General features: G+C 73.4%; 50 protein-coding genes (1 of these 50 cut by a window edge). 27 read left to right on the top strand and 23 right to left on the bottom strand.

Annotated elements, in window-relative coordinates; genetic code table 11:
• Positions 1 to 1526, bottom strand: the 5' portion of a protein-coding gene (locus ACFXDJ_RS09105; protein ID WP_384848565.1) for a phosphodiester glycosidase family protein. Its footprint begins 1228 nt before the window's first position; the window shows 1526 of its 2754 coding nt (coding positions 1-1526); the start codon lies at positions 1524 to 1526; its stop codon lies off the left edge, out of view.
• A 63-nt stretch (positions 1527 to 1589) separates the two neighbouring features.
• Positions 1590 to 3686, bottom strand: coding sequence for a SpoIIE family protein phosphatase (locus ACFXDJ_RS09100; protein ID WP_384662997.1), 2097 nt, complete (start codon positions 3684 to 3686; stop codon positions 1590 to 1592).
• A gap of 831 nt (positions 3687 to 4517) precedes the next feature.
• Here ACFXDJ_RS09100 and ACFXDJ_RS09095 point away from each other — a divergent pair.
• Positions 4518 to 5402 (top strand): SPFH domain-containing protein, encoded by an 885-nt coding sequence (locus ACFXDJ_RS09095; RefSeq protein WP_384848562.1) that lies wholly within the window; start codon positions 4518 to 4520, stop codon positions 5400 to 5402.
• Between the two features lie 30 nt (positions 5403 to 5432).
• A complete protein-coding gene (locus ACFXDJ_RS09090; protein ID WP_384848559.1) occupies positions 5433 to 6368 on the top strand; it encodes a C40 family peptidase in 936 nt (311 codons plus the stop codon).
• A gap of 81 nt (positions 6369 to 6449) precedes the next feature.
• On the opposite strand, the gene ACFXDJ_RS09085 is transcribed toward ACFXDJ_RS09090, so the two are convergent.
• Positions 6450 to 7790, bottom strand: a complete 1341-nt coding sequence (locus ACFXDJ_RS09085; RefSeq protein WP_384663705.1) for a DUF6777 domain-containing protein — start codon at positions 7788 to 7790, stop codon at positions 6450 to 6452.
• A 256-nt stretch (positions 7791 to 8046) separates the two neighbouring features.
• Here ACFXDJ_RS09085 and ACFXDJ_RS09080 point away from each other — a divergent pair, with 256 nt between their 5' ends.
• Entirely contained in the window at positions 8047 to 9330 is a 1284-nt protein-coding gene (locus ACFXDJ_RS09080; RefSeq protein WP_384663702.1) for a streptophobe family protein, read from the top strand.
• A gap of 75 nt (positions 9331 to 9405) precedes the next feature.
• Positions 9406 to 9792, top strand: coding sequence for a hypothetical protein (locus tag ACFXDJ_RS09075; RefSeq protein WP_384663700.1), 387 nt, complete (start codon positions 9406 to 9408; stop codon positions 9790 to 9792).
• 4 nt (positions 9793 to 9796) lie between these two features.
• On the opposite strand, the gene ACFXDJ_RS09070 is transcribed toward ACFXDJ_RS09075, so the two are convergent.
• The 3 genes from ACFXDJ_RS09070 to ACFXDJ_RS09060 are packed head-to-tail and all read right to left on the bottom strand — an operon-like array spanning position 9797 to position 13787.
• A complete protein-coding gene (locus ACFXDJ_RS09070; RefSeq protein ID WP_384848556.1) occupies positions 9797 to 10795 on the bottom strand; it encodes a serine/threonine-protein kinase in 999 nt (332 codons plus the stop codon).
• A complete protein-coding gene (locus ACFXDJ_RS09065; protein WP_384848553.1) occupies positions 10795 to 11433 on the bottom strand; it encodes a hypothetical protein in 639 nt (212 codons plus the stop codon). The genes ACFXDJ_RS09070 and ACFXDJ_RS09065 overlap by 1 nt, the downstream gene beginning before the upstream one ends.
• A gap of 5 nt (positions 11434 to 11438) precedes the next feature.
• Entirely contained in the window at positions 11439 to 13787 is a 2349-nt protein-coding gene (locus ACFXDJ_RS09060) for an FHA domain-containing protein (RefSeq protein WP_384848550.1), read from the bottom strand.
• Positions 13788 to 13953: 166 nt separating this feature from the next.
• Here ACFXDJ_RS09060 and ACFXDJ_RS09055 point away from each other — a divergent pair, with 166 nt between their 5' ends.
• The 5 genes from ACFXDJ_RS09055 to ACFXDJ_RS09035 all read left to right on the top strand — a co-directional run bounded on the left by ACFXDJ_RS09055 (position 13954) and on the right by ACFXDJ_RS09035 (position 19253).
• A complete protein-coding gene (locus ACFXDJ_RS09055) occupies positions 13954 to 15015 on the top strand; it encodes a cation diffusion facilitator family transporter (protein WP_384657995.1) in 1062 nt (353 codons plus the stop codon).
• A gap of 66 nt (positions 15016 to 15081) precedes the next feature.
• The gene (locus tag ACFXDJ_RS09050) at positions 15082 to 15564 is read left to right on the top strand and encodes an NUDIX domain-containing protein (RefSeq protein WP_384657998.1); all 483 of its coding nucleotides are present in this window, start codon (positions 15082 to 15084) and stop codon (positions 15562 to 15564) included.
• A gap of 48 nt (positions 15565 to 15612) precedes the next feature.
• Positions 15613 to 16869: a Tm-1-like ATP-binding domain-containing protein gene (locus ACFXDJ_RS09045; protein WP_384658001.1), complete on the top strand. Its 1257-nt coding sequence runs from the start codon at positions 15613 to 15615 to the stop codon at positions 16867 to 16869.
• 108 nt (positions 16870 to 16977) lie between these two features.
• Positions 16978 to 18594: a serine/threonine-protein kinase gene (locus ACFXDJ_RS09040; RefSeq protein WP_384848547.1), complete on the top strand. Its 1617-nt coding sequence runs from the start codon at positions 16978 to 16980 to the stop codon at positions 18592 to 18594.
• Positions 18591 to 19253: a hypothetical protein gene (locus tag ACFXDJ_RS09035; RefSeq protein ID WP_384848544.1), complete on the top strand. Its 663-nt coding sequence runs from the start codon at positions 18591 to 18593 to the stop codon at positions 19251 to 19253. Before ACFXDJ_RS09040 ends, ACFXDJ_RS09035 begins: the two co-directional genes overlap by 4 nt.
• On the opposite strand, the gene ACFXDJ_RS09030 is transcribed toward ACFXDJ_RS09035, so the two are convergent.
• Positions 19231 to 19557 carry a DUF6191 domain-containing protein gene (locus ACFXDJ_RS09030; RefSeq protein WP_371614585.1) on the bottom strand — a complete coding sequence of 109 codons (327 nt, stop codon included), beginning with the start codon at positions 19555 to 19557 and terminating at the stop codon, positions 19231 to 19233. The genes ACFXDJ_RS09035 and ACFXDJ_RS09030 overlap by 23 nt on opposite strands.
• Before the next feature lie 292 nt (positions 19558 to 19849).
• Positions 19850 to 21139 carry an ATP-binding protein gene (locus ACFXDJ_RS09025; protein WP_384658010.1) on the bottom strand — a complete coding sequence of 430 codons (1290 nt, stop codon included), beginning with the start codon at positions 21137 to 21139 and terminating at the stop codon, positions 19850 to 19852.
• A gap of 314 nt (positions 21140 to 21453) precedes the next feature.
• Between ACFXDJ_RS09025 and ACFXDJ_RS09020 the strand changes: the two genes are divergently transcribed.
• On the top strand, positions 21454 to 22236 hold the full coding sequence (locus tag ACFXDJ_RS09020; RefSeq protein WP_384658012.1) for a trypsin-like serine peptidase: 783 nt from the start codon (positions 21454 to 21456) through the stop codon (positions 22234 to 22236).
• Positions 22237 to 22245: 9 nt separating this feature from the next.
• Here ACFXDJ_RS09020 and ACFXDJ_RS09015 read toward each other — a convergent pair whose 3' ends face one another.
• From ACFXDJ_RS09015 to ACFXDJ_RS09005, 3 genes are all read right to left on the bottom strand, one after another.
• On the bottom strand, positions 22246 to 22767 hold the full coding sequence (locus ACFXDJ_RS09015) for an NUDIX domain-containing protein (protein WP_384848540.1): 522 nt from the start codon (positions 22765 to 22767) through the stop codon (positions 22246 to 22248).
• Between the two features lie 26 nt (positions 22768 to 22793).
• Positions 22794 to 24455 (bottom strand): apolipoprotein N-acyltransferase, encoded by a 1662-nt coding sequence (gene lnt / locus ACFXDJ_RS09010; RefSeq protein ID WP_384658018.1) that lies wholly within the window; start codon positions 24453 to 24455, stop codon positions 22794 to 22796.
• Positions 24456 to 24521: 66 nt separating this feature from the next.
• Positions 24522 to 25037, bottom strand: a complete 516-nt coding sequence (locus ACFXDJ_RS09005; protein WP_384658020.1) for a hypothetical protein — start codon at positions 25035 to 25037, stop codon at positions 24522 to 24524.
• Between the two features lie 187 nt (positions 25038 to 25224).
• Between ACFXDJ_RS09005 and ACFXDJ_RS09000 the strand changes: the two genes are divergently transcribed.
• Positions 25225 to 26193: an ADP-ribosylglycohydrolase family protein gene (locus ACFXDJ_RS09000; protein ID WP_384848537.1), complete on the top strand. Its 969-nt coding sequence runs from the start codon at positions 25225 to 25227 to the stop codon at positions 26191 to 26193.
• Between the two features lie 58 nt (positions 26194 to 26251).
• On the opposite strand, the gene ACFXDJ_RS08995 is transcribed toward ACFXDJ_RS09000, so the two are convergent.
• Positions 26252 to 27046: a glutamate racemase gene (locus tag ACFXDJ_RS08995; protein WP_384848534.1), complete on the bottom strand. Its 795-nt coding sequence runs from the start codon at positions 27044 to 27046 to the stop codon at positions 26252 to 26254.
• Between the two features lie 241 nt (positions 27047 to 27287).
• Between ACFXDJ_RS08995 and ACFXDJ_RS08990 the strand changes: the two genes are divergently transcribed.
• The 5 genes from ACFXDJ_RS08990 (at position 27288) to ACFXDJ_RS08970 (ending at position 33807) form a co-directional block, all read left to right on the top strand.
• Positions 27288 to 28526: a glycosyltransferase gene (locus ACFXDJ_RS08990; RefSeq protein WP_384848531.1), complete on the top strand. Its 1239-nt coding sequence runs from the start codon at positions 27288 to 27290 to the stop codon at positions 28524 to 28526.
• Between the two features lie 279 nt (positions 28527 to 28805).
• Positions 28806 to 29363, top strand: a complete 558-nt coding sequence (locus ACFXDJ_RS08985; protein WP_384653397.1) for a DUF6643 family protein — start codon at positions 28806 to 28808, stop codon at positions 29361 to 29363.
• A 55-nt stretch (positions 29364 to 29418) separates the two neighbouring features.
• A complete protein-coding gene (locus ACFXDJ_RS08980) occupies positions 29419 to 30243 on the top strand; it encodes an MOSC domain-containing protein (RefSeq protein WP_384653399.1) in 825 nt (274 codons plus the stop codon).
• Positions 30244 to 30549: 306 nt separating this feature from the next.
• Positions 30550 to 31161, top strand: a complete 612-nt coding sequence (locus ACFXDJ_RS08975) for a hypothetical protein (RefSeq protein ID WP_384653401.1) — start codon at positions 30550 to 30552, stop codon at positions 31159 to 31161.
• A gap of 150 nt (positions 31162 to 31311) precedes the next feature.
• Positions 31312 to 33807 (top strand): right-handed parallel beta-helix repeat-containing protein, encoded by a 2496-nt coding sequence (locus ACFXDJ_RS08970; RefSeq protein WP_384848528.1) that lies wholly within the window; start codon positions 31312 to 31314, stop codon positions 33805 to 33807.
• A gap of 24 nt (positions 33808 to 33831) precedes the next feature.
• Here ACFXDJ_RS08970 and ACFXDJ_RS08965 read toward each other — a convergent pair whose 3' ends face one another.
• Complete coding sequence (locus ACFXDJ_RS08965) at positions 33832 to 34344, bottom strand: GNAT family N-acetyltransferase (protein ID WP_384848526.1); 513 nt, start codon at positions 34342 to 34344, stop codon at positions 33832 to 33834.
• 135 nt (positions 34345 to 34479) lie between these two features.
• Between ACFXDJ_RS08965 and ACFXDJ_RS08960 the strand changes: the two genes are divergently transcribed.
• Complete coding sequence (locus tag ACFXDJ_RS08960) at positions 34480 to 34968, top strand: SRPBCC family protein (RefSeq protein WP_384848523.1); 489 nt, start codon at positions 34480 to 34482, stop codon at positions 34966 to 34968.
• 53 nt (positions 34969 to 35021) lie between these two features.
• Here the strand turns inward: ACFXDJ_RS08960 and ACFXDJ_RS08955 are convergent, their stop codons facing one another.
• Together ACFXDJ_RS08955 and ACFXDJ_RS08950 are read right to left on the bottom strand one after the other, a co-directional pair.
• A complete protein-coding gene (locus tag ACFXDJ_RS08955; RefSeq protein WP_384848520.1) occupies positions 35022 to 35726 on the bottom strand; it encodes a hypothetical protein in 705 nt (234 codons plus the stop codon).
• 78 nt (positions 35727 to 35804) lie between these two features.
• Positions 35805 to 36935: a PLP-dependent cysteine synthase family protein gene (locus ACFXDJ_RS08950; RefSeq protein WP_384653411.1), complete on the bottom strand. Its 1131-nt coding sequence runs from the start codon at positions 36933 to 36935 to the stop codon at positions 35805 to 35807.
• A gap of 272 nt (positions 36936 to 37207) precedes the next feature.
• Here ACFXDJ_RS08950 and ACFXDJ_RS08945 point away from each other — a divergent pair, with 272 nt between their 5' ends.
• The gene (locus ACFXDJ_RS08945) at positions 37208 to 37819 is read left to right on the top strand and encodes an ATP-binding protein (RefSeq protein WP_384848517.1); all 612 of its coding nucleotides are present in this window, start codon (positions 37208 to 37210) and stop codon (positions 37817 to 37819) included.
• Between the two features lie 45 nt (positions 37820 to 37864).
• Here ACFXDJ_RS08945 and ACFXDJ_RS08940 read toward each other — a convergent pair whose 3' ends face one another.
• Together ACFXDJ_RS08940 and ACFXDJ_RS08935 are read right to left on the bottom strand one after the other, a co-directional pair.
• Positions 37865 to 39220 carry an ROK family protein gene (locus ACFXDJ_RS08940; protein ID WP_384653415.1) on the bottom strand — a complete coding sequence of 452 codons (1356 nt, stop codon included), beginning with the start codon at positions 39218 to 39220 and terminating at the stop codon, positions 37865 to 37867.
• A 43-nt stretch (positions 39221 to 39263) separates the two neighbouring features.
• Complete coding sequence (locus tag ACFXDJ_RS08935; protein WP_384653417.1) at positions 39264 to 39974, bottom strand: alpha-ketoglutarate-dependent dioxygenase AlkB family protein; 711 nt, start codon at positions 39972 to 39974, stop codon at positions 39264 to 39266.
• 37 nt (positions 39975 to 40011) lie between these two features.
• On the opposite strand from ACFXDJ_RS08935, the gene ACFXDJ_RS08930 reads away from it, so the two are divergent.
• Together ACFXDJ_RS08930 and ACFXDJ_RS08925 are read left to right on the top strand one after the other, a co-directional pair.
• Positions 40012 to 40770 (top strand): maleylpyruvate isomerase family mycothiol-dependent enzyme, encoded by a 759-nt coding sequence (locus ACFXDJ_RS08930; RefSeq protein WP_384653419.1) that lies wholly within the window; start codon positions 40012 to 40014, stop codon positions 40768 to 40770.
• Positions 40771 to 40828: 58 nt separating this feature from the next.
• Positions 40829 to 41086 (top strand): DUF6332 family protein, encoded by a 258-nt coding sequence (locus tag ACFXDJ_RS08925; RefSeq protein WP_384653421.1) that lies wholly within the window; start codon positions 40829 to 40831, stop codon positions 41084 to 41086.
• A gap of 15 nt (positions 41087 to 41101) precedes the next feature.
• On the opposite strand, the gene ACFXDJ_RS08920 is transcribed toward ACFXDJ_RS08925, so the two are convergent.
• Positions 41102 to 42076 (bottom strand): spherulation-specific family 4 protein, encoded by a 975-nt coding sequence (locus tag ACFXDJ_RS08920; protein ID WP_384653423.1) that lies wholly within the window; start codon positions 42074 to 42076, stop codon positions 41102 to 41104.
• A gap of 140 nt (positions 42077 to 42216) precedes the next feature.
• Positions 42217 to 42945 (bottom strand): TetR/AcrR family transcriptional regulator, encoded by a 729-nt coding sequence (locus ACFXDJ_RS08915; RefSeq protein WP_384653425.1) that lies wholly within the window; start codon positions 42943 to 42945, stop codon positions 42217 to 42219.
• Between the two features lie 159 nt (positions 42946 to 43104).
• On the opposite strand from ACFXDJ_RS08915, the gene ACFXDJ_RS08910 reads away from it, so the two are divergent.
• Entirely contained in the window at positions 43105 to 43563 is a 459-nt protein-coding gene (locus ACFXDJ_RS08910; RefSeq protein WP_384653427.1) for a nitroreductase/quinone reductase family protein, read from the top strand.
• A gap of 135 nt (positions 43564 to 43698) precedes the next feature.
• On the opposite strand, the gene ACFXDJ_RS08905 is transcribed toward ACFXDJ_RS08910, so the two are convergent.
• Complete coding sequence (locus ACFXDJ_RS08905; protein ID WP_384653445.1) at positions 43699 to 44997, bottom strand: geranylgeranyl reductase family protein; 1299 nt, start codon at positions 44995 to 44997, stop codon at positions 43699 to 43701.
• A gap of 288 nt (positions 44998 to 45285) precedes the next feature.
• On the opposite strand from ACFXDJ_RS08905, the gene ACFXDJ_RS08900 reads away from it, so the two are divergent.
• Together ACFXDJ_RS08900 and ACFXDJ_RS08895 are read left to right on the top strand one after the other, a co-directional pair.
• Positions 45286 to 46650: a dipeptidase gene (locus ACFXDJ_RS08900; RefSeq protein ID WP_384653429.1), complete on the top strand. Its 1365-nt coding sequence runs from the start codon at positions 45286 to 45288 to the stop codon at positions 46648 to 46650.
• An 85-nt stretch (positions 46651 to 46735) separates the two neighbouring features.
• Positions 46736 to 47482: an MBL fold metallo-hydrolase gene (locus ACFXDJ_RS08895; protein WP_384653431.1), complete on the top strand. Its 747-nt coding sequence runs from the start codon at positions 46736 to 46738 to the stop codon at positions 47480 to 47482.
• Between the two features lie 16 nt (positions 47483 to 47498).
• Here ACFXDJ_RS08895 and ACFXDJ_RS08890 read toward each other — a convergent pair whose 3' ends face one another.
• Complete coding sequence (locus tag ACFXDJ_RS08890; RefSeq protein WP_384653433.1) at positions 47499 to 48779, bottom strand: tannase/feruloyl esterase family alpha/beta hydrolase; 1281 nt, start codon at positions 48777 to 48779, stop codon at positions 47499 to 47501.
• A gap of 203 nt (positions 48780 to 48982) precedes the next feature.
• Here ACFXDJ_RS08890 and ACFXDJ_RS08885 point away from each other — a divergent pair, with 203 nt between their 5' ends.
• Entirely contained in the window at positions 48983 to 50068 is a 1086-nt protein-coding gene (locus ACFXDJ_RS08885) for a sensor histidine kinase (protein WP_384653435.1), read from the top strand.
• Positions 50065 to 50679 (top strand): response regulator, encoded by a 615-nt coding sequence (locus ACFXDJ_RS08880; protein WP_384653437.1) that lies wholly within the window; start codon positions 50065 to 50067, stop codon positions 50677 to 50679. Before ACFXDJ_RS08885 ends, ACFXDJ_RS08880 begins: the two co-directional genes overlap by 4 nt.
• Positions 50680 to 50765: 86 nt before the next feature.
• Here ACFXDJ_RS08880 and ACFXDJ_RS08875 read toward each other — a convergent pair whose 3' ends face one another.
• The gene (locus ACFXDJ_RS08875) at positions 50766 to 51806 is read right to left on the bottom strand and encodes an NUDIX domain-containing protein (protein WP_384653439.1); all 1041 of its coding nucleotides are present in this window, start codon (positions 51804 to 51806) and stop codon (positions 50766 to 50768) included.
• Between the two features lie 193 nt (positions 51807 to 51999).
• On the opposite strand from ACFXDJ_RS08875, the gene ACFXDJ_RS08870 reads away from it, so the two are divergent.
• A complete protein-coding gene (locus tag ACFXDJ_RS08870) occupies positions 52000 to 52989 on the top strand; it encodes a LacI family DNA-binding transcriptional regulator (protein WP_384653447.1) in 990 nt (329 codons plus the stop codon).
• On the opposite strand, the gene ACFXDJ_RS08865 is transcribed toward ACFXDJ_RS08870, so the two are convergent.
• Entirely contained in the window at positions 52979 to 53173 is a 195-nt protein-coding gene (locus ACFXDJ_RS08865) for a hypothetical protein (RefSeq protein WP_384653441.1), read from the bottom strand. The genes ACFXDJ_RS08870 and ACFXDJ_RS08865 overlap by 11 nt on opposite strands.
• 156 nt (positions 53174 to 53329) lie before the next feature.
• On the opposite strand from ACFXDJ_RS08865, the gene ACFXDJ_RS08860 reads away from it, so the two are divergent.
• Positions 53330 to 55675: PQQ-binding-like beta-propeller repeat protein (locus ACFXDJ_RS08860; RefSeq protein ID WP_384848514.1), on the top strand; the 2346-nt coding region annotated here is incomplete at its 3' end.

Here is a 55675-nt window from a genome sequence, read left to right as displayed (position 1 = left end):
TTCGCGAGCCCGATCCGGTCCGGGGTGGCCCGGACCCCGGCCAGCGGGCCGAGGACGTCCAGGCCGAGGGTCCCGTCGGCCGTCCCGCGTCGGGCGTGCACGTCGACCCGGCCGGGGCGCAGCCCGCGCAGCACCCCGGCGGAGTCGATCCGCGCACGGCCTCCCCCGGCGGACCAGTCGGGGGCGGCCCCGGTCGCCCCTGCCGCCCCTGACACGGGGCCGAGCGCGGCGTCGTACGGGGTGGCGGTGAGGGTGCGGCTGAGCCCGGGGAAGAGCCGGGCGGGGCCGTCGCCGCCGCCCAGGGGCTCGACGCGGTACCCGGCGGCCCGGCCGGGACCCGCCGGGGCGGTCAGGACGAGGCCGTTGGGGACCGGGCGGAGGCGGCCGTCGGACGGGGAGTTCTCCAAGGTCAGAGCGGTGTCACCGGTCAGGGCGGCGAGCAGGGTGGAGGATCCGCCGCCGTCCAGGTTGAGGGCCTCGTAGGCGCCGAGCCGGTGCATCATCCGGCCGAGCTCCGTCAGCGTCAGGCCGCCGCTGTCGCGCTGTCGGCCGTCCACGGTGACCAGGCGCAGCCGCCGGCCGTCGCGGGAGAACCCGGCGGCGGTGCGCGGGGCGGCGGTGTTGTTCGGCTCGCCGTCGTGGTTCTGCGCGACCCCGGCCACGACGAGCGCCTCGCGGCCGCCGACGGCGCCGACCGGGAGCGGGCCACCCCCGGGCACGACGGGCCGGGCGGTCACGGCTACCGCGTCCCCGGGGCGCAGGGCGGCGAGTTCGGTCGCCGCCGCGCCGGCGGCGACCAGCAGGGTGGTCCCGGGTGCGGGGCGCTCCCGGCGCGCGGGCCGGCGTACGGCCGCCCGTACGGCGGCCACCCGGCCTTCGCGCAGTTCCACGGCCGCGCCGAGCGCGGGGAGTTCGGCTGCCGGCCAGTCGGCGGTGTAGGCGGCGAAGCCCTCGGCGGGGGGCCGGGCCGTGTTGTATCCGGCGAGCGGGCGGACCGCGCCGCCGGGCAGGGTGACGCTCCCGTCGAGGTCGATGCGCAGCACCCGGCCGGTGCCGTCCGCGCCGAAGCCGACCGCCCGGCCCGCGCCCGGGGAGGCCGCGTGCAGCAGTCGGCCGGCGCCGATGCCGGGGCCGAGGGGGGCGCCCGTGCCCCGGATGTCGAAGAAGTCCCCGTTGACCGCGGCGACCACGCGACGGCCGGGCCCGGCGGGGTGACGGGCGGCGGAGTCGGCGACGGTGGCGACGCCGCGGCCGCCGAGGTACTCGGTGCGTACGCCCGCGCCGGGCCCCGCGAGGTCGACGTCGAGCTCGTCGATCCGGAGCCATCGGTCGGCTTCGAGCCGGTCGTACGATTCCAGCCGGATCCCGGGGGCGACCTGCCGGGAGGTCCGGGCGGTCTCGATCCCGTCGCCGTCCGGGCCGGCAGCGGCGGCGAGGGCCGCGGGGGCGGCGAGGGCCGTCGGCGCGGCGAGGAGCACGGTGAGCAGGACGGGCAGGAGCGGGCGGAGCGGGCGCAGGTTCGGCACCCAGGCAGGATCGACCCGGCGGACACATACAAGCCGACAAACACAGTGCGGGCGCGGCCCGAATCAGCCATTCGCACCCGGTGAGCCCGGCGCGGGCCGGTCCGGGATGGAGAACTCGCACCACACGCACTTCCCGCCGCCCCTCGGCTCCACTCCCCAGGCATCCGCCAGCCGGTCCACCAGCAGCAGCCCCCGTCCCGACACCGCCCAGTCGCCCGCCTCGCGCTGCCGCGGCAGGGCACTGCTGGTGTCCTCGACCTCGATCCGGATCCGCCCCTCAGGGGTCAGCCGCATGCTGACCTGCCCGACCCCGTCCGTGTGGACCAGCGCGTTGGTCATCAGCTCGTCCGCCGCCAGCTCGATCTCGTCGGCCTGGTCCCACGCCCCCCAGGCCGCTACCGCCGCCCGGATCAGGTGCCGGGCCATCGCCGGCGCGTCGGTGTCGCCGGGGTTCAGGCTGTGGCGCAGCGGGCCGCCGCCGCGCGGGGCGGGGGTGCCCCGGCGGCGCAGCAGGAGCAGGGCCATGTCGTCGCCGCCGCCGGAGTCCCCGACCAGGTCGCACAGGAGGTCGGCGAGCTCCTCCACCTCGGCCGGGCCGGTCCGGACGGCCTCCATGAACTCCCGCATCCCGGTCTCGGAGTCCTGGCCGGGCCGGTCGGTCAGGCCGTCCGTGCACAGCAGGAGGGTGTCGCCGGGGTGCAGGTCGAGGCTGGTGACGGGGTATCCCGTGCCTGCGGGGCGGCCGTCCGGCCGCTCGCGCGCCGGCAGCCCCAGCGGCAGTCCGCCCACCACCTGGATCCGGTGGCAGCTGCCGTCGCCGCGCCGGACCACCGGATCGATGTGCCCGGCGCGCACCAGCCTGCTCGCGCCGGTGGTGAGGTCGATCTCGGCGTAGGTGCACGTGGCGAAGCGTTCCGTCTCCAGTTCCCGGAGGAAACCCGAGGCCCGCGCCATGGCCGCGCCGGGGGTGTGCCCCTCGGAGATGTACGCGCGCAGCGCGATCCGCAGCTGGCCCATGACCGCGGCGGCGTCCGTGTCGTGCCCCTCCACGTCACCGATCATCACGCCCACGCGGCCGCCGTCGAGCGGGATCACGTCGTACCAGTCGCCGCCGATGTCCCGCCCCATCCGGGCGGCCCGGTACCGTACGGCGATCCGCGCCCCCGCCACCTCCGGAATCCGGCGCGGCAGCATGGCCCGCTGGAGGCCCTCGGCGAGATCGTGCTCCTGCTCGAAGAGGATGGCGCGCTGGAGGCTCTGCGCTATGCCGCTGCCGAGGGCCATCAGCACGTTCTGCTCCTCGGCGGTGAAGTCGCCGTCGCGCGGGTAGAGCAGTCCGAGGGCGCCGATGGGCCGCCCCTGGGCGATGAGCGGCAAGTAGACCCCGCTGCGGACGTCCAGCGGCTCGATGTACGGCCACAGCAGCGGGTAGCGCCGCTGGAACTCCTCGCGGGAGCCGAGGTAGACCGGCCGCATATCCCGTACGGCCTCGCTCATCGGCAGCGGGGCGTCGATCCGCGTGTACTCGATCTCCGGGACGTACGAGCCGAGCTGCCCCTCCGCGACCAGGTGGATCCGGCCGCCGTCGACCACGCCCAGCATGATGCTGACCGCGCCGAGATGACCGAGGGCCTCGGGGTCCTTGAGGATGTCGGTGACGTCGTTGACCGTACGGGCGTGCGCGAGGATCGCCGTGGTCCGCTCGACGACCCCGGTGAGCCTGCGCCGGCCCTCGTCCCGCTCCCCGCCCGCCCCCGGTTCGCCCGGGTCGTGCGCGGCGTCGCGGATGATCCCGATGATCCGGTACGGGCGCCCCTGCGGGTCCCGCAGGATGTGGCCCTGGACGTGGGTCCAGCCCGGGGAGCCGTCCCGGGCGCGGCTGCGGAGGTAGATCCCGTAGTGACTGCTGCCGGCCTTGAGCGCCTGCGCGACCCGCGAGTCGAGCCGGACCTCCTCGCCGGGGGCGAGGCGGGGGCGCAGCCCGGCGGGGGTGCCGCTGAACTCCTCGGGGCGCATGTCTACGACCCCGAGAGCGGTGGCGTCCAGATACATCTGCCCGCTGTCGAGGTCCCAGTCGAAGGTGCCCATGCGGTTGAGCGCGAGGCTCGTGTCCGGCCGGGCGGGCCACTCGACCTGAGGGGTCACTCCCCTTTCGGCCACGCCTTCAGGGTCTCACCCTTCGGCCGGCCGCGCCGTTCGCACCGTCTGCGGCGTTCCGTGGCGTTCTGTGGCGTTCTGTGGCCTGCGGAGCACGCTGCGGCGTTCGCAATGCGCGCAGGTCCGGTCCGGCGTGTCGAGCGCATTATCACCCTCCGTATACGCTATTCGGCTCCACAATCGGTCTTTTATCTACGAAAAAGGACCAAAGTCCCGGCCTGTCGTGACCTTTGCCGAATGAACGACTTATACGATTTCGCGAAGATTGATCCAATCATGATCATCTTTACCGGCGTCAGAAGCCCTCCGACACAGGGCCGTTGACGCCACGGCTGTGTGGGGTGTGGCTTGTCGCAAGCGCCGAATACGACCGGAGGACCGGCCGACGGAAGGAAGGGAGGGGCGGAGGGAGGGACGGAGGGGCCGAGGGACGGGGCGCCCGGACCGGACCGAATATCCGTCGCGCCCGCCGGTGCCGGTGACACCCTCGACCTCGGCGAAGCCACCGGCGGCGCCCGGACCGGTCGCGGCAGCCTCGTGGTGCGGCCGTACCGGGATCCGCTCGTCCTCGGCCCACTCTTCCGCGACGAGGAAGCGGCCGACCCGCCCGCCTGGGCCGCCGGCGGCGGCAGCGACGGCACCTCCCCCGGCGGGCCCGGGGCCCACGCCTCCTCCGGCGGCCCGTCCCGCGCGGCCGGCCCTTCGGACTCCGGCACCCTCCGCCAGCCCGCCGTCCGCCCGTCCGCCGCACGGGGGTCGATACCCCGGCCCGCTTCTCCGACGGCTCCGACGGCCTCCCCACCCTCCTCACCCTCCCCGCGGACACTGCCCGTCGTGCTCGATCCCGAGCTCAACGAGCGACCCGCGCGGGCCTGTTCCGGCTGGTGGGCCCTGGCCGTCGCCGCGCTCGCCACGGGCGGCGCCGCCGTCCTCGCCCGGTACGAGGACCTCCGCCCCTCCGCCTCCCCCGCCGAGGCCTGGCCGCTCGCCGCCGTCGCCGGCTGCGCGTTCCTCACCCTCGCGGCCCTCTCCGGACTGCGCCGCGGCCGTACCGGCCACGCCTGGTCGCTCACCCTCTTCGGGCGCTACCGGGGCACGATCCGGCGCACCGGCCTCATCTGGTCCAGCCCGCTGCCCCGGCACGCGCGGGTCGACGTACGGCTGCGGCACTGGCGCAGCGAGCCGCTCTGCGTCGTCGACGCCGAGGGCACCGCGCTCCGGTCCGTGGTCCTCGTCGTGTGGCGGGTCAAGGACACCGCCCGCGCACTGCTCGCCGTGGACGACCACACCTCCTACCTGCGCGGACAGGTGGAATCGGCCGTCGCCCGGGTGCTCTCCCGGATGCCCGCCGACTCCTTCGACCCGGTGCCCGCAGAACCGGAGACCCTGCGCGACACCGAGGCCGTGGGCGACGAGCTGACCCGGATGCTCGCCGCCGAATGCAGGGCCGTGGGCATCGAGGTCTTCTCCGCCCGACCGTTGAGCGTCGAGTACGCGCCCGAGGTCGCCGCCGCGATGCAGCGCCGCCGGATCGCCTCGATCGACGCCCGGCACCGGGACTCCGTCCTCACCTCCGTCCTCGACGCGGTCGACGACACCGTTCACCGGATGTCGGACCGCGGGCTCGTGGGGCTGGACGACTACGAACGCAAGGCCCTGGTCAAGGACTTGACCGTGGCCTTCTACACGGCGCGCGGCCCTGCCGCCGACGCCCGCTGAAGAACACCCCCGATGGATAAGGAATCCCGCATGCGCACGCCCGAGTTCACCGAAGAGATACCCGACAGCTGTGACTGCGCCGGCTGCGCCCGGGGCACGACGGCCGTGACGGCCTCCGCCCGCCGCCGCTGCACCGTGCGCGGAGCCGTGGTCGCGGCCGTCGGTGCGACCATGCTGATGGGCACCGGCGTGGGCGCCGCATCCGCCGAGCCGGCCCCGGCCCATGCGGGCTGGGACGGTTCGAAGTACTGGTACAAGGACGCGACCGGCTGGTGGCGCTGGACGTCGCACTACGACAAGTACCTGGCGAACGGCGGCAGTTCAAGCGCCGGAAAGGCCTCTTCCTCGTCCGGCCCCTCGTCCGGCTCCTCGTCGTCGGTGCGCACCTCCGAGCCGACCTTCCGCGGCCGCGCGGGCTGGGACGCGACGGACCGGGTGTACTGGTACAAGGACGGGACCGGCTGGTGGCGCTGGACCAGCCACAAGGACAAGTACGAACGCTACGCGGGCGGTTCGGGTGGCGGCTCCGGTTCCTCCGGCGGCGGCTCGGGCTCCTCCAGTTCCTCCGGCGGCTCCTCGGGCGGGTCCGGCACCCCCGTGCGCCAGGGCACCGAGGGCGCCATCTCCTTCGCGAACAGCCACCTCGGCGACGACTACGTCTGGGGCGGCAACGGCCCGCACGGCTGGGACTGCTCGGGCCTGGTCCAGGCCGCCTACCGCTCCGCGGGCATCTCCCTCCCCCGCGTGGCAGACGACCAGTACCGGGCCACCACACCGATCTCCCGTTCCGAACTGCGCCGCGGGGACCTGGTGTTCTGGACCTCGAACGGCCGCGTCTCGGGCATCCACCACGTCGCCATCTACCTCGGCGACGGCAAGTACATCGAGGCCCCGCGCCCGGGGAAGCAGGTCCGCGTGTCCAGCTTCAGCGCGTACAACCCGAACATGTACGGCCGCGTCCGCTAACGCCCACCCCGTGCGATGACGCTCCCGAAGCCTCCCCGGGGCCACTTGGCCCCGGGGAGGCTTCGGCCTGCCCCGGCGGACTTACGGGACCACCGGAACCGCCGGGACGTCCGACATCGGCGGGCACGAACCGGTGGGCGCACCCGGCTCCGGGGGCGGGGTCACGGAGCCCGACGGCGACGGGCAGGGCGCGGCGGGCGGGGAGGAGGACGGCGGCGCGGAGGACGACTCGGCCACCGCCTGGGACTCGTACGCGGACGGTGACTGCGACGCGGACTCCGAAGGCGACTCCGACGCGTATCCCGAAGCGGACTCGGACGCCGAGGGCGAGACCGGCGGGGACTCCGAAGCCGACTCGGACACCGAGGCCGAGGGCGAGGGTGAGACCGAGGCCGACGGGGACTGCGAAGACGGCGGCGGGGACGTCACCGGAGGCGAGGTCACCGGCGGGGAAGTCACCGGCGGCAGGGTCGGGAGCACCGGCGGCGGGATCAGCTTGTCGTGCTTGCCGCGGTTGTCACCGCGGTCGCGCTCGTACCAGCGGCGGTCGTGGTGGTCGTAGATCACGATCGTGTTCACGATGGTCACGGACGGCGCGATGACCACGACCTGCGCGGGCCGGTACGAGGTCCAGGGCTGTCCGGAGTGCTTGGGATCGGCCCGCAGCGCCACCGGCGACCCCAGCGGGTTCCCGCACGCGCACCGCACCCTCGGCACACCCCGGTCGTCCACGAGCACGGCCGTCCCGGCCTGGAGCACGGCCTGGTAGGCGGTGGCCTTGCCGTCGCGGTAGCCGTGGTTGGTGACCCGGGTGTCCATCCGCAGCTGGACCGCGGTGAGCGAGCGCAGGTACCCGGGTACGGCCGAAGGCTGGAGGCCGAGCGCCGAGGCGAACGCGGCGTTCTTCGCCGGCTGCCCCGACAGCACCTTGATCTGCTTCTCGACGTCGCAGCTGGCCACGTCCTTGGATCCCCCGTAGAGGCCGGGCGAGGAGCCGCTGACGCTCCGCGTGACCGTGGCCCCGGTGGCGGGAGCCTCGGACGGCGGCAGGCCGCTTTCCGCCGGCGTGCTCTCCGGTGGCGGCGTGGCCTGCTCGGCGGCGGTGGACTCGGTGAAGGGGTCCGGCCCGGACGCGGCGGCCGGCTGGAGGAACACCTCGCCGCCCGCGGAGGTGCCGGTACCGCCGCCCGTCGGCCTGGTCAGCACGACGGCCAGGGTCACGGCGGCGGCGAGGGCCACCATCGCGGTGGCGAGCCGGGGAAGGGACCGCCACCAGGGCTTCGGAGGCGGCCCCGCGGAGGCCCCGCTCGAACCGCCCGGACCGCCCGGACCGCCCACGCCCCCCGGACCGCCCGGACCACCGCCGCTCCCGGGAGGTGCGGGCGGCGGCGGTGGCGGGAGTCCTTCACGCCCGCCCGACAGCGGCCCGGAAGGCGGACCCGTGGGGCGCCCGGACGGGGAAGGCCGCGAGGGCGCCCGCGACGGAGGCGGGGGCTGCGGCGGCTGCGCACCGGAGGGTTCAGTGGTCACGGGCTCTTCTTCCCAGGCGGAGGAGTCCGGTCCATATGGATGTTCCGCAGACCGTATACGGACATCTCCGGATTTCTTACGCTCCTGGCGACCATTGTGTGCGCCGTCCGGGTGGTGGCCGCAAGCCGGGGCTGCCTACGGTGGCGGGGTGATCCGTCCCGAAATGACCCACGCGACGACATCGGCACCGGCCGCGCGAGCATGGCGCGACGCCCTGGTGGCCGTGGTCGCGGGCTTCGCCGTGATGGCCGCGGTCTCCGCCGCCGGCCTGTCCCTGGCCGGAGCCGGAGACCTGCCGGGCGGCGGGTTCCCGCACGTGGTCGCCGCCGTCGTGGTGATGGCGGCCGGCGGCTCCGTCGACGTGACGGGCGGGGCGGGTTTCCTGGCCGGAGCCGACGCGAGCCTGTCCGTACTCCCCTTGTCCGTCAGCCTGGCCGGAGCGCTGACCACCGGCGGGCTCTTCCTGCGCCCCCTGCGCCATCGGGCGGTGGCCGGACCGCGCGAACTCCTCGCCCGCGCCGCGCCCTTGGTGATCCTCTGGCTGGCCGCACTGACGGGCAGCGCCTTCCTGGCCCGCCGGGACTTCGCGATCCCCACCGGCGACTCGGCCATCGGGGACATCGGCGAACTCCTCGACTCCGCACCGACGGTGGGATTCAAGGCGGCGGTCCCCGCCACCCTCGGCTTCGGACTGCTCTGGATCCTGGGCCTGTTGCTGATCGTCCTTCTGGTCTCGCGCCGCGCGCCGCTCCCGGCCTCGCTGGTCCGCTTCCACGCGGCGGTCCGGCCGGCGGCGTCCGCCGTGGTCGCGCTGCTCCTGGCGTACGTGGTCATCGGCATCGGCGCCGGCCTGGTCGTGGCCGCGACCCAGGGGCATGCGGGCCGCACCCTGGCGGTGATCCTGCTGGGCCTGCCGAATCTGGTCTGGTTCGCCCTCACGATCGGCTTCGGCGGGGCCTGGGAGGGCAAGGTCCACGGTCCGTTCGGGCTGCCGATGCCGCAGGTCCTGGACCAGGTGCTCCGCGCCACCGGCTCAGGCTCCGGCAACGGCTCCGCCTCCGACCTGTCCACCGTGGACGTCTCCTCGCTCGCGGAGCGGGATTCCCGGGTGTGGTGGCTGGTGGCGCTCACCGTCGTCCTGCTGATCGGCGCGGGCGCGCTGGCGGCCGCCCGTTCCCCGGCCCACGTCCGGCCGTGGCAGCACGCGCTCCACCTGGCCGTGGCCCTGGCACTGGCCACCTTGGCGGTCTGCCTGCTGGGCCGGGTCCAGGCCCAGTTCGGCCTGTCCGTACTGGGCATCGGCGACGTCGCCGACCTCGGCGGCAAGGTGGAACTCCGCGCGGTCCTCTGGCGCACCGTCGGCCTCGCCTTCGTCGCGGGCGCGGCGGCCGGGTTCCTCGGAGCGCTGCTCCCCCGCCGCCGGCACCGCTGACCAATTGCTCCGTACGGGTGAACCGGCAGAAATCGGTTCATCGGGGGATCGTTTCTGCGTGTCACGCTCGCCTCCGTGAACATGACCAAAGGCCTGTTCCGGCCGCTTCACGCCGCGGGCCTGCTCGCCCTCTCCGCGCTCGCGCTGACCCTCTCCACCGCCCTGCCCACCCAGGCGACGGGCCCCGACACCCGCTACCTCTCCGGCGACACCGGCCGCGAGGACGCCAGCGCCGAAGCCGTCTCCGTCAGCCGGGTGTTCTGCCCGCGCGGCACGTCCGTACAGTCCGGCGGGTACTCCACCACGCGCTGGGACCACGCCCGCGACGGCTCGCTCCGGCACACCGTCCTGGCCAGTCACCCCGTCCTCGACGCCGGCGGCCGCAAGGGCTGGTACGCCTCGGCCTCGCACGCCGAGGTCACCGCCCACGTCGTGTGCGTACCCTCCCCGGACGGCGGCTAGCCGACTAGAACACCGGCAGGGCCCACCACGGCGGCGGTGGCGGCGCCGGACCGTCGTCGGCCACGGCCGCGGCCGCCGCCACCCGTGTCGGCGCCCGCACCACACCCGGACCCACCCCGGCCCCCGCCCCCACCCGCCGCAGCGCCCCCGTGAACTCCAGGCAGCTCCCCCACCGGTCCTCCGGCGACTTCGCCAGGGCCCGCGCCAGCACCTCGTCCACCCCGGCCGGCAGGCCCGGCCGCCGCGAGCTCACCGGCGGCGGCGGGTCGTACTGGTGGGCCCACAGCAGGGCCATGTCGTCGTCACGCTGGAACGGCGGGCCGCCCGCCAGGGTTTCGTAGACCACGCACCCCAGGCTGTAGACGTCGCAGCGGCCGTCCACCGGCTTCCCGGAGATCTGCTCGGGCGCCACGTAGTCCAGGGTCCCGACGAACTGGCCGACGCTCGTGAACCCGGTCAGCGACAGCGATTTCTTCGTCAGCCCGAAGTCCGTCAGGTAGACGTGCTCCGGGTGTTCGCTGTCGGTGCCCTCCGCGACGAGGATGTTCCCGGGTTTCACGTCCCGGTGGACCAGGTCGTGGGCGTGCGCCGCGTCCAGCGCCGAGGCGACCTGACCCGCGATCCGCGCCGCCGTCGCCACGGGCAGCGGGCCCGTCCGGTCCAGCAGGGCCCGCAGGTCCTGGCCGGCCACGTACCGCATGGCGATGTAGAGCAGCCCGTCCGTCTCCCCCGCTTCGAAGACGGGCACGATGTGCGGATGGTCGATGGCCGCCGCGACCTTCGACTCGTGCGCGAACCGCTGCCGGAAGGTGTCGTTGCGCGCCAGTTCGGGCGCGAGGAGCTTCAACGCCACCGTCCGGTCGAGCCGTACGTCGTGGGCCCGGTAGACGACCGCCATCCCGCCGCGGCCGATCTCGTCCTCCACGACGTAGCCGGCGATCCGCCGTCCCCGCAGGTCCCCGGCGAGCCCGCGCACCGGGTCGCCGCCCGCCGCCGGCCCCATCACCCCGCCTCCGGCCCGGCCGGAGGGACGATCCGGGTGGGCGGGTGCGCGGGAGGCGCGGGCTCGGCCGGCTCTTGTCGTACGCCGGCCGCTCCTGCCGCGTCCGGTTCCTCCGGCGGCGTCTCCGGCGCGGGCGGAGCACCCGGTCCGGTGACGACCGCGTAGGTCATCAGGCGGCTCCCGTCCGCGTACATCCACCGTCCCGCCGTGTCGTCGTAGAGCCACACGGACTCCCCGTCGACGACGATCCCGGCGCGCACGCCCCGGGTGGAGCGCCGGAAGCCCTCGGCGTCGACCCGCCCGGCGGCGAGTTCTGCGACCGCCCGCCGGTAGCGTTCCAGCAGCTCGGCGCCGCGCGCGAGCAGCGGCCGCGGATCCTCGGTGCGCGTCAGCGGGCGGCCGCCGGTGGGCGGGGGCTGCGGGACGGCGACGAGGAGGCGGCCGTCCACCCAGGCGGACCAGCCGTTGGCGCACAGGATCTCCCCCCATTCGCCGCGCCGGGCCAGCAGCCGCACGGGCAGGAAGGGGTCCAGGGCGGCGGTCGGCCGGGAGGGGTCGGGGGCCTCCCAGGCGGGCAGGCCCTCCGGGGGTACGACATGGGTGGGCCGGAAGTCCGCTGCCCCGCCCGGGATCGTCATGGGCCCTACTTCCGCATGATCGCGGGCTCGTGGCGGCGCAGCAGCCGCAGGACCAGGACCCCGAACAGCACGGACAGGGCCACCAGCATGCCGAGGTTCAGCAGCCACACTCCGGCGCTGTGCGCGAAGAGGGGGTCGTCGGTGAGCCGGCCGGGCACGATCGAGCCGAGGCCGATGGTGCCGGCCATCGCGCCGAGGGCCCAGCGGGACGGCACGAACCATGCCAGCTGCTCGATCACCGGCACCCCGTTCAGCTGGAGCAGGGCTCCGCAGAAGACCACTTGGACGATGGCGAGGAGGACCAGCAGCGGCATGGTGACCTCCTCCTTCTTGACCAGGGCGGAGACCAGCAGGCCCAGCATCATCGCCGTGAAGGACAACAGGGCCACGGCGATGGTGATTTCGATCAGCGGGGGCAGGAACACGCCTCTGCCGTCCGGGGCGTTGTGTTTCACTCCGAACAGTCCGACCAGGGTCAGCACGACGGCCTGGGCCACGGTGACGGCCCCGAGCACCACCACCTTGGACATCAGATAGGCCGACCGGGACAGCCCGACGGCGCGTTCGCGCTGGTAGATGACCCGTTCCTTGACGAGCTCGCGCACGGCGTTCGCCGCTCCGGTCAGCACCCCGCCGACGCACAGGATCAGCAGGGCGTTGATCGCCGTCTCCCGGGTGAGGGCGCTGCCGGCCAGGGCGCGGGCCATCGCGCCCATCACGAACGGCAGCGCGATCATGATGGCGAGGAAGGTCCGGTCGGCGCCGAGCGCGGCGGCGTACCGCCGGATCAGGGTCGAGAGCTGGGAGCCCCAGCTCTGCGCTTTGGGCGGGGCGGCCACGAAGGCCCGCGAGGGCCGCTCCCCGCCCTGGTGGGGCTGGCGGGAGGCGGCCGTCACGTACGTGCGGTGCAGCGGCGAAGCCTCGTACTCCCCGGCCCAGTCGCGGCCCCGCTGGCTCTCGAAGGCTTCGAAGGCCTCGGGCCACTGGCCGAAGCCGAAGAACGCGAGGGTCTCCTCGGGCGGTCCGAAGTAGGCGATGCGGCCGCCGGGGGCCAGGACGAGGAGCCGGTCGCAGACGTCGAGGCTGAGCACGCTGTGGGTGACGACGATGACGGTGCGGCCGTCGTCGGCGAGGCCGCGCAGCATGTGCATGACCGAGCGGTCCATGCCGGGGTCGAGCCCGGAGGTGGGCTCGTCGAGGAAGAGCAGCGAGGGCTTGGTGAGCAGTTCCAGGGCTACGGACACCCGTTTGCGCTGGCCTCCGGAGAGGCTGTGGATGGGCTGGTCGGCGCGCTGTACGAGGCCCAGCTCGCCGATCACCTCGTCGACCCGGGCCCGGCGTTCGGCCTTGGCGGTGTCCTGGGGGAAGCGCAGTTCGGCGGCGTAGGTGAGGGCGCGCCGGACGGTGAGCTGCGCGTGCAGGATGTCGTCCTGCGGGACGAGGCCGATGCGGCTGCGCAGTTCGGCGTAGTCGCGGTAGAGGTCGCGGCCGTCGTAGAGGACGGTGCCGCGGTCGGCGGGGCGCAGTCCGGTCAGCGCGCCGAGCAGGGTGGATTTCCCGGCGCCGCTGGGGCCGACGACGGCGAGCAGGCATTTGGCGCCGACGGGGAAGGAGACGTGGTCGAGGAGGGTCTTGCGGCCGTGGTCGACGGCGACGGCGAGGTCCTGGACGTCGAGGGACACCTCGCCCGTGTCCACGTACTCCTGGAGCTGGTCTCCGAAGAGGCAGAAGGCGCGGTGCCCGATGCCGACGATGTCGCCTTCGCCGATGGCGGCGGCGCCGTCGATGCGGGCGCCGTTGAGGTAGGTGCCGTTGTGGCTGGCGAGGTCGGCGATCTCGTACGTGCCGTCGGCGAGGGCGCGCAGTTCGGCGTGGCGGCGGGAGACGACGAGGTCGTCGATGACCAGGTCGTTGCCGGGTGCCCGGCCGATCCGGACAGCGGTCCTGGCAGCCAGCGGGCGTACCGAGGTCGGCCGGCGGAAGGTGCCGGTCAGGGCCGGGTGGGAGACGGAGGAGGGGCGGACCGGGGCCGGGGCGGGGCCGACGAGGCGTACGCGCGGGCCGTCGGCGGCGCTGCCGAAGCGCAGTTCGCTGCCGACCCCGACCGCCCATTCGTGGACGCGGTGGCCGTCGGCCCAGGTGCCGTTGGTGCTGTCCTCGTCCTCCAGCGTCCAGTGGTCGCCGTCGGGGCGCAGGACCGCGTGGTGCCAGGAGACGCGGGCGTCGTCGAGGCAGATCTCGCAGAGGGGGTCCCGGCCGACGTGGTACGTCCGGCGCGGGCTCATCGCGGTGGAGCCCCGGTCGGTTTCGAGTACGAGCTCGGGCGCGGTCGCCGCACCGTGGCGCTGGACCATGGAGAGATTTTCCCACGATCGGACGGGCTCGGCAGGGCTCGGCATCACCGCAGGTCAGAACGGCGTTATGGGTAATGACAACGGTCCCCGTTGCAGCCTTTGCCCATCTTCGAGAGGTGCGCTTCACTTCAGGCGACGCATCACGAAACGATTGACGGGGGACGCCATGAGCGCGCAGGACCGAGCGCCGCACGAGCACGACGCCACCACCGGCCACGAGCACGAGCGCGACCACGATCACGGTCATGGCCACGACCACGGGCACGGCGGTCACAGCCACGGTGTCTCCGCCGACGCGGACCGCCGCTGGCTCGGCATGGCCCTCGGCCTGATCGTCGGCTTCATGGCCGTCGAGGTGGTCATCGGCGTCCTGGCGCACTCCCTGGCGCTGATCTCCGACGCCGCGCACATGCTGACGGACGCCGTCTCGATCGTCCTGGCGCTGATCGCGATGCGGCTGGCGGCCCGCCCGGCGCGCGGCGGTTTCACGTACGGCCTCAAGCGCGCGGAGATACTTTCCGCGCAGGCCAACGGGCTCACCCTGCTGCTCCTGGCGGTCTGGCTGGCGTACGAGGCGGTACGCCGGCTGCTCGATCCGCCTCCCGTGGAAGGCGGGCTGGTCCTGGTCACGGCGCTCGCGGGCATCGTCGTGAACATCGCGGCGGCCTGGTGCATCTCGAAGGCGAACCGCACCTCCCTGGCCGTCGAGGGCGCGTACCAGCACATCCTCAACGACCTGTTCGCCTTCATCGGCACCGCCGTCGCGGGTCTGATCGTGCTCACCACCGGATTCCGGCAGGCCGACTCGATCGCCTCGCTCGTCGTGGTCGTCCTGATGGTCAAGGCGGGCTACGGTCTGATCCGCGAGTCCGGGCGGATCCTCCTGGAGGCCGCTCCGGCCCATGTGGACCCGGATGCGGTCGGCGACCGCCTCGTCGGGCAGCCGCCGGTCACCGAGGTCCACGACCTGCACATCTGGACCATCACCTCCGGCCAGGCGGCGCTGTCCGCGCACGTGCTGGTGGCCGAGGAGGGCGACTGCCACGCCGTGCGCCGGGACCTGGAGGCCCTGCTGGCCAAGGAGTACGGGATCACGCACACCACGCTCCAGGTGGACCACGCCCAGGACGCCCTGCTCACGGTCGGCCGCGCGGGTGAGGATCCGGCCGATCCGCACTGCGCGGATTCCCACGGTCCGGTCCACCGCCAGGGACCGCACGAGCACTGACGCCCGTACGAGCAGTGACGGCCGCACGAGCACTGACGGTCGCCGCGGGCGGGCATACATGAGCGCATGACCACCAAGCGGAGTGCCGGGCTGCTCCTGTTCAGGGAATCCGGGGCCACGGGCGCAGGCGTCGAAGTGCTGCTCGGCCATATGGGCGGCCCGCTCTGGGAGCGGCGCGACGCGGGCGCCTGGTCGATCCCGAAGGGCGAGTACGAATCCGGGGAGACCGCGCTCGACGCGGCCCGCCGGGAATTCGAGGAGGAGGTCGGGCTGGCGCCGCCCGAGGGCCCGTACCTGCCGCTGGGCGAAGTGCGGATGATCGGCGGGAAGCTGGTGACGATCTGGGCGGTACGGGCGGATCTCGATCCGGCACTGGCGGTACCGGGAACATTCACCATGGAATGGCCGCCGAAATCGGGACGTACGGCGGAGTTCCCCGAGTTGGACCGGGTGGAGTGGTTTTCGCCCCCGATGGCCAGAACCAAACTGGTGGTGTCTCAAATCCCTTTTCTGGAGCGATTGTCCGAACTCTTGAAGAATGAGGGTTGACCCGCCCTTTACTTGCCAACAAACCCCACCTGCGTGGACATTGCACATATGACGAACGTCGTGCTGGTGGGAACCCTGGACACCAAGGGTGTGGAGTACGGCTGGCTGCGCGAGAGGCTGTTGCGCGCCGGCGTCGAAGTGGTCATGGTCGACACAGGAATCATGGACGAGCCCCGCGTGCCCGCCGATGTGCCGCGTGAAGCGGTCGCGCGGGCGGCGGGAACGGAACTCTCGCAGCTACGAGCGGCCGCCGACCGGGGTGCGGCCGTGACCACGATGGCCAAGGGCGCGGAAGCGACCCTCTTACGCCTGCACGCCGAAGGGCGGCTCCACGGAGTCCTCGCGATCGGCGGCAGCGGCGGAACCTCCATCGCCACGAGGGCGATGCGCGCGCTGCCGCTGGGCATTCCGAAGGTGATGGTCTCGTCGATGGCGTCCGGGGACGTGGCCCCGTACGTCGGATCGGCGGACATCACGATGATGTACAGCGTCGTGGACATCGCAGGCATCAACAGTGTCTCTGCACCCGTCCTGGCCAACGCCGTCGAAGCCGTCGCCGGGATGGCCAAGGGATTCCAGCGCGCCTCCATGGAACTGCGGCGGCCGGCCCGGCTGGGCGAGGGCAGCCGTCCGCTGATCGCGGCGAGCATGGCGGGGGTGACCACGATCGGCGTGGACGCCGCGCGTGAACGGCTGACCGAGCTCGGCTACGAGGTGCTCGTCTTCCACGTCAGTGGCGCCGGCGGCCGCACCCTGGAGAAACTGGCCGGCCAGGGGATCTTCGCGGGCGTCCTCGACCTCACGCTCAGCGAGCTCGCCGACGACCTGTGCGGCGGCATCCTCACCGCCGGTCCCGACCGGCTCAGCGCGGCCGGGCGGGCCGGGATTCCCCAGGTGGTGAGCCTGGGGGCGCTGGACATGGTGAAGTTCGGGCCGATGGAGAGCCTGCCCGAACGGGTCCGGTACCGCCGGGTCCGCGTCCACAACCCCTCGATCACGGTGATCCGTACGACCGAGGCCGAATGCGCCGAACTCGGCCGCAGGGTCGCCGCCAAACTCCGTGCGGCCACCGGCCCCACGGCCGTCTGCGTCCCACTTCGCGGACTGTCCACCCTCGGCGCGCCCGGCGGCCCCTACCATGACCCCGACGCGGACCGGGCGCTGTTCTCGGCACTGCGCGACGGACTGCGGGGCAGCGCCGCCCGGCTCTACGACTACGACACCCACATCAACGATCCCGGCTTCGGACGCGCGGCGGCCGACCGGCTGCACGCCATGATCGGCGCGGAGGCCGCGGCGGCCTAGCTCCGCTCCGCCGGGAACCAGCCGTGGCGGGAATGTGTCCCAGGTGGTGGCCGATCGCCTGGGACGACCGGCCCCGGGGCGCGGTCACGCCACGGCAGGGGGAAAGGCATGAACGGCATGTGGTCGGTTCCGGGTTACTCGGAGATCCGCGAGCTCGGCACAGGCGGCAGCGGCCGCGTGGTGCTCGCCGTCCACGAAGGCACCGGCACCGCGGTGGCGGTGAAGTACCTCAACGACCGGATGCTCGAAAACCCGGCCTTCGTCCGGGAGTTCCGGGCCGAGGCCCAGTTGCTCGGCGAGCTGCGATCCCCCTACGTGGTCGGGCTGTACGAGTACGTGCAGGCGCCCGGCGGCGCCGCCATCGTGATGGAGCTCGTGGACGGGATCCCGCTGAACGCGCTGCTCAAGCAGAGCGGGCGGACCGGCCCCGAGGCGGCGCTGGTGCTGTTGAAGGGCTCCCTGCTCGGGCTGGCCGACGCCCACCGGGCCGGCGTGGTCCACCGCGACTACAAGCCGGCGAACGTCCTGGTCGCGGCCGACGGCACCTCCAAGCTCGTGGACTTCGGGATCGCCACTCCGCTCGGCGCGACCCCCGGGGCCGCGGGTACGCCCGCGTACATGGCCCCCGAGCAGTGGCAGGGCCGTCCGGCGTCCCCCGCGGCCGACGTCTACGCCGCGACGGCGACCTTCTTCGAGTGCCTGACCGGCCGCAAGCCCTACGACGGGCAGAGCTTCGCGGAGCTCGCCGTCCAGCACGTCGAGGCGCCGGTCCCCGAGACCGAGGCCCCCGAGCCGGTGCGCCCGCTGATCCGGCGGGGGCTGGCGAAGGACCCGGGGCAGCGGCCGGAGAACGCCGAGGCGTTCGTGGCGGAGCTGGAGGGCGTGGCGCGGGCCGCGTACGGGCCCGAGTGGGAGGAGCGCGGGCAGCGCAAGCTGGCCGCGCTGGCCGCCCTGCTGCCGCTGCTGTTCCCCTCGGCCGGCGCCCCGGCCCAGGGCACCACCGCACTGGCCACGACCACCCTGCCGAAGCCGCCGTCCCCGTGGACCCCGGGCCGGCGCGGCCTGGTCGCGGCCGGGGCGACGCTGGTGCTGGGGGTGGTGGCCGCGCTCGGCTACCAGGCGGTCGGTGCGGAGCCGGGCGGGGCGAAGGCGCTGAACGCGTTCGCCACGTCCAGCGCGTCGGGCGGTGCCCTTGCCTCCCCGATAGCCGTACCGAGCCCGTCGGCCTCGCCGAGCGAGAGCAGCAGCCCGAGTTCGAGCGCGAGCCCGAGCCCGTCGCCCAGTACGACGGCCTCGCCGTCCGCGTCCGCCACGCCGAGCTACAGCGGGCTGCCGTCTCCGACGCCCACACCCACCAAGTCCCCGACGCCCACACCGACCCCGACCCCGACTCCGGGCGTGAGCGTCTCCGCCGTGTCCGTCAGCCTCAAACCCGGGCGCGCGACGGTGGACGCGGCCGTGAGCCTCAACGCGAAAGGCGGCCCCGCCACCGTGACACTCGAATGGTTCCTCGGCAGCGCGCCGAACGACCTCGCCTTCGCGAACGGCACCGACAGCCTCACCGCCCCCGCCGGATCACCGACCGGCGTGTCGCAGTCGCATGCCCGCCCGCGCGGGGGCAGCGCCTGCTACCTCACGGTCCGCGTCTCCACCGTGCCCGCCGCGCCCACGCGGTACGCCTACGCGACCTACCAGTTCCAAGCCTGCGTGCCGGTGCTCCGATGAGCGACTCCCGAGCCCCGCAGGGCGAAGACGACTACAGCGCGACCGTGCTCGGCAGCCACTGGATCACCGGACCGCCCCAGGATCCGGAGCAGGACACGGCGCAGCTCCCCGCGCAGACGAAGCGCTTCGACGTGCCCGGCGACGTGCCCGGTGGGGCCGAACCGGACCGGGTCGAGGGGTCCGTGCTGCGGTTCGGGCCGGGGGTGACGGCGGCCCGGCCTGCGCCGTTCCCGCTGGAGCCGGCACCCTCCCCGCGCCGCCGGCCGGGCGAATGGCGGCGCTACACCCTGGCGGCCGTGGTCCTGCTCGCCGTCCTCGTCTACCTGGGCTGGCAGCACTACGGACCGGCCCTGGAGGTCCGCGACGTGACGGTCGCCACCGACCCCAAGGGCCCCCCGTGCGACACGACCGCCGACGTGGTGGCCGTCGTACGGACCAACGGGCGCGCGGGGGTGCTCACTTACCGCTGGCTGCGCAGTGACGGAACGCGCTCCGCGCAGCTGACGGAGCGGGTGCCCAGCGGGCAGCAGGAGGCCCGGCTGCACCTGCTGTGGACCTTCCAGGGCGCGGGGACCTACCCCGCGAAGGCCGAACTGCAGCTGGTGTCCCCGACGCAGCGGACGGCCGCGGCGGAGTTCACGTACCGCTGCCGCCCGTAGCCGGCAGCCGGATCACCGCGCGGCCCCCGTCGAGGTCCACCCGGGACCGGGGCGGAGCGCCGTCCTCCTCATCGTCGCGCATCACGAGGGCGCTCTGCCTCTCCTTCAGCTCGTTCTGCTTGCCCGGTGAGAAGCTCGCGTGCAGCTGCTCGAAGCCGGTCGAGGACATCTGCCCCTGCCGGCCGCTCCAGCGCCAGGGCAGCAGTCCGGCACGGCCCGCGCGTTCCAGCGTCAGGTCGAGGAAGGCGATGGCGGTGAGCAGCAGCGCCAGCCCCGGGATGGTCATGAAGACGACGAAGGCCATGCCCCGACCCTAGGGCCTGTCCTCCTTTCGGCCTATGGCCCGGCGGGCAGCCCGGTCCTTCCGGCCGCGCGTTCGGGGCCGTCCGGCCGAGGTGTCCGCACCCCCCGCGCTGGTTGACTCGTAGATGTCGAGGAAAGCTCAGGGACGCTTCCCCCGGCACCCTTCACGTCCACGTTCCAGCCGGCGATACACCCCCAACCGGAACGTGGTCGTCCCGCAACGGATCACAAGTCCGCGCGGGAGGCCCGCAGCCGCTTTGGGGAGTGGCTGCGGGCCATTTGCACATCCGGGCTCAGAACCTGGCGTGCGCGGTGATGTCCGCCGCGAACTCCCCCGTCATCGCCGGGGTCACCGTCGGCCGGCACTGCGCGACCGCCGCCAGGTAGTCCTCCGTGCCCGCGCCGAGCTGCGCCGCCGCCGCGCCCCGCGCGCCCACCGCCTCCAGGTCCCGCTCGAAGGACACCTGCGCCGCGATCCGCGCCGCGTGCTCGATGTCGGCCGGGGTGAACAGCTCGCTCGCCTCCACCAGCGCCGCCACGTCCACATCGGCGCGCCCCGCCGTGTAGCGGGCCCAGATCGCGGCGCGGGCGCCCGCGTCCGGGGTGCCGATCGGGATCAGGTAGTCGAAGCGGCCGGGCCGCAGGAAGGCCGGGTCGAGCGAGCGGATGGAGTTGGTCGCGCAGACCAGCAGCCGTTCGTCGCCCTCCCGGAAGCCGGGTATCAGCTTGAGCAGCTCGTTGGTCACCCCGTGGATCCCGCCGGGCTGCGCGGGCTCGGTGCGCACGGGTGCGATCTCCTCGACCTCGTCGATGAAGACGAGCACCCGCTCCAGCTCGGCGATCCGCGAGAACGCGTCGCGCAGCGCGGTGGCGAGGTTGCCCCCGTCGGCCAGGCGGGAGGGCAGCAGTTCCACGAAGGGCCAGCCCAGCCGGGAGGCGATGGCGCGGGCGAAGGTGGTCTTGCCGGTGCCGGGCGGGCCGAACAGGGTGATGGCGCGCGGCGGCCGGACCCCGTGCGCGGCGGCCCGCTCGGGCTCGGCGAGCGGCAGCACCACGCGCCGCTCGATGAGGTCCTTCTCCTTCTCCATGCCGGCGACCTTGGCCCACAGGTCGTTGGGGAGGAACCGGCCGCCGAGGTCGTCGAGGAGGCCCGCGGCCGGTCCGTGCAGCGGCTCGGTCTTCTCGAAGTAGGCGACGGCGGGCTGCCGGGTGTAACCGGCGTTGAGCAGTCCTTCGCCGAGCAGGTCCTCTTCGGGCAGGACGTACGCGATGCGGCCCACGCGGGCGGCGATGAGCCGGCGCTCCAGCTCGACGAGCAGGGCGCTGGCCAGGCCCCGGCCGCGCCAGCCGGCGGCGATGGCGATGCGCATCACCCAGGCCCGTTCGCCGGTGACGCAGGCGAGGGCGGCGCCGATCGGGACGCCCTGGTGGACGGCGACCACGCAGGGCTGCCGGTCGGTGAGGGCGCTGATGCATTCGGCGAGGGAGAAGACGGACTCCTGGCCCAGCTCGGCCGTGGTGTCGATCAGATGGACAACGGCCGCGAGATCGCTCTCGCGGTAGTCGTGGATCAGCCAGTTCACCGGGTACCGCCCCTCGTTCGTACTCCTGTGTGCCTTCTGCGTACCTTCTGCCGCGAGGCTAGGCGCGGTGTGGCCCCGCGATCACGCTCCGTCGTGCACAACAGCGGGTCCGGAAACCGTCCGTGTCGTCCATAGACTGGTGCGTTCCGCCCGAACCCCTGCCCGAGGACCCGTACGCGTTCATGACATCCCACATATCCACCGGCCGCGCTGGACGGCGTACGGGGCGGTCGTGCTGGTCCGCGCCCTGATTCACAGCCGATTCTCAGGGAAGACCAAGCCCCGGCCACAGGTTCGCCCGCGAGGCTCTGATCATGATCCAGCGCATCCCCTCCCGACCGGAACGCCGCCCCCGCGCCCGTGGCCGGCGTGCGACCCGGATCCTGCTGGCACTGGCCTCGATGACGGCCCTGCTCAGCCTGAACATCCCCGCGGCCCTCGCCGAGCCCCCGCTCGGAGTCACCACGGCGGCCGCCGCCGACGCCACGGCCGGACGGGTCGGCGCGCTCTTCTCGGGCGGCCTCGACGGCGGGCACTTCTGCACCGCCGCCGTGGTGCGCAGTGACGACCACGATGTGATCGCCACCGCCGCGCACTGCCTGGACAACGTGGACGGCACCTACTTCGCGCCCGGCTACCGGGACGGCGAAGCCCCGTACGGGCTGTGGAAGCTGACCGGCGCGTACATGGCCCCGGACTGGACGAACGGCCAGAACCCGGACGACGACATCGCCTTCGCGACGGTGGTCCCGGCCGACGGCCGACAGGGCGAGTCCGTCGAAGACGTGGTCGGCGCCTTCCCGGTCGCCGCGGAGCAGCCGGCCGGTGCCACGTTCTCCATCGTGGGCTACCCGAGCAGCGACGACTCCCCGCTGTACTGCGCCAACACCACGACGCTCTTCTCCGAGACCCAGCGCCGCATCGACTGCCCGGACCTCAGCGGCGGGACCAGCGGCAGCCCCTGGCTCGTCGACGGCGCCCTGGCGGGCGTGCTCGGCGGCTACGAGGCCGGCGGGGACGTCCCGGAGGTCTCGTACAGCGCGGTCATGGGCGACCAGGCGGTGGAGCTCTACCGCGAGGCCTCCGACAGCGACTGAGACCCCCGGCTACGCGGCGGGCTCGGACTCCGGCCCGGACTCCGCCGTGGCCGCCGCGCCGGGTGCCTCGAACCAGGTCGGCTCGTCCCGCAGGGCCCGGTGGATCCGGTCCACGGCGAAGGCCTCCAGCGGCTCGGGCAGCTCGTCGGGCGCGAACCAGGCCACCTCCAGCGACTCGTGGTCGTTGACCCGCGCCCGGCCGCCGGTGGCCCGGCAGCGGAAGGTGATGTCCTGGAACTGGCAGACGTCCCCGTTCGGATAGGTGATCGGCGGCAGCATCTGCACCAGCACCACCCGTTCGGGGACGCACCGCACGGCCGTCTCCTCGAACACCTCGCGCACCGCCGTTTCGGCCGGCTGCTCCCCCGGCTCGGCGATCCCGCCGACCACCGACCACCGCCCGGTGTCGGCGCGCCGCCCGAGCAGCACCCGCCCCTCGTCGTCGACGACGATGGCGGTCACCCCGGGGAGCAGGAGCAGCTGTTGCCCGGCGGTGGCGCGCAGGGTCCGGATGAAATCGGGTGTGGTCATCCCCCGACCCTACGAGGCCTCCGCCCCTACGAGGCCCTGCCGATCCGGCGGACGAGCGTCCAGCCGAGTCCGAAGGCGGCGACGGCCAGCAGGAGGTACTCGGCGAGCGGCCCGAAGCGGGTGGCCGGGGTCTGGCTCGACCGCAGCGGGATCTTCTCGACCAGGGCGTCGGCGGTGAACAGCTCGGTCTGACTGACGACGGTGCCGTCGGGGCGGATGACGGCGCTGACCCCGCTGGTGACCGGGACCAGCACGGTCCGGCTGTGCTCGACGGCCCGGACCCGGTCCATGGCGAGCTGCTGGTAGGTCATCTCGGTGCGGCCGAAGGTGGCGTTGTTGCTGGGCACGGCGATGACCTGGGCGCCCGCCTGGACGGTGGAGCGGACGGCGTCGTCGAAGGCGGCCTCGTAGCAGGTGACCATGCCGACTCCGCTGCCCCCCATGTCGAAGACGCCGGGCTCCTTGCCGGGGCCGAAGTCGCGCCGTACCCGGTCCACGTCGGAGCTGAAGAGCCGGACGAAGGACCGCATCGGGATGCGCTCGCCGAAGGGCTGGATCTTGCGCTTGTCGTAGGTGTCGACGGGGCCCTTGACCGGGTCCCACAGGATCATCGTGTTGCGCAGCGGGCCCGTCTCCGGGACCAGTACGGAGCCGATCGCGACGGGAACCCCGATGGTCCTGACGGCGTTGTCGATCACCGTGTAGGCATCGGGCTCGGCGAACGGGTCGATGTCGGAGGAGTTTTCCGGCCAGACGACGAAGTCCGGCTTCGCCACCTTGCCGAGCCTGACGTCCTCGGCGAGCTGGAGCGTGCGGTTGGCGTGGTTGTCCAGGACCTGGCGGCGCTGGGCGTTGAAGTCGAAGCCCGCCCGCGGAACGTTGCCCTGGATGACGGCGGCCGTGACGGTGCCGTCCTCGGCCGCGTCCGACACCAGCGGCCGGGCCGCGAGTGCCCCGGCGAGCGGGACGGCCACCGCGGTGGCGGCGAGCAGCGCGGCGGTGGCCCGGCGGGTGTCCGCGCCGACGCGCACGACCTCGTAGAGCCCGAATCCGCACAGGGCCACGGCGAAGGAGAGCAGCGGGGTGCCGCCGAGCGCGGCGAGCGGCAGGAAGACCCCTTCGGGCTGGCCGAAGGCGAGCTTGCCCCAGGAGAAACCGCCGAAGGGGGCGCGGGCTCGCAGCGCCTCGCCGGCGATCCAGACGGCGGCGCCCCACAGCGGCCAGCCGGGAAGCCGGCTGACGAGGGCGATCCCCAGGGTCGTGAGTCCGATCAGGACCGATTCGAGGGCGACGAGGGCCAGCCACGGGACCGGGCCGACGCCCTCGCCGGTCCAGACGAGCAGCGGCAGCAGGAAGGCGAGTCCGTGCAGGAGGCCCAGACCGAAGCCGGCCCGCGCGCGGCGCCCGTACAGGCAGAAGCCGAGCAGGGCGAGGGCGAAGGGGGCCAGCCACCACAGGGGGCGGGGCGGGAAGCTGAGGTAGAGGAGCACGCCGGAGCCGACGGCGAGCGCGGGCCGCTTCAGCCGCCCGCCCCACCGCCGGAGGCGGCCCGATCCGGGTTCCGATCCGGGTTCCGCTTCGACTTCCGCTCCGGATTCCGCTTCCGGTTCCACTTCCGGTCCCGCCTTGCTGGGGTCGGCGGGCTTCGGGGGCTCGTTCCCCGCCGCGCGGGTCGCACTGCTGCTCATCTGGCGGAGTGTACGTCCCCCTGCTGTGCGGGCGGGCTGTGCCGGTTGACCGTGCGGGTGGACGGCTCAGTGGGCGAGGGCGCGCAGATGGGTGCGGATGACGCGTACCGCGTTCTCGGCGTCGTCCACGGTGACGGTGAAGAGCTTGCCGTCCCCGAGCCTCAGTTCCAGGCCCTCGCCGCGCCGCACGATGACGGCGGTCCCCTTCTCGGGGCGCCAGCGATAGCCCCAGCCGCCCCACTGCTGGGGGGTGATGCGGGGCAGGAACTCGGCGGACGTCACTTCGGCCAGCCGGATCTTCCGGCGGGGCAGCCCGATGTGCCCGCAGCGCACCTCCATCACCTCGGCGTCCACGGTGACGGCCACGTGGACGAAGGCCAGGGTGCCGAAGAGGATGAGCAGGCCCACGGCGAGACAGCCGATCACCGCCATGAGGAGCGCGACGATGCCCGCGTCCCAGGCGTAGTCGACGGCGAGCTCGACGCCGAGCGCCAGGCAGGCCGCACCGGCCCCGGCGAGCAGCCACTGCACGCGGTTTGATGCCCGGCCCGTCCAGAGCGGACCCGGGGGGTGAACCGTCATGTGTAGCAGCGTACTCACGTTCCGCATGTACGCCACCGACCTTCGGCGGCACGGCCCAACCGGGCGGAAGCCCGACGCGGTCGGCCTGGACGCCCTCACGGGCGGCCTGCGGACTCCGTATGCTCCTGCTCCTGCTCCCGCTCAGACGCACGTTCGCCCCGAACCGCACGGGCACGAGGAGGAACCTATGACCACCACCCGGCTCGACCGCGCCGTGGGAGCCGTGCTCGGCTCGGCGGCCGGTGACGCGCTCGGCGCGCCCTACGAGTTCGGCCCCGCCGGGCAGCTGAGTGCGCGCGGCGAGGAGATGCGCGGGGGCGGCGGCTGGGATCCGGGCGAGGCGACCGACGACACGCAGATGGCGGTGCTGGTCGGCGAATCCCTCCTGGAGTGCGGCGGGCTCTCGCTGCCGGACGTCTTCGACCGGTTCCGGCGCTGGGCTGCCGGGGATCCGAAGGACATCGGGCTCCAGACGGAGGACGTGCTGACGAGCGGCGACGCCTGGGACCTGGCGGCGGCCCTGCACTTCCAGACGAACGTCCGGGCGGCGGGCAACGGTTCCCTGATGCGGGCCTCGACCTCCGCGGTGTACTTCGCACCGTCGGGGCGGACCGCGACGATGGACGCCGCCCGGCGGATCGCGGCGCTCACCCACGGGGACCGGGCCGCCTGGGAGGGTACGGCCGTCCTGCACGATCTTGTACGGGTGGCCCTGGACGGAACCGATCCGCTGGCCGCGCTTCCCGCGACGCTGGAGGCCGTACATCCGGACCACCGCGAGCGGTACGCCCGGATCCTCGCTCCGGACTGGCATCCGGAGCTCGCCACCGAGTTCAACGGGGCGGTCTGGCCCTGCCTGGGCTCGGCGGTGTGGGCGCTGCGCACCACGACCGGCTTCGCGGATGCCGTACGGGCCGCCGTGGACCTGGGCGGCGACACCGACACGGTGGCCGCGGTCACCGGCACCCTGGCCGGGGCCCACTACGGGCAGGCGGCGATCCCGGACGCCTGGACCGCCCCGCTGCACGTCCCCCTGCCGGGCTTCGCGGACCAGACCCTGGACGCGGCCGATCTACGCGACCTGGCCCGGCGCCTCGCGGAGGCGGGCGGCGCCGTAGCAGAGCCCGGCGGCCCGGGGCGGGGTCAGGGCTGCTGACCGGCCCGGACGTGTCCCCGGGGGAGCAGTTCGGCCGTGCGGTCGGAGCTCATCGGGGTCATCCCCCGACGGCCGCGTTCTGACCGGCAAGCAGCCGGCCTTCGGCGTACTCAAGGGCGGCTTCCGGAAGGGCGCCCGGACGGCCGCTGAGTAGGACGGTCAGGCTGCCGGTGCGCGGCAGGCCCGGTTCGGGCCGGGCGCCGAGGCGGCGCAGCGCCTGCACGGCGACGGGCTCGGCGGAGCCGTGGAAGACGAGACGGGCGCCACCGGTGCGCGTCGCGAGGGCGGCCCGGATGGGGGCTTCGACCAGCTCGTAGTGCGTGCAGCCGAGCACCACGTCGGTGACGTCGGCCGGGGTCAGCGCAGCGGCCGCGGCGACGGCCCGTACGACGGCGGCCTCGTCGGCGGCCTCGACGGCGTCGGCCAGCCCGGGGCAGGGCACCTCGGTGACCCGCGCCCCGTCGGCGAAGTCACGGATGAGCCCGCGCTGGTAGGGGCTGCCGGTGGTGGCGGGGGTGGCCCAGATCGCCACCCGCCCCCCGGCGAGCGCGGCGGGCTTGATCGCCGGCACGGTTCCGATGACCGGGATCAGGGGCTCCAGCTCGGCGCGCAGCGCGGGCAGCGCGTGGACGGAGGCGGTGTTGCAGGCCACGATCAGCGCGTCCGGCCGGTGCGAGGCGGCGGCGCGCGCGACGCCGAGCGCCCGCCCGGTCAGGTCCTGAGGGGTCCGCGGACCCCAGGGCATCCCGTCGGGGTCGCACGACAGCACCAGCTCGGCGTCCGGCCGTAGCCGCCGCATCGCGGCGGCCGCCGCGAGGAGGCCGATGCCGGAGTCCATGAGGGCGATCTTCACTTGGTCACCTTAATCGATGCCCCCGCCGGCCCAGGGCCGACGGCACCGCGAGCGCCACGAGCGCGGAGGGTCAAACGAGGTGTTCGCCGACGCCGGGGGCAGCCGCCGGCACCCTTCGGATCTCGCAGATCTCGCCCCGCCCGCCGTCCCGGCCGACCCGTGGTGCGCGGGAAACCGTCAATGCCCCGACTGGCCGGTGTCCCCGCCCGCCGCAGCCCGCTCCGCGCGGCACACTGCCGGGATGGGTCCCCTCCTCGTCGCCGCCTGCGTCTCGCTCGCCGTCTGGCTCTGGCTCACCTTCGGCCAAGGCATGTTCTGGCGGACCGACACCCGGCTGCCTCCCCGGCACGCACCCGCCCACTGGCCGTCCGTCGCGATCATCGTCCCGGCCAGGGACGAAGCCGCGGTCCTGCCGCTGAGCCTGCCCTCGCTGCTCGCGCAGGACTACCCCGGCGAGGCCGAGGTCATCCTGGTCGACGACGGGAGTTCGGACGGCACCGCCGCCCTCGCCCGCCGGCTCGCCGACGCGCATCCCGGGCTCCCCCTCACCGTCCTCTCCCCCGGCGATCCCGACCCCGGCTGGACCGGCAAGCTCTGGGCGCTCCGGCACGGCATCGCCCACGCCGTGACCCCGGCCCCCGCCCGGTCGGACCCGTCCGCCCCCTCCACCCCACCCCCCGTCTACCTCCTCCTCACCGACGCCGACATCGCCCACGAGCCGGACAGCCTGCGCGAGCTGGTCGCCGCGGCCACGACCGCCGGTCTCGACCTGGTCTCTCAGATGGCCCGGCTGCGCGCCGTCAGCGCGTGGGAGCGGCTGATCGTTCCCGCCTTCGTGTACTTCTTCGCCCAGCTCTACCCCTTCCGCTGGATCAACCACCCGACCGCCCGGACCGCGGCCGCCGCCGGCGGCTGCGTCCTGCTGCGCACCGAGGCGGCCGTACGGGCCGGGGTGCCGGACTCGATCCGTCAGGCCGTCATCGACGACGTCTCCCTCGCCCGCGCGGTCCAGCGCACCGGCGGGCGGATCTGGCTCGGCCTCGCGGAGCGGGTCGACAGCGTGCGCCCGTACGACTCCCTCGCCGACCTGTGGCGGATGGTCTCGCGCAGCGCCTACGCCCAACTCCGCCACCAGCCCGCACTGCTGGCCGGGACGGTGGCCGGGCTGGTCCTCGTCTACCTCGTGCCGCCGGCCGCCCTCCTCTGGGGCCTCGGGGGCCTCGGGGGCCTCGGGGGCCTCGGGGGCCTCACGGTCGGGAGGCCCGCCGTCGCCTGGGCCGGCGGTCTGGCCTGGCTGCTGATGACCGTCACCTACCTGCCGATGCTGCGGTACTACCGGCAGCCGCCCGCCCTCGCGCCGCTGCTTCCGCTCACCGCGCTGCTCTACCTCCTGATGACCGTCGACTCGGCCGTGCAGCACTACCGCGGACGCGGGGCGTCATGGAAAGGCCGTACCTATGCCCGCCCCGGCGACGCCTGAAACCGGTCGTCCCCACCCGAAACCATGTCATCCGAGGTCACCGCGTTGTGACGCTCTGTCAGCGCGGAGTCGGTGCGCGGCCGGCGGGCATCCGGCCCCACATCGGTGCACCGGCCAACCGGCGAGTACGAGTAGGACGAAGACGGGGCGCAAGTGGCGAATCGTGCACGTGAACGTGAAGTGAAAGCTGTGGCCCTGACCTGCGAATATGCAGGTCAGGGCGGTGTTGGGGGCACCTCGCTATGGACCCGGTGAAGTCGTGGGCTTAACTTAGGTCCCATGACCTCCCCCCGCTCCACTTATGGCGGCGGTTACTACTCCGCGCCCTCCTTCCCGGACACCCCCATCTACGACTCCCTCGTCGCCGAACGCGGCACCCCGCAGATCGCTCCGATCCGCGTCCCTGCCGCCTACGACTCCCCGAGTTCGGGCTATTCGAGCGGTGGGTACCTGCCGGCCCTCCCGTCCGCGCTGCCCGCCCTGCCGGCCGCGCTCCCGCCGGCCGTGTCGCAGCAGCACCAGCCCGTCCCGGCGTACGGGTACCAGTACCAGCAGCAGGGCGCGCCGCAGCAGCCGGCGTACCAGCAGATGCAGCAGCAGATGCCGCTCCAGCAGGCGCCCGCCCCGTACATCCCGCCGCAGCCGTTCGCGGCCCGCTCGGGGTACGTCCCCCAGCCCCAGCCGCAGCAGCCCCGCCCGGCCGCCATGGGCACCGGCTACGAGGCCATGCGCCCGGCGGCGCCGCGTCCGATGCAGGCGCAGCCCGCACCGGTCCCGGCCGCCTCGTACGAGGATCCGTACGGCCGCCCGTACCAGCCGCAGGGGCGCGGCTACTGACCCGCGGCGCGGAGGTCTTCGCGGAGGCCCCGAGGGCGGCTGGCAATATGCCCTCATGTCGAACATGTATGTCCAGGCGCTCCACGTCCATCCCGTCAAGTCGGTAGCGGGGACAGCTCCCGACGAGGTGGCCGTGGAGCCCTGGGGGCTGTCCGGTGACCGCCGATGGGCGGTGGTGGACGGCGAGGGCACGGTCATCACCCAACGCCAGCAGCCGAGGCTGGCCTTGGCGAGCGCCCGTCCGCTGGGGGGCGGCGGGATCGCTCTGTCGGCGCCGGGCATGGCGGACCTGACGGTGGAGGTACCGGAGCCTGGGCCGCTGGAACCGGTGACGCTGTTCGGGAAGAAGATCGAAACCGTGGTCGCGGCGCGCGCGGCGGCCGACTGGTTCGGCGCGTACCTCGGAGTACCGGCGCACCTGGTGCACATGGACGACCCGGCCGTACGTCGGCCCGTGGATCCGGATTACGCGCTGCCCGGTGAGACCGTGAGCCTCGCCGACGGCTATCCGCTGCTGATCACCACCCTCGCTTCGCTGGACGCCCTCAACTCGCTGATAGCGCGGGGGGACCACCCGGGCGAGGGGCCGCTCCCGATGAACCGTTTCCGCCCCAATGTGGTCGTTTCCGGTGCCGAGGCGTGGGCCGAGGACGACTGGCGGCGCATCGAGATCGGCGACGCCGTCTTCCGCGGGGTGCGCGAATGCGGGCGCTGCGTCGTCACGACCACCGACCAGGCGACGGCGGAGCGGGGGAAAGAGCCCCTGAAGACCCTGGCCAGGCACCGTCGGATCGGAAGGTCGCTGGCCTTCGGACGGCAGCTGGTGCCGGTGCGGCTGGGCACGGTTCGCGTGGGCGACGAGGTCCGCGTCACGGACTGACGAACGGGGCGACGGAGAGCGGAACGAACGGCGGAATGACACGTTCGGGGGGCTCTTCGAAATCCCTGGAACCAACCACCGCGACCTGCCCGTTGGAGCATTCGAGACGTACGGGGAAGCTGGGAGAAAGGTGCGAGGAGGGCCGAGCGGGTGCGGGGATGCGGGCGAGGGCTCTGCTTCGTCCATCGACATGTACCGGATCGGGTGACACAAGTCTCGCGAGTCCCGGAATGCGCACGATCGGGGCATGCGGGAGGCTGGAACGGCAGGCAGACGGAGACTGGCACAAGTTGGGGGAGCCGGACCGTGCGGACAGCATTGGGTGTGTGGCGTTGGCGGCGCAATCCGTTGCGCCGGCAGACTGATCTCTTCGAGGCGTGGGTGGCGTTCGCCGCGCTGGTGTGTGTTCTGCTGGTGGCTCCGGCCATCGGCTGCGCCGCCGGCCTGCGGGTGGACGGGACCCTGCAGCGGGCCGCGCGCGAACAGCGGCAGGAGCGGTACCTCGTGCCGGCGGTGGTGGTCCGGCCGGCCCCGGATGCCCCCGTGGGTGCGGCCGTCGATCCGGCGGCGCAGCGGCAGGCCCCGCAGCGCACGCAGATCGTCGCTTCGTGGACCGCTCCCGACGGCAGCAGCCACCAGGGCGCGGTGCCGGCCGCGGAGGAACCGCCGCATACCGGCGACCGGTTCCGGATATGGACCGATACGCACGGCCGGCTGGTCGGGCAGCCCCTGGACCCGTCCTCCGCGAGCTTCCACGCGGGGATGGCGGGCCTGGCAGCGGCCCTCGGCATCGCCGGACTGGTGGAGACGGTCCGCCGCCTGGTCGTACGAAGGCTCATGCATCGGCGGTACATACGGCTGGACCGCGCCTGGGCCGCGGCGGGACCCGACTGGGGTCGGGCGGGCGCGGGCAGCTGACCTGGCAACTCACCGGCCCCGCGCGCGCTACGGTGGGGCGGCCGGAACCGTCGCCACGGTCTCGACCGTCTGTCTCTGCAGACAGCGGCGCGGGAAGGCGAACACGCGCAACGGAACACGCGAACACGAGGGTGGGGGCACGACAGCACCATGGCTCAGGGCACGGTCCAGGTGACGCACGGCGGGTCTTCGCGGTGGCGGCGCCGCTCCGGTGAGTATCCGACGCTGACCGCCGCGCTGGCCGTGGCGGGTGACGGGGACGTCCTGTCCATCGCCCCCGGCACCTACCGGGAGAACCTGGTGCTCCACCACGCGGTGACCCTGCGCGGTCCGGAGGGCGCGGTGGGCTCGGTGCGGATCGCTCCGCTCGACGGGGTCGCGCTGACCGTCCGCGCCTCGGCCGTGGTCCAGGACCTGCACCTGGAGGGCCAGGACCGGACGGCACCCGCGCTGCTCGTCGAGGACGGCTCCCCCGAGCTCACCGACCTGCGGGTGAGCACCCGGTCCGCGGCCGGCATCGAGGTCCGCGGCAGCGGGGCCCGGCCGCTGGTGCGCCGCTGCACGGTGGAGAATCCGGCCGGGGTCGGGATCGCCGTACTGGACGGCGGTGGCGGGGTGTTCGAAGAGTGCGAGGTCGTGGCCGCCGGGCAGGCCGGGGTCTCGGTGCGCGGCGGCGGCCGCCCCCGGCTGGAGCGCTGCCGGATCCACCACGCCACGGGCGCGGGCATCGGGGTGACCGGCGAGGGTTCGGGCCTGGAGGCGCTGGGCTGCGAGGTCTACGAGATCAAGGGCGCCGGCGTGCAGATCGCCGCGCGGGCCAGCGCGGTGCTCACCGACTGCTCGGTCCACCGCACCTCCGCCGACGGGGTCACCCTCGACACGGACGCCGTGCTCACCCTCGCCGGCTGCGACATCCACGACATCCCGGAGAACGCGGTGGACCTGCGCTCCCGGTCGGTGCTCACGCTCAGCCGCACCACCGTGCGCCGCTTCGGCCGCAACGGCCTGTCCGTGTGGGATCCGGGCACCCGGGTGATCGCCGAGTCCTGCGAGATCCACGACAGCACGGGCGACTATCCCGCCGTCTGGATCAGCGACGGCGCCAGCGCCTCACTGGACTCCTGCCGGGTCCACGACGTGCCGGACGCGCTGTTCGTCCTGGACCGGGGTTCGCGCGCCGATGTCGTCGACAGCGACCTCTCCCAGGTGCGCAACACCGCGGTCTCGGTGAGCGACGGGGCGACGGCCCAGCTGGACGACTGCCGGATCCGGGAAGCCGCGACCGGGGCCTGGTTCCGCGACCACGGCAGCGGCGGCACCCTCGCCAACTGCACCATCGACTCCGTCCAGACCGGTGTGATCGTCACCAAGGGCGCCGATCCGGTACTGGAGCGGTGCACGGTCACCTCCCCCGCCGAGGCCGGGTTCTACGTGTCGGCGGGCGGCCGCGGCACCTTCACGGCGTGCCGGGTCACGGGCAGCTCCGGCTTCGGGTTCCACGTGATCGACGGCTGCCGCACCACCTTGAGCCGCTGCCACACCGAGCGCTCGGCGCGCGGGGGTTACGAGTTCGCGGAGGACGGCCCGGTCGCCGAGGACTGCACGAGCGACGAGTCGGGGCCGCGGCTCGCCGCCCAATCGGCCTCGGGGGCGGCCGCGACCGGGGAGCGCGCGGGGATCCGTACGGTCACGGCCGCGCAGAGCCCCGTAGCGCAGTGGTCCGCGGCGGATCGGGTGCCGGCCCCGCGCCCGGCCGACGAGCCGGACCCGGCCACCGACGGACCTGCCCCGGCCGGGCGGGGCTCCGGCGAGGTCCTCGGGCAGCTCGACGCGCTGGTGGGGCTGGACAGCGTCAAGCGCGAGGTCCGCGCGCTCACCGACATGATCGAGGTGGGCCGGCGGCGGCAGCAGGCGGGCCTCAAGGCCGCCTCCGTCCGCCGCCATCTGGTCTTCACCGGCTCCCCCGGCACCGGCAAGACCACCGTGGCCCGGCTCTACGGGGAGATCCTGGCCTCCCTCGGCGTGCTGGAGCGCGGCCACCTGGTGGAGGTCTCCCGGGTGGACCTGGTCGGCGAGCACATCGGGTCCACGGCGATCCGCACCCAGGAGGCCTTCGACCGGGCGCGCGGCGGGGTGCTGTTCATCGACGAGGCGTACGCGCTGGCGCCCGAGGACTCGGGCCGCGACTTCGGGCGCGAGGCGATCGACACCCTGGTGAAGCTGATGGAGGACCACCGGGACGCGGTGGTGGTGATCGTCGCCGGATACACGGCCGAGATGGACCGCTTCCTGACCGTCAACCCGGGCGTCGCCTCGCGCTTCTCCCGGACCATCACCTTCGGGGACTACGGGCCGGAGGAACTGCTGCGGATCGTGGAGCAGCAGACGGAGGAGCACGAGTACCGGCTCGGGGAGAAGACCTCCGAGGCGCTGCTGGCGTACTTCACCGATCTGCCCAAGGGTCCGGCCTTCGGCAACGGCCGCACCGCCCGCCAGACCTTCGAGTCGATGGTCGAACGGCACGCGGGGCGGGTGGCGCAGCTGTCGGAGCCGAGTACGGACGATCTCACCCTGCTGTTCCCGGCGGACCTGCCGGAGTTGCCGCTGGTGCCGGTGGTGCCGGTGGTGCCGGCACCGTCGGTCTGACGGGAGGGGGCTTCCGCCCACCGCTCACAGGTCCCGGCGCATGCACACCCGGGGCCAGCGGTCGAGGCCGTGTCCGGCCTCCCGGTCGCGGATCTCGCGCAGTCCGGGCCCCAGGGCGCTCTCGCCGAGGGTGCGGAAGCCGCAGCGGACGTAGTAAGGGGCGTTCCACGGGACGTCGGTGAAGGTGGTGAGCGTCAGCGCGGGGACGGATTCCGCGGCGGCCCGCCCCGCGAGGTGTTCCAGCAGGGCGCGCCCGATGCGGCGGCGGGCGCTGTCCGGATGCACCGAAACCTGCTCGACGTGGAGGTTCCCGTCCACCCGGTCGGCGACGAGATAGCCGACCGGTGTGCCCTTGCCCGTCCCGTCGGCCGCGACCCAGGCCAGCCCGGCCTGCCGGTAGCCGAGGAGTTCATCGAGCGGGAGCGGTTCGTCGTCGGCGATCTCCGGCATGCCGATGGCCCGGAAGCATTCACCGGCGGCCCTCTCGATGTCCTGGAGGAGGGGCAGTTCGTCGATGTGCGCTGCTCTGATAAGCATGCACGCATTGTCCAGGTTGTCGCCGGGTCCGGGAAACGGGTATGCCACCCCGCCGGCGGACATCTGACGGCCCGCCAGCTAGGGTGACTGCCTCACCTTCGCGCCGCACGCCCCACCGACCTTGGGAGTACCGCCATGACTCGCCGACTCCGCCCGGTAGGGCTGGATTTCCTCGAAGACGCCCCGGTCCGCCTGTCCTTCACCGCCCGGAGCACTGCGGGGCCCGAGGCCGTGTACCGGGCGCTGGCCGAGGAGGTCGAGGGCTGGTCGAGCTGGTTCAGGGCGGTCACCCTGGCCCGGCCCACGCAGGGCGGCGCGGGGCGCGAGATCAGGCTGATGGGCGGGGTCCGCTTCCAGGAGACGATCATGGCCGCGGATCCGGAGCAGCGCTACGCGTACCGGGTCGACGAGACCAACGTCCCCGGCGTACGTGCCCTGCTGGAGGACTGGCGCCTCACCCCCGCCGGCACCGGCACGCACATCCGGTGGACCTTCACCGCGGACGGCCCGGCCGCCTTCCGCTTCGCCCTCGCCGCCGCCCGTCCGGGCCTCGGGCACTCCTTCCGCACGGCGGTCCGCACCCTGGACCGCCGGCTGGCGGATCGGCGCGGAGCGGATCAGTAGGCGGCCGGAAGAGGGCCGGTGGGCGGCCGGAAGGAGGCCGGCCCTGTCACGGATCAGATCGCGGGATGCCTCACGGCGAGGTCTCCGTAGCCGCCCGCCGACCAGACGCGGACCCGGAACTCCTGGAGGCTCATGGCCCGTTCGCCGGAGAAGTGGACCGTGCCGCACCGGTCGCAGTACCAGGCTTCGGACCAGACCCGGTCGGCGGCCGCCCGGCCCGGTTCGGTCCGGCGCCGCCAGGCCCGCAGGGCCCGGCCGGACAGGGCCATGAGGAGGACGCCGATCACCAGCGCGGTGCCGGAGATCCAGCCCAGGTAGGCCCCGGAGGTGACGCCGAGCGAGGATCCGTCGGACGCGGTCCCGGGGACGAACCGCACCGCCGTCTCGGTGTCGAACCACTTGCCCTCGATCGCGCCCCACACGAAGGCTCCGACCGCCACCAGGAGGAGCACCGCCCCCCAACATCCCATATTGGAGTCCGGTTCGGTCGGGGCGACGGAGAGGGCCTTGCTCAGTGCGGAGTTCTCCTGGCGGGTCGTGGTCTTCGCGTCCTCGCCGCTGCCGGTCTCCTCCTTGAGCTCGGCCTTGGCCCGGAGGTACGCGGCGGCCACGCCCCGCACCCGGTCCTCCCGGCCGCACCGGGGGCAGGCCAACGACCCGCCCCCGCCCGCGCCTTCGCGACCGCCGCCGCCGACACCGCCGCCCCCCGTACCGCTGCCGGCGCCGCCGGTCCCCGCGCCGTCCACGATCTCCGCCATGGCTCCCCGCCCCTCGCCGCACCCAAAGTCCGCACAGCGTAACCACCTTGGATCAACCCGGGCCAGGGCCACGGGCCGTCAGGCGGCGGGCTCGGTCCACACCCCGGTCGCCAGGAGGGTGTCGATCGTCTCCAGGTACGGGGCGACGTCGAGACCCTGCCCCGCCAGCCACTCGTCGGAGTAGTACTTGTCGAGGTAGCGGTCGCCCGGGTCGCAGAGCAGGGTGACGACGCTGCCCGTGCGGCCCTCCGCCACCATCTCCGAGATGATCTTCAACGCGCTCCACACGCCGGTGCCGGTGGAACCGCCCGCCTTGCGGCCGATCGCGGCCTCCAGCGCGCGGCACGCCGCGACGCTCGCCGCGTCCGGGACCCTCATCATCCGGTCGATGGCGCCGGGGACGAAGCTCGGCTCCATGCGGGGCCTGCCGATGCCCTCGATGCGCGATCCGCAATCGCTGGTCGCGTGCGGGTCGTTGTTCGTCCAGCCGTCGAAGAAGCAGGAGTTCTCCGGGTCCGGGACGCAGATGCGGGTGTCGTGCTGCATGTAGTGCACGTAGCGCGCGATGGTCGCGGAGGTGCCGCCGGTGCCGGCCGTGGCCACGATCCACGCGGGCTCGGGGAACCGCTCCAGGCGCAGCTGCTGGTAAATCGATTCTGCGATGTTGTTGTTGCCGCGCCAGTCCGTCGCCCGCTCCGCGTACGTGAACTGGTCCATGTAGTGTCCGCCGGTCCGCGCCGCGAGCTCCGCCGACTCCTCGTACATCTTCATCGAGTCGTCGATGAAGTGGCATTCGCCGCCGTGGAACTCGATGAGCCGGCACTTCTCGGGGCTCGTCGTACGCGGCATCACCGCGATGAACGGGACGCCGATCAGCTTGGCGAAGTAGGCCTCCGAGACCGCCGTGGAACCGGACGAGGCCTCGATGACGGGGCGGCCGGGGCGGATCCAGCCGTTGCAGAGGGCGTAGAGGAACAGGGAACGGGCGAGGCGGTGCTTGAGCGAGCCCGTCGGGTGGGTGGACTCGTCCTTGAGGTAGAGGTCGATGCCCCAGGCCTCGGGGAGCGGGAAGCGCAGCAGGTGGGTGTCGGCGGAGCGGTTGGCGTCCGCCTGCACCTTGCGGACGGCTTCCTTCAGCCAGGCGCGGTAGTCCGCGTCACTGCGGTCGACGTCGATGGTCGTGGCAGTCGTACCGGTGGTGGTGCTCATGCGCCGTGCTCCTTCGTATGTCCCGATGTCCCGAGTGCTCGGCGGGCGCCCGGCCCGCGTCTCGTGTGCATCACATGCCTCTTGCGCAGCGTGCGTCTCTCCGCTCCCGCATTCGCAATGTACCCCCCTCACCTGCACAAACAGTCGCTTTGGGTATCCATGCGAATCACTTTCGATCGCGTTCGGTTGCACGCGGGCCCACAGTGGGTGACCCTGGGGAGGCGTCACCGAGGGTGCAGCACCCGTAACACTGATGTCGGGGAGTCGCAGCCGTGATCAGTCATTCCCGCAGGCACTGCGTCGTCGAACTGCAGGCCTTGCCCTTGCGGATCGGACAGATCCGCCGAATCGTTTCCGCGCAGTTGCGCCACTGGCAGCTCGATCCGCTCATAGACCGGGCTGCGCTCGGCGTGACGGAACTGCTCAGCAACGTCCACCGCCACGCGCAGCCGGACAAGACCTGCACGGTCGAGATCGAGTTCCGCCTCGGCCGCCTGACCGTCTCGGTCTACGACAGCGATCCCCGCCTGCCCGTCCTGCGGGCGACGGCCGGGGCCGGGGCCGAGGCCCAGGCCGACAACACCGACGCCGGCGCCGGGGAGGTCTGGGAGGCCGACGCGCTGGAGACCTCCGGACGCGGTCTCGCGCTCGTGGCGGCCGTCAGCGAAGCGTGGGGGGCCCGGCACCGGGCCGACACCCCGGGCAAGCTGGTGTGGTTCTCCCTGCGCGCCGCACCGGACCCGGCGGCTCTGACGCCCCGTCCGGCGCACCTGGCCGAGAAGCCCGTACGGAGCCTTGCCCCGGCCCCGTCCGCCGCCGTTCCCCCCGAGCCCGTGTCCGCGGGCCTGCCGGTGGCCGCCTCGGTCGGCGTCCGGCCCGGGTAGGGCTCCGGCCGGCCGTCGGAGCCCGCCCCAGGCGCCGCGCGGGTGTCAGGCCGCCGCCCCCAGGGCCCCGAGCGGGTCGTCCAGGACCGGCTGCCACGCCAGCTCGGCGGCTCCGACCAGGCTGTTGTGGTCGAGCGTGCAGGGCAGGATCGGCACGCCTCCGCTGCGCCCCCACAGGCTGCGGTCCGCGACCACCGCGCGCAGCCGCTCGGGATCGGCGTGGAGCAGCTCGCGGTGGAGCCCGCCGAGGATGATCCGGTCCGGGTTCAGGATGTTCACGAGCCCGGCGAGGCCCAGGCCGAGCCGGTCGATGAGCTCCTCGGTGGCCGCCCGCACCCCGGGCTCCGCGTACTCCTCGCGCAGCAGGTCCCGGGCCTGCTGGAGCAGCGACACCTCGGGGCCGGGGGTGCGCCCGGCCGCGGTGAGGAAGGCCAGCGGGTCGGCTTCCACGTCGAGACAGCCGCGGCTGCCGCAGTGGCAGGGGCGCCCCTCCGGATTCACGGTGAGGTGGCCGACTTCCAGGGCCAGGCCCGAACTCCCGCTGTGCAGGCGGCCGTCCAGCACGAGCGCGCCGCCGACCCCGCGGTGGCCGGTGGCCACGCACAGCAGGTGCTGCGCGCTGCGGCCCGCGCCGTGCCGGTGCTCCGCGAGCGCGGCGAGGTTGACGTCGTTGCCGGTCAGCGCCGGTCCGTCGATCCCGGCGGCCTTCACGCACTCGGCGAAGATGGCCCGTACGGGAGAGCCCGCCGGCCACGCCAGGTGCAGTGGGTTCAGCGCCGTGCCCTCCGGCTCCGCGACCGCCGAGGGCACCGCGAGGCCGGCGCCCACGCAGCGCCGCCCGGTCTCCGCGAGCAGCGCGGCGCCCGCTTCGACGACCGCGCGGAGCACCTGCGCCGGGTCGGCCGAGACCGGCACCCGGCCGGGGGCGGTGGCCACGATCCGGCCGCCGAGACCGACCAGGGCGGCCCGGAACCCGTCCGAGTGCACCTGCGCGGCGAGCGCCACCGGGCCGTTCTCGTCCACGGAGAGCCGGTGCGAGGGACGGCCCTGGGCTCCGCCGGCCCCGCCGGGGCGGGAGTCGACCCGGATCAGGCCGAGCGCCTCCAACTCGGCGGCCACCGCTCCGGCGGTGGCGCGGGTGACGCCGAGCTCGGCCGTCAGGACCGCGCGGGTCGGGGCCCGACCGGTGTGGACGAGCTCCAGCGCCGGCCCGAGCGCGCCGCGGCCCCGCTCCAGCTTGGTTCGCGCGGAGCCGGTGGGCGCGGAGCCGGTCGGCGCGGCCGTCGTGGTGGGCCCGGTGGCAGCCGACGCGGCGGCCCCTTCGATCCCGTCGGTCCCCTCGGTCCCGGCGGACACCGTGGTCACATCCCCCACCCGCGGCGGGGCCCCGTTGCCGTTCATGACAGCGATCCTCGCACGACCGGAGCCCCGCGAACGCCCGGTGTTAGCCGAGCCCGCCGACCCGGAGTGTGATGTTCAGCCGCCCGGTCAGCCCGAGTCCGGGCGGGGCGGTGCCGGGCAGGACCTTCGGCACCCCGTGATAGGCCCGTCGGACCGGTCCGCCGAAGACGAACAGATCGCCGCTGCGCAGCTCAACGTCCTGATACGGACGCCCGCGCGAGGCCGTGTTGCCGAAGCGGAAGAGGCAGGAATCACCCAGGCTGAGCGAGACGACCGGGGCCGGGGAACGCTCCTCGGCGTCGCGGTGCATGCCCATGCGGGAGTCGCCCGCGTAGAAGTTGACCAGGGCGATGTCGTACACGGCGGGCCCGGACCCGGGCCCTGACCCGGACCCGCTCCCGTCATCGAGGCTCCGCGTGTCCCCGTAGGCGGCGGCCACCGCCTCCCGCCCCAGCCGCGCGAGCCAGTCGGGCATCGGCTTGACCGGGTTCCCGTCCCCGTCCACGGCGGTGGGGGCGTACCCGTACGGATACCAGTGCAGCCCCAGGCACACCTGCCGGGCGGTCATCGTCCCCCCGCCCGGGGTGTGCACGGTGCGCAGCCCGGCGGGCGGTCTGGCCCAGGAGCGGCAGGCGTCCAGCAACTCCCGCTGCCGTGAGGGACCGAGCCAGTCGGGCACGTGCACGGCGCCCGGGACGATCTCGGTGCGCTCGCGCGGGACGAGCGGGAAGAGCGGGAAGAGTTCGCCGTCCATGGAGTCCATTGTGCGTCCCGGCTGGCAAACTCCGGATATGGAGATCATCGAACATGTGAAGACCCTGGCCCGCGAGGGGGAGCTGCTCGCCTCCTCCGCCGAACGGGCGGGTACGGACGCCCCGGTGCCGACCTGTCCCCAGTGGGACGTCGCCGATCTGCTGCGGCACACCGGTTCGGTGCACCGCTGGGCGGCCGGTTACATCAGGGAGGGTCTGGCGGAGCGGGCGCCGTTCCCGGACGCACCGGACATGGCGGGCGCGGAGCTGCTGGCCTGGTTCCGCGAGGGCCACACCGCGCTGGTGCGGACGCTGAGCGAAGCTCCGGCCGACGTGGACTGCTGGACCTTCCTACCGACGGCGCCGCCGTCGCCGCTGGCGTTCTGGGCGCGCCGCCAGGCCCATGAGACCACCGTCCACCGGCTGGACGCGGAGGCGGCGCTGGGGGCGGCATTCGGGCCGGTGGAGCCCCTGTTCGCGGCCGACGGGGTGGACGAGCTGCTGACCGGCTTCCACGCGCGGCCCACGAGCCGGGTGCGGACGGCGGAGCCGCGGGTGATGCGGGTGCGGGCGTCGGACACGGGCGCGGTGTGGAACGTACACCTGTCGCAGGACCCGGCCCGCACGGTGCGGGGCGGGGCCGACGGCGGGACCGACGGCGAGGCGGCCGACTGCACGCTGACCGGCGAGGCGGCCTGGCTGTACACGGCGCTCTGGAACCGGCTGCCGCTGACCGGGCCGGGCGTGACCGGCGACGCGGAGCTGGCACGGCTCTGGGCGGACGAGGCCGGGATCTGACGCGACGCCGGGCGGGGCGCCCTTGTGGCGGGGCGCGGGGCGCTGTGACACTGCGGGCATGGGGCGACGCAGCCAGGCGGACCGGGACGCGATCACCATCGAGATCGCCTACGCGTTCATCAGCGGCTCCTTCGCGGCCGCCCTCACCTTCGCCGCGGTCTACGGCGGCCCCGCCCTGGCCTTCGACCTCTCCCCCACCACCGCGCGGATCCTCGCGATGGTGGGCGGCACCCTGGCCGGAACGGTGTTCCTGGTCAGGGTCACGCACCTCTTGTGGCGCTTCTCCCGACCCCCGGAGAACGACGACCGCAAGTAGGGCACGTCACGGTGCTCAGCCGAGGGAGGACGCGTACGTGGTCTGGGCGCGGTACTTCCAACTGGGCTGCGCGTTCCACGGGTTCGGCATCTCCGCGCTGGTGGCGTACGCGTAGCCCGCACCCCTCTCGAAGGCCGTACGGAGCGTGGCGCGCATCGCGGGGGCGTCCGGGACGTCGTGGACCAGGTGCCAGAACGCCGTTCCGCTCGGGTCGAGTTCGGCGCCCGCGCGATAGCCGGTGAGGTCGTTGAACACGTTGCCGCCGAGCCAGCCGCCGCCCGTGTAGGCCGCGTACGTGTCCTCGTACGTGACGAAGACGTCGGCCGTGCGGTGGCCCGGCTCCAGGTAGCAGTCGGCGATGGCGGTGCCGGGGTTGTTGACGACCAGCTCGGGGGCGTTGGGGGCAATGGCCTCCATGGTGTCCTGGACGTAGCGGCGGAGCTCCGCGTAGCGGTCGCGGAGGGCGTTGGCGGGGCCGCAGTCGCGGCTGACGACGTCGAAGAAGATGCCGTCCACGTGGAGGCGTCCGTCCGCGCCGTCGACGGGCTTCAGATAGTTGTCCACGGAGGCCTTGACGGCGGCGAGGTCCCGGTTGCCGTGGTCGGTGTGGACGTACCCGAGCACCTTGGTCTTCTCGCCGGTGGCGGTGGTACCGGAGCGCAGGGCGTCGGCCCGGGCCTGCCAGGGGGCGTCGAACGGGGAGTCGCCGTTGCCGGGGTTGAGGACGACGACGGAGGCGGCCGGGCCGGTGGCGGTGAGGTCGGCCAGCATCGGGTCGTCTGCCCAGACGTACGCCGGGACGGCTATCTCCAGGCCCCGGACCCCGGGTATCCGGGGAGTCGGGGTCACGGCGGGGGCCACGGCGGGATTGGGGCCCGCGGCGGACGCGGAGACCGGGCCCGAGGTCGCCGAGGCGGTGACGGCGGGCGCCGGTGCGGCCACTAACAGGGTGGCGACGACGGCGTACAAGGCCTTCGCGGCGCGGGTCATGACTGCTCCTCGGGCGACGGCGGGGAGGCCGGGGACGGCGGGGGCGCAACCCGAGGAACACTAGACGGGAGGCCGGGCACGCCAGGCCGGAATCCTCCGCTTCGGTATGAGGAACTGACAAGCGAACTTTCGCCTCGCCCTCACACGACGGGCAGCCCCACCCCGTGCGCCAACTGGCCGGCGGCGTGCGTGAAGAACGCGTCGCGGTCCTCTACGACGCGGTTGAACTGGCCGAACAGCTCGAAGGAGACGAGCCCGACGAGCTGCGCCCAGGAAGCGACCAGGGCGGCGGTGACCTCCGGGGGCAGGCCTTCGGCGAAGTCCTCGGTCATCCGGACGGCTTCGGGGCGCAGCTCGGCGGGGAGCGGCGGGAGTGCGAGGCCGCGGCCCTCGTAGGCGGCGCGGAGGATGCCGATGAGGGCGTTGCCGACGCGGGAGGCGGGGCCGACGGTGTCTTCGGGGGCGCTGTAGCCGGGAACGGGGGAACCGTAGATCAGCGCGTACTCGTGCGGGTGCTCCAGCGCCCAGGCGCGGACCGCCTCGCAGACCGCGATCCAGCGGGCGCGGGGAGTGCCGCCGGCGGCGGCCGTGCCGGCGGCGGCTCCGGCGGCGGCGAGCGCACGGGCGTCGGCCGCCTCCGCGGCGGCGCCGACGCTGTTGTAGGCGTCGACGATGAGCGCGGTGAGCAGATCGTCGCGGCTGGGGAAGTAGCGGTAGAGGGCGGAGGAGACCATGCCCAGCTCGCGCGCGACGGCGCGCAGCGAGAGCTTGGCCGCGCCCTCGGCCGCGAGCGCGCGGCGCGCCTCGTCCTTGATGGCGGCGGTGACTTCGATGCGGGCCCGTTCCCTGGCCCCTCGCACGGTGCTCATGGAGGTCAGTGTGGCACGCAGGTAGAGCAGTGCCCAAAAAAGGGAGCACCGATCCATTCAGAGAGCACTGCTCTTGCTTTGGATCGGCGCTCCGTGCACACTGATCTCAAGCGAGAGCAGTGCTCTCGCAACCTTCTCCTCGACGCCCTGGAGGCTGCCATGAACACGCCCACGCCCTACTACATCCAGGGCAGCCCCCTCGGCATCCGCTTCAACGCCCTCCTCGGCAGGCTCGCCCGCCTCGGCATCAGCCTGGCCGGCACGGCGGAGCTGTCGGTGCGCGGCCGCACGTCCGGCCGGATGCAGCGGATCCCGGTGAACCCGTACACGCAGGACGGCGTGCAGTACCTGGTCTCGGCCCGCGGCCACTCCCAGTGGGTGCGCAACATGCGCGCCGCCGGCGGCGGTGAGCTCCGCCTGGGCCGCAAGGTCAGCACCTTCACCGCCACGGAGCTCACCGACCCCGCCGAGCAGGCCGTGGTCCTGCGCGGGTACCTGAAGAAGTGGGGCTGGGAGGTCAACCGGTTCTTCGCCGGCGTCACCGTGAACTCCCCCGAGGCCGAGCTCCGGGCCGCCGCCCCCGACCACCCGGTCTTCCGCATCACGGTCACCCGCTGACCCGGCGTCGCCCCGGAAAACGCTCCGGAAAACACGGCGACGGCCTCGCCGGGACATCCGGCAAGACCGCCACATCGCGCGGCTCCACACGCCCGCTCCCCCACCGGGAAGCGGGCCCGGGCCCCGGCGCCGGTGTCAGCCCTGGGATCCGCCGGGCTCGGCGTCCGAGGTCTCGCCCTGCGCCGCCCCCGGCTTCGCACCACCCTGACCCGGGCCCTGCACCTGACCCGGGCCCTGCACCTGGCCCTCACCCCGGCTGCGCGCCTGCCTGGCGTCGAGCAGGTGCAACGCCTTGCGCGCCAGCGGGTACGTACGCACCATGTCGGCCAGCGTCATCGATCCCCGGGTGATCCGCGCGAAGGCCAGCCAGGCCGGCCGGAGGCCCGTGATGGCCGCGTGCAGCATGCCCGGCTTGGACTCGAAGACGGTGAGCATCCGCTTGCCGACGCCCATCTCCACGCCCAGTCCGGCCTTGACCGCGAAGGCGTAGTTGAGCGCCTGACGGCGCGCGTCCACCGCGTCCTGGGCCTCGGAGATCTTCACCGCCCACTCACCGGCGAGCCGCCCCGAGCGCAGCGCGAAGGAGATGCCCTCCCGGGTCCACGGCTCCAGCAGCCCGGCCGCGTCGCCCGCGACCAGCACCCGGCCGCGCGAGAGCGGCGATCCGGGCTTGCGGCAGCGGGTCAAGTGACCGGAGGAGATCGCCGGTTCGAAGCCGGACAGGCCCAGCCGGGCGATGAAGTCGTCCAGGTACCGCTTGGTCGCGGCGCCTTCGCCCTTCGCCGAGATGACTCCGACCGTGAGGGTGTCGCCCTTGGGGAACACCCAGCCGTAACTGCCCGGCATCGGGCCCCAGTCGATGAGGACCCGGCCCTTCCAGTCTTCGGCGACCGTGTCCGGCACGGGGATCTCCGCCTCCAGACCGAGGTCCACCTGATCCATCTCGACCCCGACGTGCGCGCCGATCCGGCTCGCGCTGCCGTCCGCGCCGACCACGGCCCGCGCCAGCACGGTCTCGCCGTCGGAGAGCACCACGGCGACGGTGCGCCGGTCGGGCACGGAGGCCCCGTGCTGTTCCACCCGCGATACGGCCGTACCCGTACGGACGGTCGCGCCGGCCTTCTCCGCCTCGGCGACCAGCGCCGCGTCGAACTCGGGACGGTTGATCAGCCCGAACAGCATCTGCTTCGAGCGCCGAGTCCGGGTGAACTTCCCGTCGAGCGAGAAGGTGACCGCGTGGATGCGGTCCTTGAGGGGCAGCACGAATCCCGGGGGAAGGGCGTCGCGCGAGGGACCGATGATGCCACCGCCGCACGTCTTGTACCTGGGCAGTTCGGCCTTCTCCAGCAGCAGGACGCGCCGCCCGGCGGTGGCCGCCGCATGTGCGGCCGAAGACCCGGCGGGTCCCGCCCCGACCACGATCACGTCCCACACCTCGCCGGTCCCCCCGGCCGTCTCCGCGTCCGCCCCCTGAGCGGCCTGCCCTGCTGCCGCGTCGCGTACGTCGCCGCTGTCGCTCTCGTCGCTGCTCACGATGTGCTGCTGCTCCTGATCCTGCGGTTCATGCCATTGCTCCGATGCCGGGGAAATCCTACGGCGCGAGCCGGGTCGCCCCGCTGTGCGAGGATCGGCACTGTCTTTTGCCGTAACCCGCATACGCCCACCCCGCGGCTGCGGGAGGCGTACACGTACACCAACGTCGCACCCAGTAGGAGCGTGCCCATGTCTTCGCACCCGATCGCCGAAACCATCGCCTCGCTGATGCCCCGCGCCAAGCAGGAGCTGTCCGAGCTTGTGGCTTTCCAGTCGGTGGCGGACTGGGCGCAGTTCCCCAAGAGCGAGAGCGAGGCCGCGGCCAACTGGGTGGCCGACGCGCTGCGCGCCGAGGGCTTCCAGGACGTGGCCCTCCTCGACACCCCCGACGGCACCCAGTCCGTCTACGGCTTCCTGGCCGGTCCGGCGGGCGCGCCGACCGTGCTCCTGTACGCGCACTACGACGTGCAGCCTCCGTTGGACGAAGCGGCCTGGATCTCCCCCGCCTTCGAGCTGACCGAGCGCGACGGCCGCTGGTACGGGCGCGGCTCGGCGGACTGCAAGGGCGGGTTCATCATGCACCTGCTCGCGCTGCGCGCCCTGAAGGCCAACGGCGGTGTGCCGGTGAGCGTGAAGGTGATCGTGGAGGGCTCGGAGGAGCAGGGCACGGGCGGTCTGCAGCAGTACGCGACGGCCCACCCCGAGCTGCTGACCGCGGACACCATCGTGATCGGCGACGCGGGCAACTTCCGTACGGGCCTGCCGACGGTCACGGCGACCCTGCGCGGGATGACCCTACTGAAGGTCAAGATCGACACCCTGGGCGGCAACCTGCACTCCGGCATGTTCGGCGGGGCGGCCCCCGACGCGCTGGCCGCCCTGATCCAGGTGCTGGCCTCGCTGCGCGCGGCGGACGGTTCGACCACGGTGGACGGGCTCGCCTCGGACGCGGTGTGGGAGGGGCTCCAGTACCCGGAGGCCGACTTCCGTGCCGACGCGAAGGTGCTCGACGGTGTCGAGCTCATCGGCGAGGGCACCATCGCGGACCGCCTCTGGGCCCGGCCCGCGGTTACCGTGCTGGGGATCGACTGCCCGCCGGTGGTCGGCGCGACCCCGTCGGTGCACGCGAGCGCGGGCGCGCTGATCAGCCTGCGGGTGCCGCCGGGCGTGGACACCGCGGACGCGATCAAGCTGCTGGAGGCGCACATGGTGGCGCACACCCCGTGGAAGGCGCGCCTGGAGCTCGAAATCGTGGGCCAGGGCCAGCCGTTCCAGGCGGACACCGACAGCCCGGCGTACGCGTCGATGGCGGAGGCCATGAAGGTGGCGTACCCGGGCCAGGAGATGCAGATCAGCGGAATGGGCGGATCGATCCCGCTGTGCAACACGCTGACCTCCCTCTACCCGGAGGCCGAGATGCTGCTGATCGGCCTGAGCGAGCCGGAGGCGCAGATCCACGCCGTGAACGAGAGCGTCTCCCCGGAGGAGCTGGAGCGCCTCTCGGTCACCGAGGCGCTGTTCCTCGTCAACTACGCGGAGTCCAAGCGCGCCTGACGGCCGCCCGGCGCTCCGCTACGGGCGAACCCCGCTCTCGGCGTATCTCGGCCGGGAGCGGGGTCACCCCGATTACGTTCGGATGATGGATCTTGTCGAAGTCATCCCCGAACGGCTCCACATGCTCCGCTTCCCCATTGGCCAGGCCTACCTCTGGCGCGACGGAGCGGACCTGACCCTGATCGACGCGGGCCACGCCGAGTCGGCGGCCGCCATCGAGACGGCGATACGCTCCCTCGGGCTGCGCCCCGAGCGGCTGCAGCGGATCGTGCTGACCCACTGCCACCGCGACCACATCGGCGCGGCGGGCGAACTCGCCGCCCGCTGGGGCGCGGAGGTACTGGCGCACCAGCTGGACGCGCCAATCATCCGCGGAGACCTCCCGGTGCCGGAGCCGGTGCTCCTGGAGTGGGAACGGCCGCTGTACGCACACGGCCTGACGGTCCCGGCGGCCCCGCCGACCCGGGTGGACCGGGAACTGGCGGACGGCGAGGTGCTCCCCTTCGGCGGCGGCGCCGTCGTCGTCCACGCCCCGGGTCACACACCGGGCAGCATCGGCATCCATCTCCCTTCGCACGGCGTACTGTTCACCGGCGACTGCGTCGCCGGGGTCGGCCAGGTGATGCTGGGCGTCTTCAACGTGGACCGCGCCGAAGCCATCGCGACCTTCGGCCGGCTGGCCTCCCTGTCCCCGTCCGTGGCCTGCTTCGGCCACGGCGACCCCCTCACCTCCGACACGGCCGCCGTCCTCCTCGCGGCGGCCGAGGCAGCGGCGGCGGCCGAGCCGGCTCCGGAAGCGGAGCCGTCCTCCGCGTCCGGCCACTCGGGCTGACGGCTTCCCCGGCGGCTCAGCCCTGACTGGGCTGCTTGCCCCGCGTCCAGGCTTCGAGCTGACCGAAGGCCTCGACGAACGAGGGCAGCATGGGCCGCAGGTTCTGCTCGTCTATGGGCACCAAGCCATCGGTGTGGGTACCGCCGGGAACCTTTATGTAGCGGTGGAGGTTGCCGCGGCCGGCATCGGTGACCATGCGGTCGTACACATCACCGAAGGTCGCGGGCGGGGTGAGGGCATCGAGGGTGCCCTGGATGCTGATCAGGGGCTTCTGTATCCGCCCGGTCAACGAGACCCGCACCACCGCGCGGTGGACGGCCCGGGGCCGGGAGGCGAAATCGTAGTCGGCGTCGCAGCCCGCCCCGCTGCCCGCGGCGCAGAACGGCGTCCCTCCCTCGGTGGCGCCGTCATATCCGGGGTCGAGTTCCTCGCGCACCGTCCGCTGGAGCGAGTCCCACAGGTTGGTGTACTGGTATCCCCAGAGCTTCTCGGAGCCCGCGGGGTACCCCGCCGCGATGATCGCGTCATGGGCGGCCTTGTCTCCCTTCGCGGCACTGGGGTAGGCGCGCAGGGCCGGTGGGAGGGTGGTGAGCAGGCTGCCCTCGGAGGTGAACGTGAGGGCGTTCCAGTCGATGCCGCCCGTGTACAGCGAGGCGTAGTGCTCCAGTTGCCAGCGGACCAGGTACCCGCCGGCCGAGAGGCCCGCGGCGTACGTCTGGCTCGGGGTGCGCCCGTACCTCTGGTTCGTCACCTTCTTCGCGGCGACGGTCAGTTCGGCCATGCGGCGGTGCCATTCCATGATTGCGTCGCCCGGCCGCTCGCCGTCCTTGTATATCTCGGCCCCGGTGTTGCCCTTGTCGGTGGCGGCGTACGCGTACCCCTTGGCGAGGACCTGGTCGCTGATGATCCGGTCATTGGCGTACTGCTCGCGGGTGCCGGGCGGGCCCGCGACCACCAGTCCGCCGTTCCAGTGGTCGGGCAGCCGGATGACGAACTGCGCGTCGTGGTTCCAGCCGTGGTTGGTGTTGGTGGTGGAGGTATCGGGGAAGTACCCGTCTATCTGGATCCCCGGGACGCCCGACGGAGTGACCGTCCTGGGCGCTTCGAGTCCCGCCCAGTCCTTGGGATCGGTGTGTCCGGTGGGGATGGTCCCCGTGGTGGTCAGATCCGCGAGGCGCGCGGTGACCGTGTACTCGGCTCCGGGGACCCTCAGGTCGGCGGGGGCCGACCGGGCCGCCGCGGGAGCCGTCAGAGCGGTCGCGAGCAGCAAGGGTGCGATGGCCAGGCTGCGCAGCATGGGGGTCTCTCTTCCTCGAGTTGTGGTGACCCTCGAAATGTAGGAATCGCAGGTCACCCCGAGTAAGTGCGAGTCGGCCAGGCCTCGGCGGCCAAAGGGCACATGACCTCTGGCCAACCCTCGAACTCCCTGTCCACAGGCCGCCGGAACGCCCCCGCCCGCCGCGTACGCTGCACCGAAACGCACGATGTGAAGGAGGAGCGATGCCACGCCCGGTGCCTTGGATTCCCACCGTTCTGTACGGGGCGGTGCTGCTCGGCGGTGTCTACTACTCCGCGATCGGCCCCGGCCCGGACGGCCGGACGGCCGGATTCGCGGCCGTCCTCGGGCTGCTGGTGGCGCTCGACCTCCGCGAGCGCGGCATCGCGCCCCGGTCGGTCTTCGCCGTCAGGACCGGCCTGTTGTGCGGGGTGGCGGCACTGGACGTCTCCGGGCTCTCGCGGATCCTGTTCGTCCTCGTCCCGTTCCTCGGGTACTTCGCCTTCGGCCCCACCGCGGCCATCGTTCTCGGCGTCGGCTGCGTGCTCCTGCTGGCGGGCGCGTTCACCCTGTGGATTCCGCACTGGCAGGTCGAGGCCGCCTACATCTCGGACCTGCTGATGTTCGCCCTGGGTGTCGTGCTGGCCGTCGCGATGGCCGCGGTGGCCGTCCGCGAACAGCGGGCCCGGGCCCGGCTGGAGGGCACCCTCGCGCAGGTGGCGGAGCTGTCGGCGGCCCGTGAGCGCAACCGGCTCGCCCGCGAGATACACGACAGCCTGGGCCACCATCTGACGGCGATAGGGATCCAGTTGGAGAAGGCCGAGGCCTTCGCCGCCCTGGACCCGGACGGTTCCGCGCGGGCCGTGTCCAGCGCCCGCTGGTCGGCGGGCCGCGCCCTGGACGAAGTACGGGCCTCCGTGCGCACCTTGGGTCCCGAGTCGGAGTCCGAGCCGCCCGGGCTCTCGCGGGCGCTGGCCGATCTCGTCCACCACCTCGACGGCGGGGAGCGCCGGATCTCCCTCGACATGTCCGGCACCGAACGCCGGCCCCTGCTGGTGCTCTACCGGGCCGTCCAGGAGGGTCTGACCAACGCCTGCCGGCATTCGGGCGCCACCGAGATAGACGTGGCGGTCTCCTACGACGACCGCGGGGCCCGGCTGCGCCTCGCGGACAACGGCACCGGATTCGGCGGATCGGCCGAGGGCTTCGGGCTCGCGGGGCTGCGCGAACGGGTCCGCCTCGCCGACGGGACGGTCGACATAGACACTTCGGCGTCCGGAACGGTCCTCACGGTCGGAGTCCCCTGGTGAACGTACGCGTCTATGTGGTCGACGACCAGGACCTGGTCCGGGAGGGCATCACCGCGCTGCTCGGCATCCAGCCGGGCATCGAGGTGGTCGGCAGCGCCCGCGACGGAGAGCAGGCCGTCGAGGAAGCGCCGGACTTCCTCCCGGACGTGGTGCTGATGGACGTCCGCATGCCCCGCCTCGACGGCGTCGCCGCCACCGCGGTGCTGCGCCGCCGGCTGCCCACGTGCAAGATCGTGATGCTGACGACCTTCAACGACGACGAGTACGTCAGCCGGGCCCTGAAGGCGGGCGCGGTCGGCTACCTCCTCAAGAACCTGCCCGCCGCCGAGCTGGCGCAGGCCGTCCGCCTCGCCCACGCGGGGGTCGCCCAGTTCGACCAGACGGTGATCGCCGGCCTGGCCGCGGGCCTCCCCGTCCCGGACACCCTCACCCCCCGCGAGACGGAAGTCCTGCGCCTCATCTCCGCGGGCGCCACGAACAAGGAGATCGCCTCCCGCCTCTACCTCAGCGAAGGCACCGTCAAGAACCACATCTCCCGCGTCCTGACCCGCCTGGGCCTGCGCGACCGCACCCAGGCCGCGCTGTACGCCCGCGACAACGGACTGATCTGAAATGGACCGGCCCGGACCGCGCAAGGGGACGCGAACCCGGGCCCGCGTCCTCCCCCGCGATCCGGTGGACCCTTCCGGTCACGCCACTAGGGGACCGCCCGCCCCGCCTCCAGGTACACCGCGCGTCCCCGCTCCCGGGCCTTCAGCGCCCACCTCAGCCGCTCGTACCGGACCTCCGGCAGGAGCCCGGCCGCCTCCTCCTCCGTCACGAACCGCCATGCCCGCAGCTCCGGCCCCGGCAGCCGCAGCCGCCCGACCTCCGCCGACGGCAGCCGGCCGCCGTCGAACAGGAAGCGCAGTCCCCCGTACCCCGCCGGAGGTCCGGGGGCCTCCCAGTCCACGACCAGCAGTTCCGGCGGTCGGGCCAGGACGAGCCCCAGCTCCTCCTCGACCTCCCGCATGCCCGCGCACGCCGGCGCCTCGCCCGCCTCGACGACGCCCCCCGGGAACTCCCATCCCGCCTTGTACGTGGGATCCACCAGTAGCACCCGGTCCGCGTCGTCGAAGAGCAGCACCCCGGCGGCCACCGTCTCCCGCGTCGGCTGCGGCGTCTGCACGATGTCGCAGACCCGGGCCGCGTCGGTGCGTACGGCTTCGGCGATCCGCTCCGCCGTCTCCCGTACCGTCAGCACGCCGTTGTCGACCACGTGCGCGTCGGCCGTCAGCCAGCCCAGCGCGTGCTGATAGGCGGGTATGTGCTCGTACGCCCACTGCCGGTCCCGGGGGTCCCCGTCCTGTCCGGCCCGGCTTTCTTCCCGGGTCGCGATCCGCTCCCGAAGGATCGTTTCCTCCGGAGCCAGCAGCACGTGCCGCACCGCGATCCTGCGCGCCGCGAGCCCGCCGAAGATCTCGTCCCGGTACTCCTGCCTCAGCAGGGTCATCGGAACCACCAGCACCCCGCCCACCTCCGCGAGCATCGCCGCCGCCGTGTCCACGACGAGCCGCCGCCAGCTCGGCAGGTCCTGGTAGTCGGAGACCTCCGCGAGTCGCTTGCGCGGCAGGAGCACCCGTAGCGCGTCACCGATGAACTCCGGGTCGAACAGGGTGCTGTCCGGCAGGAGCCCGGTCAGTTCACGGGCCGTGCTGCTCTTCCCGGCGCCGAAGGTGCCGTTGATCCAGACAATCACGTCTACCCCTCTCCCGATGCCCCCAGTGGCTTGCCCGCACCACCCTGCCACGGAAACCCCGCCGTCCCCGCGAGTGCTTATCCTCAAGGTCAGGGCCTCGCAGCTCCGCCAGACCGCCCACCGTCCCGGAGGCTTCGTCACCGTGCCCCACACCCGCCGCCCCTCCGAACCCCGCTACGGCAACCGGCCGACCATGAAGGACGTGGCGGCTCGGGCCGGCGTGGGCCTCAAGACGGTGTCCCGGGTGGTCAACGGCGAGCCGGGGGTCACCCCGGACACCGAGAAGCGGGTCCAGGACGCCATCGACGCCCTGGGTTTCCGGCGCAACGACAGCGCCCGCGTGCTCCGCAAGGGCCGTACCGCCACCGTCGGCCTGGTCCTGGAGGACCTCGCCGACCCCTTCTACGGTCCGCTCAACCGGGCCGTCGAGGAGGTGGCCCGCGCGCACGGCGCTCTGCTCATCAACGGCTCCAGCGCCGAGGACCCGGACCGCGAGCGGGAGTTGGCGCTCGCGCTGTGCGCCCGCCGGGTGGACGGCCTCATCGTGATCCCGGCCGGGGACGACCACCGCTATCTGGAGCCGGAGATCCGGGCCGGGGTGGCCACGGTGTTCGTGGACCGCCCGGCGGGCCGGATCGACGCGGACGTCGTCCTGTCCGACAACTTCGGCGGCGCCCGGGACGGGGTGGCCCACCTGATCGCGGCCGGTCACCGCCGGATCGGATTCATCGGCGACCACCCGCGCATCCACACGGCCACCGAGCGGCTACGGGGCTACCGCGCGGCCATGGAGACCGCCGGCCTGCCGGTCGCCGGATCGTGGGTCTCGCTCGGCGCGACGGCCCCGGACCGCGTCTCGGCCGCCGCCCACACCATGCTCTCCGGCCCCGAACCCGTCACGGCGGTCTTCGCCGGCAACAACCGCGTGACGGTCACGGTCGTACGGGTCCTCGCGGCCCGGCCGCTCCCCGTGGCGCTGGTCGGCTTCGACGACTTCGAACTCGCCGATCTGCTGAGCCCCGGCATCACCGTGGTCGCCCAGGACGCGGCGGCCCTGGGCCGGGTGGCCACAGACCGCCTCTTCCAGCGCCTCGCGGGCGCCGCCCTCCCCCCGTCCCGCATCGAACTCCCGAACCGGCTCATCGCCCGCGGCTCGGGCGAACTCCCGCCGGTCACCGGATGAGCGACCGCAGCCCGGGCACGGCCCCGCCGGCGGCGGTGAGCCCGGCGAGGACGGACAGGGCCGGGGGGACCCCGCCGAGGTAGCTCAGCCCGCCGGTGACGAGGCCGGCGAACAGGGCGCCGAGGAGCACGACGGCGGCGTGCAGGGTCAGGAAGGACGGCTCGGTGTCCGAAGGTGTGGTCATGCCCCGATTGCACCGCCCTTCGTGCCCGCGCGCCGCCCGCACCGAACGACCCGGACCGCCTCCGAACACCGCCGGACACCAGCGCTGACCGGCGCTGTTCCGCGCTGTTCGGGATTGTCCGACGGAGCGCCCGGCACGGCCCTAACCTGTGCGGTGATGGACAGCGTGCGTGCATTCAGCGAAGAACTGGAGTCGTTCGCGGCGGACTTGCGCCGACTGCGACTCGACCGGGGCAAGCCGTCGTACCGCGAACTGGCCGCGCGTGCGGCGAAGTCCCAGACCGGCATCCGGCTTCCCGTGTCCACCCAGAGCGACGCGTTCCGCGGGGACCGCCTTCCCGGCCTGGACCGCCTCATGGGCCTGGTCCGAATCCTCCACTCGTACGACGAGTTCGGGCAGGAGCGGCCCGTCCCTCCCCACAACTCCCCCGAGCTGGAGCCCTGGCGGCGCCGCTGGCGCGAACTGGCCGCCCTGGATCCGGTCCGGCGCTCTCCGACACCTGGGCCCCTCACGACCCGGCGAGCCCCCGCTTCGGGGCCTTCACCCGCTCCCGCCGGCGGGACCGGCTTCGTCGTGGCCCACGTGCTCACCACTTGGGCGGACAACAACTGGTGTGCGGCGTTCTCGCCCGACGGCCGGATCCTCGCCGTGTCCGGGGTGAACGAGGAGGACGCAGCGGTCCAACTGTGGGATCCCGTCCTCGGAGTCCCCGTCGGCTTACTCGAAGGCGGATGCGCTGCCGTCGCATTGGCGTTCTCCCCCAGCGGGCGCCTCCTGGCTGTCGGAGACGACGACGGCACGGTCACCCTGTGGGATACCGAGACACTTGAGCAGTCAGGGCCGCTCATGCTCGGCCACGAAGGCTACATCGACGTGGTCGCTTTCGCGGCGGACGGCCGGACACTGGTGACTGCCGATGACGATGTCGTCCGCCGGTGGGACACGGCGACCGGAGAGCCCGCCGGATCACCTCTCATCTGCGAGATCAAGGCGATGTTCTGTCGCGCCGACGGCGGCATCCTGGCCGCGCTCAGGACCAAACACACGCTACGCCTATGTGATCTGACGACCGGTGCGAGCATCGGCAAGCCCCTCATCGAGAAGGTCACCGAGACCGAGGCCATCGGGGCCGCATTCTCCGCCGACGGCGCCCTGCTGGCCACGACCTTCAGGGAAGAGACCCTGCTGTGGGACACCGCGACCGCCACCGTCGCGTACAAGCTGCCCGAAGCGGCCCGCCACGGGGACACCGTGGCCTTCTCCCAGGACGGCCGCCTGCTGGCCACCATGCGCGACCGCGGCACCGTACGCCTGTGGGACCCTTCGACCGGTACCCTCCTGGCCCCGCCCCTGGCGGGGCACAAGGGCCCTTTCGACCGGTTGGCCATATCCCCCGACGGCCGAATGCTCGCCGTCTGCGGCGAGGCCGACACCCTGGTGGTGTACCACGACGAGCCGTACGCGGCGCCCTTGCCTCCTACGCCGCTCGCGGCACGAGCCCTCGCATCCGCCTTGCGCACGCATCAGGCCGTGGCTCTGCCTGCCCTGTCGACGGAGAGCGGAGTCGCTCTGCGCGGGCTGGCCTTCTCGCCGGACGGCACCCGTCTCCTGGTCCGAACCAAAGACGGCCGGATCCTCACCTGGGACCCGGCGGCACGCGTCCGGCTGCCCGAGTCCCTGCCCGCGCCGACCGGTCTGGCCCCCTGGGGGCTGGACTTCCCCGCCGATGGCGGGCCGGCCAGGCTGTGGACCCCGGTCGGGCCGCCCGACCGTCCCGAGTCCCTGGTACAGCACGTCGCGTTCCGCGCCGCTGCCCGGCAGGCGGCCGTGATCGGGGCGGAGGGGCAGGTACTGGTCCTTGACTGGTCCGACGGCCGGGGGGCCGCCGCACGCGTTCCGGACCGGGTGTCGGACGTGTTCGCCCTCGCCGCCGCTCGGAACGGGGGCATGCTGGCCGCCGCCATGGGCGAGCGGGTGGTGTTGTGGGATCCGGCCGCCTCGGAAGGGTCCGACCTGGAGCTGGAGGCCCATTTGAGCACCGTCGGCGCCATGACCTTCTCCCCGGACGGCCGTCTGCTGGCGACCGGCGATGCCGACGGACACATCATGCTGTGGGACGTGAGCACCCCCACGGCCCCCGCGCGCCACCTCTCCGGACACACCGGCCCGGTGTACGACCTGGCGTTCTCCCCGCAGGGGCACCGGCTCGCCAGCGCGGGCGCGGACGGCACCGTGCAGCTGTGGGAGCCCGCCACGGGCAAGGCCGCCACCGGCCTGCCGTTGACCGGTCACAGCGGAGCCGTCCGCGGTGTCGCCTTCTCCCCCGACGCGAGCCTGCTGGCCGCTTCCGGGGACGACGGCACCCTGCGCTGCTGGCTCCTGCCGACTCCGCACACGCCGGCGGGGGGGGGCGCGCGTGCGGGGCGGCCGGGGCGCGGGGGGGGGCGTGGAACGGGGGCGGCCGCGGGCCGGGACGAGGGCCGGGGGGGTGATGGGGGGTGC

This window comes from Streptomyces sp. NPDC059443, from assembly GCF_042750105.1.
Classification (GTDB): Bacteria; Actinomycetota; Actinomycetes; order Streptomycetales; family Streptomycetaceae; genus Streptomyces.
Note: the sequence above shows the minus strand (reverse complement) of the source record. Positions and strands in the feature narration are given on the sequence as shown.

What these genes read in the sequence shown, in the direction of transcription:
- ACFXDJ_RS08885 (WP_384653435.1), top strand. Translation starts at nt 48,983, where the DNA reads ATGCCACGCCCGGTGCCTTGGATTCCCACCGTTCTGTACGGGGCGGTG.
- ACFXDJ_RS08965 (WP_384848526.1), bottom strand. Translation starts at nt 34,344, where the DNA reads ATGCTTATCAGAGCAGCGCACATCGACGAACTGCCCCTCCTCCAGGAC.
- ACFXDJ_RS09005 (WP_384658020.1), bottom strand. Translation starts at nt 25,037, where the DNA reads ATGACGGTTCACCCCCCGGGTCCGCTCTGGACGGGCCGGGCATCAAAC.
- ACFXDJ_RS09055 (WP_384657995.1), top strand. Translation starts at nt 13,954, where the DNA reads ATGAGCGCGCAGGACCGAGCGCCGCACGAGCACGACGCCACCACCGGC.
- ACFXDJ_RS08955 (WP_384848520.1), bottom strand. Translation starts at nt 35,726, where the DNA reads ATGGCGGAGATCGTGGACGGCGCGGGGACCGGCGGCGCCGGCAGCGGT.
- ACFXDJ_RS09060 (WP_384848550.1), bottom strand. Translation starts at nt 13,787, where the DNA reads ATGGTCCAGCGCCACGGTGCGGCGACCGCGCCCGAGCTCGTACTCGAA.
- ACFXDJ_RS08900 (WP_384653429.1), top strand. Translation starts at nt 45,286, where the DNA reads ATGTCTTCGCACCCGATCGCCGAAACCATCGCCTCGCTGATGCCCCGC.
- ACFXDJ_RS08920 (WP_384653423.1), bottom strand. Translation starts at nt 42,076, where the DNA reads ATGACCCGCGCCGCGAAGGCCTTGTACGCCGTCGTCGCCACCCTGTTA.
- ACFXDJ_RS08895 (WP_384653431.1), top strand. Translation starts at nt 46,736, where the DNA reads ATGGATCTTGTCGAAGTCATCCCCGAACGGCTCCACATGCTCCGCTTC.
- ACFXDJ_RS09015 (WP_384848540.1), bottom strand. Translation starts at nt 22,767, where the DNA reads ATGACCACACCCGATTTCATCCGGACCCTGCGCGCCACCGCCGGGCAA.
- ACFXDJ_RS09040 (WP_384848547.1), top strand. Translation starts at nt 16,978, where the DNA reads ATGAACGGCATGTGGTCGGTTCCGGGTTACTCGGAGATCCGCGAGCTC.
- ACFXDJ_RS08910 (WP_384653427.1), top strand. Translation starts at nt 43,105, where the DNA reads ATGAACACGCCCACGCCCTACTACATCCAGGGCAGCCCCCTCGGCATC.
- ACFXDJ_RS08870 (WP_384653447.1), top strand. Translation starts at nt 52,000, where the DNA reads ATGAAGGACGTGGCGGCTCGGGCCGGCGTGGGCCTCAAGACGGTGTCC.
- ACFXDJ_RS09070 (WP_384848556.1), bottom strand. Translation starts at nt 10,795, where the DNA reads ATGGGGCCGGCGGCGGGCGGCGACCCGGTGCGCGGGCTCGCCGGGGAC.
- ACFXDJ_RS08925 (WP_384653421.1), top strand. Translation starts at nt 40,829, where the DNA reads ATGGGGCGACGCAGCCAGGCGGACCGGGACGCGATCACCATCGAGATC.
- ACFXDJ_RS09090 (WP_384848559.1), top strand. Translation starts at nt 5,433, where the DNA reads ATGCGCACGCCCGAGTTCACCGAAGAGATACCCGACAGCTGTGACTGC.
- ACFXDJ_RS08970 (WP_384848528.1), top strand. Translation starts at nt 31,312, where the DNA reads ATGGCTCAGGGCACGGTCCAGGTGACGCACGGCGGGTCTTCGCGGTGG.
- ACFXDJ_RS08915 (WP_384653425.1), bottom strand. Translation starts at nt 42,945, where the DNA reads ATGAGCACCGTGCGAGGGGCCAGGGAACGGGCCCGCATCGAAGTCACC.
- ACFXDJ_RS09065 (WP_384848553.1), bottom strand. Translation starts at nt 11,433, where the DNA reads ATGACGATCCCGGGCGGGGCAGCGGACTTCCGGCCCACCCATGTCGTA.
- ACFXDJ_RS08980 (WP_384653399.1), top strand. Translation starts at nt 29,419, where the DNA reads ATGTCGAACATGTATGTCCAGGCGCTCCACGTCCATCCCGTCAAGTCG.
- ACFXDJ_RS08950 (WP_384653411.1), bottom strand. Translation starts at nt 36,935, where the DNA reads ATGAGCACCACCACCGGTACGACTGCCACGACCATCGACGTCGACCGC.
- ACFXDJ_RS08935 (WP_384653417.1), bottom strand. Translation starts at nt 39,974, where the DNA reads ATGGACGGCGAACTCTTCCCGCTCTTCCCGCTCGTCCCGCGCGAGCGC.
- lnt (WP_384658018.1), bottom strand. Translation starts at nt 24,455, where the DNA reads ATGAGCAGCAGTGCGACCCGCGCGGCGGGGAACGAGCCCCCGAAGCCC.
- ACFXDJ_RS09050 (WP_384657998.1), top strand. Translation starts at nt 15,082, where the DNA reads ATGACCACCAAGCGGAGTGCCGGGCTGCTCCTGTTCAGGGAATCCGGG.
- ACFXDJ_RS08985 (WP_384653397.1), top strand. Translation starts at nt 28,806, where the DNA reads ATGACCTCCCCCCGCTCCACTTATGGCGGCGGTTACTACTCCGCGCCC.
- ACFXDJ_RS08865 (WP_384653441.1), bottom strand. Translation starts at nt 53,173, where the DNA reads ATGACCACACCTTCGGACACCGAGCCGTCCTTCCTGACCCTGCACGCC.
- ACFXDJ_RS09035 (WP_384848544.1), top strand. Translation starts at nt 18,591, where the DNA reads ATGAGCGACTCCCGAGCCCCGCAGGGCGAAGACGACTACAGCGCGACC.
- ACFXDJ_RS09000 (WP_384848537.1), top strand. Translation starts at nt 25,225, where the DNA reads ATGACCACCACCCGGCTCGACCGCGCCGTGGGAGCCGTGCTCGGCTCG.
- ACFXDJ_RS08960 (WP_384848523.1), top strand. Translation starts at nt 34,480, where the DNA reads ATGACTCGCCGACTCCGCCCGGTAGGGCTGGATTTCCTCGAAGACGCC.
- ACFXDJ_RS08990 (WP_384848531.1), top strand. Translation starts at nt 27,288, where the DNA reads ATGGGTCCCCTCCTCGTCGCCGCCTGCGTCTCGCTCGCCGTCTGGCTC.
- ACFXDJ_RS08930 (WP_384653419.1), top strand. Translation starts at nt 40,012, where the DNA reads ATGGAGATCATCGAACATGTGAAGACCCTGGCCCGCGAGGGGGAGCTG.
- ACFXDJ_RS09030 (WP_371614585.1), bottom strand. Translation starts at nt 19,557, where the DNA reads ATGGCCTTCGTCGTCTTCATGACCATCCCGGGGCTGGCGCTGCTGCTC.
- ACFXDJ_RS09045 (WP_384658001.1), top strand. Translation starts at nt 15,613, where the DNA reads ATGACGAACGTCGTGCTGGTGGGAACCCTGGACACCAAGGGTGTGGAG.
- ACFXDJ_RS08890 (WP_384653433.1), bottom strand. Translation starts at nt 48,779, where the DNA reads ATGCTGCGCAGCCTGGCCATCGCACCCTTGCTGCTCGCGACCGCTCTG.
- ACFXDJ_RS08940 (WP_384653415.1), bottom strand. Translation starts at nt 39,220, where the DNA reads ATGAACGGCAACGGGGCCCCGCCGCGGGTGGGGGATGTGACCACGGTG.
- ACFXDJ_RS09020 (WP_384658012.1), top strand. Translation starts at nt 21,454, where the DNA reads ATGATCCAGCGCATCCCCTCCCGACCGGAACGCCGCCCCCGCGCCCGT.